Source organism: Terrihabitans aquatilis, assembly GCF_052542005.1.
Genome location: NZ_JBOCUO010000001.1, coordinates 1,106,074 through 1,160,876, shown reverse-complemented (window position 1 = coordinate 1,160,876; position 54,803 = coordinate 1,106,074). Strand labels below are relative to the sequence as shown.

General features: G+C 64.1%; 55 protein-coding genes, 1 tRNA gene, 2 pseudogenes and 1 riboswitch (2 of these 59 only partly in view). Of the genes and pseudogenes, 28 read left to right on the top strand and 30 right to left on the bottom strand.

Annotation, left to right across the window (positions count from 1 at the left end):
• From ACQ6S1_RS05970 to ACQ6S1_RS05960, 3 genes are all read left to right on the top strand, one after another.
• On the top strand, positions 1-587 hold the 3' portion of the coding sequence (locus ACQ6S1_RS05970; protein ID WP_445040213.1) for a creatininase family protein. It extends 247 nt beyond the left edge of the window; only the last 587 of its 834 coding nucleotides appear in the window; its start codon lies off the left edge, out of view; it ends in the stop codon at positions 585-587.
• A gap of 79 nt (positions 588-666) precedes the next feature.
• Entirely contained in the window at positions 667-1,797 is a 1,131-nt protein-coding gene (locus ACQ6S1_RS05965; RefSeq protein WP_445040212.1) for an alpha/beta hydrolase, read from the top strand.
• A gap of 191 nt (positions 1,798-1,988) precedes the next feature.
• On the top strand, positions 1,989-3,047 hold the full coding sequence (locus ACQ6S1_RS05960; RefSeq protein ID WP_445040211.1) for an NAD(P)-dependent alcohol dehydrogenase: 1,059 nt from the start codon (positions 1,989-1,991) through the stop codon (positions 3,045-3,047).
• Between the two features lie 39 nt (positions 3,048-3,086).
• On the opposite strand, the gene ACQ6S1_RS05955 is transcribed toward ACQ6S1_RS05960, so the two are convergent.
• Complete coding sequence (locus tag ACQ6S1_RS05955; RefSeq protein WP_445040210.1) at positions 3,087-4,001, bottom strand: manganese catalase family protein; 915 nt, start codon at positions 3,999-4,001, stop codon at positions 3,087-3,089.
• Positions 4,002-4,133: 132 nt separating this feature from the next.
• On the opposite strand from ACQ6S1_RS05955, the gene ACQ6S1_RS05950 reads away from it, so the two are divergent.
• The 5 genes from ACQ6S1_RS05950 to ACQ6S1_RS05930 all read left to right on the top strand — a co-directional run bounded on the left by ACQ6S1_RS05950 (position 4,134) and on the right by ACQ6S1_RS05930 (position 7,125).
• Positions 4,134-4,379: a hypothetical protein gene (locus tag ACQ6S1_RS05950; protein WP_445040209.1), complete on the top strand. Its 246-nt coding sequence runs from the start codon at positions 4,134-4,136 to the stop codon at positions 4,377-4,379.
• A 42-nt stretch (positions 4,380-4,421) separates the two neighbouring features.
• Positions 4,422-5,105, top strand: a complete 684-nt coding sequence (locus tag ACQ6S1_RS05945) for an SOS response-associated peptidase (RefSeq protein ID WP_445040208.1) — start codon at positions 4,422-4,424, stop codon at positions 5,103-5,105.
• A gap of 15 nt (positions 5,106-5,120) precedes the next feature.
• On the top strand, positions 5,121-5,909 hold the full coding sequence (locus ACQ6S1_RS05940) for a hypothetical protein (protein ID WP_445040207.1): 789 nt from the start codon (positions 5,121-5,123) through the stop codon (positions 5,907-5,909).
• An 84-nt stretch (positions 5,910-5,993) separates the two neighbouring features.
• Positions 5,994-6,482 (top strand): DUF4142 domain-containing protein, encoded by a 489-nt coding sequence (locus tag ACQ6S1_RS05935; RefSeq protein ID WP_445040206.1) that lies wholly within the window; start codon positions 5,994-5,996, stop codon positions 6,480-6,482.
• 175 nt (positions 6,483-6,657) lie between these two features.
• A complete protein-coding gene (locus ACQ6S1_RS05930; RefSeq protein WP_445040205.1) occupies positions 6,658-7,125 on the top strand; it encodes a TY-Chap domain-containing protein in 468 nt (155 codons plus the stop codon).
• Positions 7,126-7,131: 6 nt separating this feature from the next.
• Here the strand turns inward: ACQ6S1_RS05930 and ACQ6S1_RS05925 are convergent, their stop codons facing one another.
• From ACQ6S1_RS05925 to ACQ6S1_RS05915, 3 genes are all read right to left on the bottom strand, one after another.
• Positions 7,132-7,533 carry a (R)-mandelonitrile lyase gene (locus ACQ6S1_RS05925; protein ID WP_445040204.1) on the bottom strand — a complete coding sequence of 134 codons (402 nt, stop codon included), beginning with the start codon at positions 7,531-7,533 and terminating at the stop codon, positions 7,132-7,134.
• A gap of 68 nt (positions 7,534-7,601) precedes the next feature.
• A complete protein-coding gene (gene thiC, locus ACQ6S1_RS05920) occupies positions 7,602-9,458 on the bottom strand; it encodes a phosphomethylpyrimidine synthase ThiC (protein ID WP_445040279.1) in 1,857 nt (618 codons plus the stop codon).
• 76 nt (positions 9,459-9,534) lie between these two features.
• A riboswitch (TPP riboswitch) is annotated at positions 9,535-9,653 on the bottom strand.
• A gap of 235 nt (positions 9,654-9,888) precedes the next feature.
• Complete coding sequence (locus tag ACQ6S1_RS05915) at positions 9,889-10,857, bottom strand: Bug family tripartite tricarboxylate transporter substrate binding protein (RefSeq protein WP_445040203.1); 969 nt, start codon at positions 10,855-10,857, stop codon at positions 9,889-9,891.
• A 285-nt stretch (positions 10,858-11,142) separates the two neighbouring features.
• Between ACQ6S1_RS05915 and ACQ6S1_RS05910 the strand changes: the two genes are divergently transcribed.
• Together ACQ6S1_RS05910 and ACQ6S1_RS05905 are read left to right on the top strand one after the other, a co-directional pair.
• The gene (locus ACQ6S1_RS05910; protein WP_445040202.1) at positions 11,143-12,225 is read left to right on the top strand and encodes a CobW family GTP-binding protein; all 1,083 of its coding nucleotides are present in this window, start codon (positions 11,143-11,145) and stop codon (positions 12,223-12,225) included.
• A 48-nt stretch (positions 12,226-12,273) separates the two neighbouring features.
• Positions 12,274-13,281, top strand: coding sequence for a WD40 repeat domain-containing protein (locus tag ACQ6S1_RS05905; protein ID WP_445040201.1), 1,008 nt, complete (start codon positions 12,274-12,276; stop codon positions 13,279-13,281).
• Here ACQ6S1_RS05905 and ACQ6S1_RS05900 read toward each other — a convergent pair whose 3' ends face one another.
• The 5 genes from ACQ6S1_RS05900 to ACQ6S1_RS05880 form a co-directional block, all read right to left on the bottom strand.
• The gene (locus tag ACQ6S1_RS05900; RefSeq protein WP_445040278.1) at positions 13,282-13,638 is read right to left on the bottom strand and encodes a response regulator; all 357 of its coding nucleotides are present in this window, start codon (positions 13,636-13,638) and stop codon (positions 13,282-13,284) included.
• 150 nt (positions 13,639-13,788) lie between these two features.
• Positions 13,789-15,219: a homospermidine synthase gene (locus ACQ6S1_RS05895; RefSeq protein ID WP_445040200.1), complete on the bottom strand. Its 1,431-nt coding sequence runs from the start codon at positions 15,217-15,219 to the stop codon at positions 13,789-13,791.
• Positions 15,220-15,307: 88 nt separating this feature from the next.
• Entirely contained in the window at positions 15,308-15,856 is a 549-nt protein-coding gene (locus tag ACQ6S1_RS05890; protein ID WP_445040199.1) for a GNAT family N-acetyltransferase, read from the bottom strand.
• Positions 15,857-15,976: 120 nt separating this feature from the next.
• Complete coding sequence (locus ACQ6S1_RS05885; RefSeq protein WP_445040198.1) at positions 15,977-17,110, bottom strand: type III PLP-dependent enzyme; 1,134 nt, start codon at positions 17,108-17,110, stop codon at positions 15,977-15,979.
• A 539-nt stretch (positions 17,111-17,649) separates the two neighbouring features.
• On the bottom strand, positions 17,650-17,883 hold the full coding sequence (locus tag ACQ6S1_RS05880) for a hypothetical protein (RefSeq protein WP_445040197.1): 234 nt from the start codon (positions 17,881-17,883) through the stop codon (positions 17,650-17,652).
• A gap of 93 nt (positions 17,884-17,976) precedes the next feature.
• Here ACQ6S1_RS05880 and ACQ6S1_RS05875 point away from each other — a divergent pair, with 93 nt between their 5' ends.
• The 5 genes from ACQ6S1_RS05875 (at position 17,977) to hemH (ending at position 24,436) form a co-directional block, all read left to right on the top strand.
• The gene (locus tag ACQ6S1_RS05875) at positions 17,977-19,569 is read left to right on the top strand and encodes a gamma-glutamyltransferase family protein (protein ID WP_445040196.1); all 1,593 of its coding nucleotides are present in this window, start codon (positions 17,977-17,979) and stop codon (positions 19,567-19,569) included.
• Positions 19,547-20,779 (top strand): alpha-D-ribose 1-methylphosphonate 5-triphosphate diphosphatase, encoded by a 1,233-nt coding sequence (locus ACQ6S1_RS05870; RefSeq protein WP_445040195.1) that lies wholly within the window; start codon positions 19,547-19,549, stop codon positions 20,777-20,779. The genes ACQ6S1_RS05875 and ACQ6S1_RS05870 overlap by 23 nt, the downstream gene beginning before the upstream one ends.
• The gene (locus ACQ6S1_RS05865) at positions 20,779-21,471 is read left to right on the top strand and encodes a DUF1045 domain-containing protein (RefSeq protein ID WP_445040194.1); all 693 of its coding nucleotides are present in this window, start codon (positions 20,779-20,781) and stop codon (positions 21,469-21,471) included. Before ACQ6S1_RS05870 ends, ACQ6S1_RS05865 begins: the two co-directional genes overlap by 1 nt.
• A 62-nt stretch (positions 21,472-21,533) precedes the next feature.
• Entirely contained in the window at positions 21,534-23,294 is a 1,761-nt protein-coding gene (locus ACQ6S1_RS05860) for a HoxN/HupN/NixA family nickel/cobalt transporter (protein ID WP_445040193.1), read from the top strand.
• 95 nt (positions 23,295-23,389) lie between these two features.
• Entirely contained in the window at positions 23,390-24,436 is a 1,047-nt protein-coding gene (gene hemH, locus ACQ6S1_RS05855; RefSeq protein WP_445040192.1) for a ferrochelatase, read from the top strand.
• Positions 24,437-24,442: 6 nt separating this feature from the next.
• Here hemH and ACQ6S1_RS05850 read toward each other — a convergent pair whose 3' ends face one another.
• Complete coding sequence (locus ACQ6S1_RS05850; RefSeq protein ID WP_445040191.1) at positions 24,443-25,693, bottom strand: multidrug effflux MFS transporter; 1,251 nt, start codon at positions 25,691-25,693, stop codon at positions 24,443-24,445.
• 304 nt (positions 25,694-25,997) lie between these two features.
• Between ACQ6S1_RS05850 and ACQ6S1_RS05845 the strand changes: the two genes are divergently transcribed.
• Positions 25,998-27,539 carry a sensor domain-containing diguanylate cyclase gene (locus tag ACQ6S1_RS05845; protein ID WP_445040190.1) on the top strand — a complete coding sequence of 514 codons (1,542 nt, stop codon included), beginning with the start codon at positions 25,998-26,000 and terminating at the stop codon, positions 27,537-27,539.
• Positions 27,540-27,551: 12 nt separating this feature from the next.
• On the opposite strand, the gene ACQ6S1_RS05840 is transcribed toward ACQ6S1_RS05845, so the two are convergent.
• From ACQ6S1_RS05840 to ACQ6S1_RS05790, 11 genes are all read right to left on the bottom strand, one after another.
• Positions 27,552-28,679 carry an MFS transporter gene (locus ACQ6S1_RS05840; protein ID WP_445040189.1) on the bottom strand — a complete coding sequence of 376 codons (1,128 nt, stop codon included), beginning with the start codon at positions 28,677-28,679 and terminating at the stop codon, positions 27,552-27,554.
• Positions 28,676-28,828, bottom strand: a complete 153-nt coding sequence (ccoS, locus tag ACQ6S1_RS05835) for a cbb3-type cytochrome oxidase assembly protein CcoS (protein ID WP_445040188.1) — start codon at positions 28,826-28,828, stop codon at positions 28,676-28,678. The genes ACQ6S1_RS05840 and ccoS overlap by 4 nt, the downstream gene beginning before the upstream one ends.
• Complete coding sequence (locus ACQ6S1_RS05830) at positions 28,829-31,066, bottom strand: heavy metal translocating P-type ATPase (RefSeq protein ID WP_445040187.1); 2,238 nt, start codon at positions 31,064-31,066, stop codon at positions 28,829-28,831.
• Between the two features lie 3 nt (positions 31,067-31,069).
• The gene (locus ACQ6S1_RS05825) at positions 31,070-31,591 is read right to left on the bottom strand and encodes a FixH family protein (protein ID WP_445040186.1); all 522 of its coding nucleotides are present in this window, start codon (positions 31,589-31,591) and stop codon (positions 31,070-31,072) included.
• Positions 31,592-31,593: 2 nt separating this feature from the next.
• A complete protein-coding gene (gene ccoG / locus ACQ6S1_RS05820; protein ID WP_445040185.1) occupies positions 31,594-33,084 on the bottom strand; it encodes a cytochrome c oxidase accessory protein CcoG in 1,491 nt (496 codons plus the stop codon).
• Positions 33,085-33,193: 109 nt separating this feature from the next.
• Complete coding sequence (locus tag ACQ6S1_RS05815) at positions 33,194-33,439, bottom strand: hypothetical protein (protein ID WP_445040184.1); 246 nt, start codon at positions 33,437-33,439, stop codon at positions 33,194-33,196.
• Positions 33,440-33,468: 29 nt separating this feature from the next.
• The gene (ccoP, locus tag ACQ6S1_RS05810; protein ID WP_445040183.1) at positions 33,469-34,353 is read right to left on the bottom strand and encodes a cytochrome-c oxidase, cbb3-type subunit III; all 885 of its coding nucleotides are present in this window, start codon (positions 34,351-34,353) and stop codon (positions 33,469-33,471) included.
• Between the two features lie 3 nt (positions 34,354-34,356).
• Positions 34,357-34,554: a cbb3-type cytochrome c oxidase subunit 3 gene (locus ACQ6S1_RS05805; RefSeq protein ID WP_445040182.1), complete on the bottom strand. Its 198-nt coding sequence runs from the start codon at positions 34,552-34,554 to the stop codon at positions 34,357-34,359.
• A 3-nt stretch (positions 34,555-34,557) separates the two neighbouring features.
• Positions 34,558-35,292 (bottom strand): cytochrome-c oxidase, cbb3-type subunit II, encoded by a 735-nt coding sequence (gene ccoO, locus ACQ6S1_RS05800; protein ID WP_445040181.1) that lies wholly within the window; start codon positions 35,290-35,292, stop codon positions 34,558-34,560.
• 14 nt (positions 35,293-35,306) lie between these two features.
• Positions 35,307-36,935, bottom strand: a complete 1,629-nt coding sequence (ccoN, locus tag ACQ6S1_RS05795) for a cytochrome-c oxidase, cbb3-type subunit I (protein ID WP_445040180.1) — start codon at positions 36,933-36,935, stop codon at positions 35,307-35,309.
• 149 nt (positions 36,936-37,084) lie between these two features.
• The gene (locus ACQ6S1_RS05790) at positions 37,085-37,780 is read right to left on the bottom strand and encodes a helix-turn-helix domain-containing protein (protein ID WP_445040179.1); all 696 of its coding nucleotides are present in this window, start codon (positions 37,778-37,780) and stop codon (positions 37,085-37,087) included.
• Positions 37,781-37,909: 129 nt separating this feature from the next.
• On the opposite strand from ACQ6S1_RS05790, the gene ACQ6S1_RS05785 reads away from it, so the two are divergent.
• The 3 genes from ACQ6S1_RS05785 to ACQ6S1_RS05775 all read left to right on the top strand — a co-directional run bounded on the left by ACQ6S1_RS05785 (position 37,910) and on the right by ACQ6S1_RS05775 (position 40,476).
• Positions 37,910-39,400 carry a PAS domain S-box protein gene (locus tag ACQ6S1_RS05785; RefSeq protein WP_445040178.1) on the top strand — a complete coding sequence of 497 codons (1,491 nt, stop codon included), beginning with the start codon at positions 37,910-37,912 and terminating at the stop codon, positions 39,398-39,400.
• A complete protein-coding gene (fixJ, locus tag ACQ6S1_RS05780) occupies positions 39,390-40,016 on the top strand; it encodes a response regulator FixJ (protein WP_445040177.1) in 627 nt (208 codons plus the stop codon). Before ACQ6S1_RS05785 ends, fixJ begins: the two co-directional genes overlap by 11 nt.
• A gap of 82 nt (positions 40,017-40,098) precedes the next feature.
• Positions 40,099-40,476: a response regulator transcription factor gene (locus tag ACQ6S1_RS05775; protein ID WP_445040176.1), complete on the top strand. Its 378-nt coding sequence runs from the start codon at positions 40,099-40,101 to the stop codon at positions 40,474-40,476.
• Positions 40,477-40,515: 39 nt separating this feature from the next.
• Here ACQ6S1_RS05775 and ACQ6S1_RS05770 read toward each other — a convergent pair whose 3' ends face one another.
• Positions 40,516-41,646 carry a L,D-transpeptidase family protein gene (locus ACQ6S1_RS05770; RefSeq protein ID WP_445040175.1) on the bottom strand — a complete coding sequence of 377 codons (1,131 nt, stop codon included), beginning with the start codon at positions 41,644-41,646 and terminating at the stop codon, positions 40,516-40,518.
• 186 nt (positions 41,647-41,832) lie between these two features.
• Between ACQ6S1_RS05770 and ACQ6S1_RS05765 the strand changes: the two genes are divergently transcribed.
• The 4 genes and pseudogenes from ACQ6S1_RS05765 (at position 41,833) to ACQ6S1_RS05750 (ending at position 45,802) form a co-directional block, all read left to right on the top strand.
• The gene (locus ACQ6S1_RS05765) at positions 41,833-42,177 is read left to right on the top strand and encodes a cupin domain-containing protein (protein ID WP_445040174.1); all 345 of its coding nucleotides are present in this window, start codon (positions 41,833-41,835) and stop codon (positions 42,175-42,177) included.
• A gap of 70 nt (positions 42,178-42,247) precedes the next feature.
• A pseudogene (locus ACQ6S1_RS05760) lies at positions 42,248-42,889 on the top strand (protein-L-isoaspartate(D-aspartate) O-methyltransferase); the annotation flags it as partial.
• Positions 42,890-43,649: 760 nt separating this feature from the next.
• Positions 43,650-44,579, top strand: a complete 930-nt coding sequence (locus ACQ6S1_RS05755) for a hypothetical protein (protein WP_445040173.1) — start codon at positions 43,650-43,652, stop codon at positions 44,577-44,579.
• Positions 44,580-45,172: 593 nt separating this feature from the next.
• Complete coding sequence (locus ACQ6S1_RS05750; RefSeq protein ID WP_445040172.1) at positions 45,173-45,802, top strand: recombinase family protein; 630 nt, start codon at positions 45,173-45,175, stop codon at positions 45,800-45,802.
• 264 nt (positions 45,803-46,066) lie between these two features.
• Here the strand turns inward: ACQ6S1_RS05750 and ACQ6S1_RS05745 are convergent, their stop codons facing one another.
• The 4 genes and pseudogenes from ACQ6S1_RS05745 to cpdR all read right to left on the bottom strand — a co-directional run bounded on the left by ACQ6S1_RS05745 (position 46,067) and on the right by cpdR (position 48,296).
• A complete protein-coding gene (locus tag ACQ6S1_RS05745) occupies positions 46,067-47,503 on the bottom strand; it encodes a site-specific integrase (protein WP_445040277.1) in 1,437 nt (478 codons plus the stop codon).
• Positions 47,504-47,548: 45 nt separating this feature from the next.
• Positions 47,549-47,686, bottom strand: a pseudogene (locus tag ACQ6S1_RS05740) (DUF6538 domain-containing protein); the annotation flags it as partial.
• An 87-nt stretch (positions 47,687-47,773) separates the two neighbouring features.
• Positions 47,774-47,848 (bottom strand) — tRNA-Val (locus ACQ6S1_RS05735).
• An 85-nt stretch (positions 47,849-47,933) separates the two neighbouring features.
• On the bottom strand, positions 47,934-48,296 hold the full coding sequence (gene cpdR, locus ACQ6S1_RS05730) for a cell cycle two-component system response regulator CpdR (RefSeq protein ID WP_445040171.1): 363 nt from the start codon (positions 48,294-48,296) through the stop codon (positions 47,934-47,936).
• 171 nt (positions 48,297-48,467) lie between these two features.
• Here cpdR and ACQ6S1_RS05725 point away from each other — a divergent pair, with 171 nt between their 5' ends.
• Both ACQ6S1_RS05725 and hisN read left to right on the top strand, forming a co-directional pair.
• Positions 48,468-49,355, top strand: coding sequence for an N-formylglutamate amidohydrolase (locus tag ACQ6S1_RS05725; protein ID WP_445040170.1), 888 nt, complete (start codon positions 48,468-48,470; stop codon positions 49,353-49,355).
• Positions 49,356-49,423: 68 nt separating this feature from the next.
• A complete protein-coding gene (gene hisN / locus ACQ6S1_RS05720; RefSeq protein WP_445040169.1) occupies positions 49,424-50,215 on the top strand; it encodes a histidinol-phosphatase in 792 nt (263 codons plus the stop codon).
• On the opposite strand, the gene ACQ6S1_RS05715 is transcribed toward hisN, so the two are convergent.
• Complete coding sequence (locus ACQ6S1_RS05715) at positions 50,212-51,216, bottom strand: alpha/beta fold hydrolase (protein WP_445040168.1); 1,005 nt, start codon at positions 51,214-51,216, stop codon at positions 50,212-50,214. The genes hisN and ACQ6S1_RS05715 overlap by 4 nt on opposite strands.
• A gap of 107 nt (positions 51,217-51,323) precedes the next feature.
• Here ACQ6S1_RS05715 and ACQ6S1_RS05710 point away from each other — a divergent pair, with 107 nt between their 5' ends.
• A complete protein-coding gene (locus ACQ6S1_RS05710; RefSeq protein ID WP_445040167.1) occupies positions 51,324-51,797 on the top strand; it encodes an Hsp20 family protein in 474 nt (157 codons plus the stop codon).
• A gap of 168 nt (positions 51,798-51,965) precedes the next feature.
• On the top strand, positions 51,966-52,301 hold the full coding sequence (locus ACQ6S1_RS05705; RefSeq protein ID WP_445040166.1) for a hypothetical protein: 336 nt from the start codon (positions 51,966-51,968) through the stop codon (positions 52,299-52,301).
• A gap of 81 nt (positions 52,302-52,382) precedes the next feature.
• Here the strand turns inward: ACQ6S1_RS05705 and ACQ6S1_RS05700 are convergent, their stop codons facing one another.
• The 3 genes from ACQ6S1_RS05700 to ACQ6S1_RS05690 all read right to left on the bottom strand — a co-directional run bounded on the left by ACQ6S1_RS05700 (position 52,383) and on the right by ACQ6S1_RS05690 (position 54,280).
• On the bottom strand, positions 52,383-52,595 hold the full coding sequence (locus tag ACQ6S1_RS05700; protein WP_445040165.1) for a hypothetical protein: 213 nt from the start codon (positions 52,593-52,595) through the stop codon (positions 52,383-52,385).
• 131 nt (positions 52,596-52,726) lie between these two features.
• Positions 52,727-53,290 (bottom strand): ATP-binding protein, encoded by a 564-nt coding sequence (locus ACQ6S1_RS05695; RefSeq protein ID WP_445040164.1) that lies wholly within the window; start codon positions 53,288-53,290, stop codon positions 52,727-52,729.
• A gap of 81 nt (positions 53,291-53,371) precedes the next feature.
• The gene (locus ACQ6S1_RS05690; RefSeq protein WP_445040163.1) at positions 53,372-54,280 is read right to left on the bottom strand and encodes a type VI immunity family protein; all 909 of its coding nucleotides are present in this window, start codon (positions 54,278-54,280) and stop codon (positions 53,372-53,374) included.
• Positions 54,281-54,692: 412 nt separating this feature from the next.
• On the opposite strand from ACQ6S1_RS05690, the gene gltB reads away from it, so the two are divergent.
• Positions 54,693-54,803, top strand: the beginning of a protein-coding gene (gene gltB, locus ACQ6S1_RS05685; RefSeq protein WP_445040162.1) for a glutamate synthase large subunit. Its footprint extends 4,590 nt past the window's final position; the window shows 111 of its 4,701 coding nt (coding positions 1-111); it begins with the start codon at positions 54,693-54,695; its stop codon lies beyond the right edge, outside the window.

Sequence of the window (54,803 nt, the reverse complement as noted above, 5' to 3'; positions counted from 1 at the left end):
TTCCGGGCACGCTGACGCTGAGTGCCGAGGCGGCGCTGAAGGTGTGGACCGGCCTTGGGGAGAGCGTGGCGCGGACGGGCGTGCGCAAGATCGTGTTCGTGAGCTCGCACGGCGGCAACAATGCGCTGCTGGACGTGGTGGCGCGGGAACTGCGCCTGCGGCATGGCATGCTGGCCGTGACGACGGCATGGGCGCGGTTCGGCTATCCGGACGGATTGTTCGCGCCTGAGGAAATCGCGCATGGCGTTCATGGCGGGGCGATCGAGACATCGCTGATGCTGGCGTTCCGGCCCGATCTGGTGCGGCATGATCGTATCGCTGATTTCCCTTCGGCCGCGCGCGACATGGAGCGCGACTACACGCATCTGCGCAGCGGCCGGCCGGCCGGGTTCGGCTGGCTGACGCAGGATCTCAATTCCGAAGGCGTGCTGGGCGATGCGCGCGCCGCCAGCACGGAGAAGGGCGAGGCGGCGGCGGAGCACGGGGCGGGGGCCTTCATCGAGCTTTTGCACGACGTGCATCGTTTTCCGCTGGCGAATTTGAAGCCGGGGCCTCTCGACGACGTGATCCCGCCTTCCGGGAATTGAGGAACCGCACCCGAGACGGCGCGTTCGTTCCGGATTCTGCTGGATCTCCGGCGGCACCTTTCGGAAAGAACCCCATTCCATGCGTCGCACCGCACTGAAGCCGGCTTTGCTTGCCGGGGCTATGATGATCCTGCCCGTCGCGGCGCTCGCCCAGACCCCGCCGCCCGCCGAGCCGACTCTGAAGGACCGTGTCGACCAGACGGTTGCGACCGTGACCGGCAGCCCGATGGCCAATCTCGACATCGACATGAAGCGCGTCGTCGACGAGCTTGCGGAACTCGGTCCCGAGCCCATCGTGGGGGATATGAGCGCGGATGAGGCGCGCAAGCAGCCGAGCGTGGCTGACGCCGCGAAATCGCTGATGCGCAAGAACGGCATGAGCGATGCGCCTGAGACGGGCGTGACCACCGAAGACGTCAATTACGAGGGTGCGGCCGGCCCTGTGCCCGCCCGCATCTACAAGCCGGAAGGCGCCGGCGGCACGCTGCCCGTGGTGCTGTATTTCCATGGCGGCGGCTGGGTGATCGCCGATCTCGATACCTATGATGCCAGCGCGCGGGCGCTTGCCAAGCAGACCGGCGCCATCGTGGTGTCGGCCCATTACCGCCAGGCGCCGGAAAACAAATTCCCCGCGCAGCACGAGGACGCCGTCGCCGCCTACAAATGGGTGCTGGCGAATGCGAAGAATTGGGGCGGCGATCCCGCCAAGGTGGCCTTGGCCGGCGAGAGCGCGGGCGGCAACCTTGCCATCAACGTGGCGCTGGCCGCGCGCGACCAGAAGCTGCAGGCCCCTGTTGCGCAGGCGCTGATCTACCCCGTGGCCGGCATCAATGTGGAGACGGAATCCTACGAGGCGAATGAGGCCTCGCAGCCGCTGAACAAGCCGATGATGGAATGGTTCGTGAAGCAGAGCATCAAGAGCGATGCCGACAAGGCCGATCCGCGCCTCGACCTCGTGGGCAAGGCGGATGTGGCCGGCCTGCCGCCGACCATCATCGTGACGGCCGAGATCGACCCGCTTCGCACCGAGGGCATGGAACTGGCCCGGAAGCTGAAGGAGGCCGGCGTGCCGGTGACTGAGAAGGATTATGCCGGCGTGACGCATGAATTTTTCGGCCTGGGCGCGCTGGTGGCGGATGCCAAGGACGCGCAGGCGGCCGTGGCCGCGGAGCTGAAGAAAGGCTTCGAAGGCGGCAAGCCCGCGCAGTAAAGCCCCGCCGGGTTTCCCCCGGAGCAGGCCTTGAGGCCCCGGCAACCGTCTGGTTGTCGGGGCTTTTGCTTTTCAGAAGACGCGTGCGTGGCGCTGCACAAAGGATGGGCAGGTGGTTTCGCCAGCATTGTTGCAACCTAAGTAAGGCGGGACGGGAGCTCGGCTCCCTTCTCCAGACGCGGAAGATTTGCATGACGACCAAAGCCTATGCCGCCCAGTCGCCCACGGCGCCGCTTGCGCCGTTCACTCTCGATCGCCGCGCGCCCGGCCCGAAGGATGTGGCGATCGACATCCTGTTCTGCGGCGTCTGCCATTCCGACCTCCACACCGTGCGCGGCGAATGGCCGGGCATTCATTTCCCCAGCGTGCCGGGGCACGAGATCGTCGGCCGCGTGACGCAGGTGGGCGGCGAAGTTTCTAAGGTGGCGGTCGGCGATATCGTCGGCGTGGGCTGCATGGTGGACAGCTGCCGCTCGTGCATTTCGTGCGACGATGGCCTTGAGCAATATTGCGAGTGCGGCTTCATCGGCACCTATAACGGCAACGTCTTCGGCGGCTCGGAAAACACGTTCGGCGGCTATTCCGCCGATATCGTGGTGGACCAGGATTTCGTGCTGAAGATCCGTCATCAGACGAGCGATCTCGCGGCGGTGGCGCCCCTGCTGTGCGCGGGCATCACCACCTGGAGCCCGCTGCGGCACTGGAAGGTGGGGCCCGGCCAGAAGGTGGGCGTGGTGGGCCTCGGCGGGCTGGGCCATATGGGCGTGAAGCTCGCGGCCGCGCTCGGGGCCGAGGTGACGATGTTCACCTCCTCGCCGAACAAGAAGGACGACGCCACCAAGCTCGGCGCGCACCACGTGGTGGTTTCGCGCGATGCCGACGCCATGGCGGCGGAGGCCGGCAAATATGATTTCATCCTCAATTCGGTGGCCGCGCCGCACAATCTCGACCCGTTCCTCGCAGCCCTGAAGCGCGACGGCACGATGTGCATGCTGGGCGTGCCCTCCGAGCCGCATCCCTCGCCGAGCGTGTTCAACCTCGTGTTCCGCCGCCGGCAGCTGGCCGGATCCCTGATCGGCGGCATCGCGGAAACGCAGGAGATGCTGGATTTCTGCGCCGAGCACGGCATCACCTCCGAGATCGAGATGATCGCCATGCAGGACATCGAGACGGCCTATGCGCGCATGCTGAAGAGCGACGTCAAATATCGCTTCGTCATCGACATGCAGACGCTGAAGGACGCGGCGTAAGACGAAAATGGCGGAGGGCCGAAGCCCTCCGCCACACGATCAACGCGAGGCTTTATAGAGCTTCGCGGCGATCTCGTAGAATTCTTCCGGGGCGTAATCCGGCGCGAACGCCGAGGGCGTGCCTTCGAGGTCGGGGATCTTGCCGCCATCCGGCATGCCCTCGACCACTTCCAGCTCGCCCGGCGGGTCGCCCGGCAGGGCCATCTCGCCATTGCCCCAGATGCCGGCCATTTCCTTGTAATCGCCAGGGCTGAAATTATAGAGCCGGCGGTGCGAGCCCTCGGCCAGATATTTCTGGCTTTCGGGGATGCGGTCGAGGTTGATGTTCGGCGTCGGCAGCATCTTCTCGATGTCGACGCCGGTCAGCTTCTTCAGCGCCAAAGCATAAGCGTGGGCGTGCACGCCGCCGCGCACCAGAAGATAGCCGCAGACCTCACGGCCCGTCGGCTCCGTCATGGTTTCATACACGCGCAGCTTGTGAAGACGCGCGCCGCATTCCAGATGGAAATTGTGCAGCAGGTCGAAGATGACGTTTCCGGTCGTGGTCACGAAATCCATGTTCCACGAGGCGCCGTTCGAATTCATCGGCATGGCGCCGCCGCCATTCGACATGAACGAGGCCGCGAGGCGGATGTCCTGCATGTCGGCGAAGGGGGCATCGCTGATGTCGACGTTCTCCGTGGGATCGCCGGGGCCGTTGTTGAGCATGGCCACGCCCGAGCTGACGAGCTCGACATGGCCGAGCTCTTCCGCGGTGATAGCGGCGACGAGGCTGTAGAAGGGTTTCAGCTTGGTCTTGCTGCGGAAGTTGAAGCTCTGGAACATGTAGTTCCCGAGCGTGGACATCTCTCCGTATTTGCCGCCGAGCAATTCCTGCAGCGCGGCGGCTGCGTTGGGATTCGGAGCCTTGGGTATGGGCAGCTCCGTCTGCAGCTTGTCTAAGCGCATGAACATGGCGTCACCTCTCTGGGTTGGACCTGGCTCAACCGATGGGCGAGTGCGTTGTTCCGGTTCGGCTCAAACTCGGCATCGACGTCCGGAACCGGACAGGGTGTCCGCGCGTAAAGCGTGAAAGGAGAGAGCGCGATGACCAATCCGACCAAGACGCCGACGAGCCATGGCCAGACGGGCGACAGCCCTGCCAATCCGGTGCCCGAGCACGAGAGCTATGGCGGCCGCGACGAGGTGGGCGGCGGCGCGGCCGGGCGTGGCAACGACACGGGCAGCACGGTGGACACCGGAAAGGAATGGGCCGCGGGCGAGGAGCCGACGCGCGACGAAGACCGCCCTGTGTACAAGAAGGAAGAGACGAAGAACCCGTTTTCTCCGTGAGACAGCGCGGCCCGCGCCTTGTAAACCGGCGCGGGCCCGCCGATGCTTTCCGCCATGTGCGGACGTGTCGTTCAAGCCTTGCCGCCCGAACAGGTGCGGCGGCTTTTCAAAGTGTCGCGCGGCGAGCGCTTCAACGTGCCGCCGCGCTGGAACGGCGCGCCGACCGACCGCCTGATGGTGGTGCGGCGCGACCCCGCGAGCGGCGAGAACAGCCTCGATCTCATCCGCTGGGGGCTGGTGCCGCATTTCGCCCGCGACATGAAGATAGGCGCAAGCCTCATCAACGCCCGCTGCGAGAGCGTGGCCATCAAGGCGGCCTTTCGCGGCGCCTGGGCGAAGAACCGCCGCTGCCTCATCCCCATCGACGGCTTCTACGAATGGCGGCGCGAGGGGAAGACCAAGCAGCCCTATGCCATCGCCCTGAAGGACGGCACGCCGATGGCTCTGGCCGGGCTGTGGGAGAACTGGAAAGACCCCGCGACGGGCGAATGGACGCGCACCTTCACCGTGCTGACCACCGAGCCAAACAGCCTGATCGCGCCCTTCCACGACCGCATGCCGGTGATCGTTCCGATCGAGGATCAGGAGCGCTGGCTGGCGGGCGACGACGCGACGGACCTGCTGTGCCCGCTGCCGGCGGAATTGCTGGAGATTTGGGCGGTTTCGGTGGCGGTGAATAAGGTTGGGGTTGAGGGGGTGGAGTTGTGGGGACGTCTAAATCAATAATGATTGGGAGGCTTGATGAAGGTCGTTCTAGGTATTTTCGAAATGAAAAGCCGTGCAGGCCTTTTTGTTCCGAAGGTGAACGTTCGTACACCGCGGTTGGATGATACAGGAAGTATCGTGATATCGGCAGGAGGAACAAGACTCTACACGTCACACGTTCCCTCTGCTCAGCCAATTGACCTTTTAGATCATAGTGCAAAAAGTCGATGGATCGTCGATCGATTTACAGCGGCATTGTTTATGGCGAAAGGAGGTTTATTTGAAGCTAACCTCAAAGGGTCGGTCCTTATTGAAGCTGCTAGCAGCTCCAATATGATAACTGACCTTGATCTTGAAGATTATGCTCCACAGATAGAACGGATACATGCGAAATTTGAACACGATGAACTGAGAAAGTGGATATCGCTGATTTTATATAATCCAGGGCTTCGCAGAGCAATCGAAGATCTGATGTTCTCTCTACTTCATCCCAGAGAGGCGTTTATATTTATTTATAGAGCTTTTGAATGGTTAGAAGATGGAATGAACATTTCGAAAAAGGAAATGGCAGATGATCTAGAGGTGGACTTGAAGCACTTTAAGTCACTGGGACAACTAGCTAACGTTGGAACAGGTGTGCGACATGCCAACAAACACGGAAAAAAACTTGTAGCTGACCCTATGACCTATGGATCTTGGACTTGCGCCCTTCTTCAAGAAATAGATTTTGCAGTTTCACGCATAACAAAAGATCATAAAAGGCTTAGTCAAGACGAGGTGAGCACACTAGTTTCATCAAGCATGACAGTGACTCCTTACTCTTAAGATAAATTCTGTTACACGCTATTAGCAGGCGGAACACCCCACCACCCTCAACGGTTGTCCTCCCACCAAACGGGAGGAACCCCAATGAACAAGTTCGTTATCGCCGCTAGCTTTGCGGCGCTTACGCTCGGCACCGCCGCGCATGCGCAGGACAAGACCGGGCCGGATCATGTGTTCGTCACAAAGGCGGCGAACTCGAATATGTTCGAGATCGAATCCAGCAAGATCGCGGTGCAGAAGGCGCAGAATGCCGAGGTGAAGAGCTTCGCGCAGCAGATGGTCACCGACCACACCAAGGCCGGGCAGGAGATGATGGCGGTGGCGCCGGATGCTCCCAAGGAGCTGGACGCAACCCACAAGACCATGGTGGAAAAGCTGAGCGACACCGATGCCGCGAAGTTCGACGCGGCTTACGTCGATGCGCAGGTGAAGGCGCACGACGAGGCGGTGGCGCTGTTCACGAAATACAGCGACGAGGCGAAGGACGCGAAGCTCAAGGATTTCGCCGCGAAGACGCTGCCGACGCTGAAAGAGCATCAGGAGCACATCAAGAAGATCGACAAGGCGATGTGAGGCGGCATCTCCGGCCGGCATGTTTGACGCCGGATCGGGAGACAGCGGTAAAAGGCCGGCGCGAAAACGCCGGCCTTTCTTATGCTATCCCCTTGCCGGGATGCGGTGCCGGGGGCGGGCGATGGGCGGCAGATGGTTTGGGTCGGTTGCGCTGGCGGCGATGGCAGGTATTGGCATGGCCGCGGCGAGCCCGCAGAATGATTTCGTCGATGCGCACCGCTGCGACATTGCCGGCCGTCTCGCCTCCATCTTCGAGGTGACGGCGGATCGGGACCGCTTCCTCGTCCTGTCCTTGCTGCCGCCCGAGCATGGCTATGTGCAGTGTCTGTTCCAGGGCCAGCATGTTCTTTGCGAGGCGGAATCCGGCGTGTGGACGGCGAAGCCGGGAGAGGCCCCGTCCTTCCGGGTGAGCGAAGCTGGCCTTGTGGCGCTCCGCCGCCTCGGCTTCGATGGCGATGGGGACGAGGGGAATTACCGGCAACGAATCGAGGCCGACCGGACCCCGGATTTCGAGGCGCTGGCCGATCTGATGCTGAAGGCGCTTCGCGACGGCTACGGGGCCTCGCTGAACTCGGAGGTGGAGATCAACGCCCCCTTCGCCGCCGGGGAATATCGGCCCGCGCGCGAGTGCTTGCTGGGCTGACGGCGATCAGCCGCCGGCGCGGTAATCTTCGACGGCCACCTCTTCCAGCCAGTCGGCGGCGCTGCCGTCTTGCGCTTCCTGGATGGCGATGTGCGTCATGGCGCTGTCGGCACTGGCGCCGTGCCAGTGCTTTTCTCCCGGCGGAAACCACACCACGTCTCCGGGCTGGATTTCCTCGACCGGGCCGCCTTCGCGCTGCGCCCAGCCGGTGCCTTCGGTGACGATGATAGTCTGGCCGAGCGGGTGGGTGTGCCAGAAGGTGCGGGCGCCGGGCTCGAAACGGACGTTGGCGGCGCGCACGCGGGCCGGCTGCGGCGCTTCGACCAAATTTTCGACGCGGACCTTGCCGGTGAAGTAATCGGCCGGGCCGGGATTGGCCGGGCGGGTGCCGTTGCGGGTGATGTCCATGACGATCTCCGATGTGTCGTCGCCATCATGTAGGCGAGGCCGGCGTGTGAACCAGCCTCGCCGAACGTTCAGCCCAGAGCAGTGTTGCTTTCCTTCACCGCGTCTTCCGCCACATAGACCTGGCCGCCGAGGGAGAGGAATTTCTCGCTCATGGCGTCCATGCCTTCCTGTTTTTCGTTCAACGTAGCGGCGTAGTCCCTCACATCCTGCGTGATCTTCATCGAGCAGAATTTCGGGCCGCACATGGAGCAGAAATGCGCGACCTTGTGCGCTTCCTTCGGCAAGGTCTCGTCGTGGAATTCGCGCGCGGTGTCCGGGTCGAGGCCGATGTTGAACTGGTCTTCCCAGCGGAAATCGAACCGGGCCTTCGACAAGGCGTCGTCGCGGAGCTGCGCGGCGGGGTGGCCCTTGGCGAGATCGGCGGCGTGGGCGGCGATCTTGTAGGTGATGACGCCTGTCTTCACGTCGGCCTTGTTGGGCAGGCCGAGATGCTCCTTCGGCGTGACGTAGCAGAGCATGGCGCAGCCGAACCAGCCGATCATGGCCGCGCCGATGCCAGACGTGATGTGATCGTAGCCCGGTGCGATGTCGGTGGTGAGCGGACCGAGCGTGTAGAACGGGGCTTCGCCGCATTCCTTCAGCTGCTTGTCCATGTTGATCTTGATCTTGTGCATCGGCACGTGGCCGGGGCCCTCGATCATGACCTGGCAGCCCTTCTGCCACGCGATCTGCGTGAGCTCGCCGAGCGTCTCCAGCTCCGCGAACTGGGCGCGGTCGTTGGCGTCGTAAATGGAGCCGGGGCGCAGGCCATCGCCCAGCGAGAACGAGACGTCGTATTTGCGCATGAGATCGCAGATCTCGTCGAAGCGCTCATACAGGAAGCTCTCGTGGTGATGGGCGAGGCACCATTTGGCCATGATGGAGCCGCCGCGCGAGACGATGCCCGTCATGCGGCTGGCCGTCAGCGGCACGTAGGGCAGGCGCACGCCGGCGTGGATGGTGAAGTAATCGACGCCCTGTTCGCACTGCTCGATGAGGGTGTCCTTGTAGACCTCCCAATCGAGCTTGACCGGATCGCCGCCGACCTTTTCCAGCGCCTGGTAGATCGGCACCGTGCCGATCGGCACCGGCGAATTGCGGATGATCCAGTCGCGCGTGTTGTGGATGTTGCGGCCGGTGGAGAGATCCATCACCGTGTCCGCGCCCCAGCGGATGGCCCAGACGAGCTTCTCCACTTCCTCGGCCACCGAGGAGGAGACGGCGGAATTGCCGATGTTCGCGTTGATCTTCACCAGGAAATTGCGGCCGATGATCATCGGCTCCAGTTCCGGATGGTTGATGTTGGAGGGGATGATGGCGCGGCCGCGGGCGATCTCGTCGCGCACGAATTCCGGCGTGATGTGGGCGGGCAACGCGGCGCCGAAGCTCTCGCCGTCCGACAAGGCCGCATCGGCGCGCTCGAGAGCCTGCTGGCGACCGAGGTTCTCGCGCTCGGCGACGTAGATCATCTCCCTCGTGATGATGCCGGCGCGGGCGAATTCGAACTGCGTGACCGGCGCGTCGCCTTCGCCGCGCAGGGGCTGGTGCTGGAGCGGGAAGGCGCGGGCGAGGTGGCTCTCGCCGACATTGCCGTTGTCCTCCGGCTTGATGAGACGCCCGTCATAGGCCGCGATGCCGCCGCGCTGGCGCACCCAGTCCGTGCGGGTGCGGGGCAGGCCCTTTTCAAGATCGATCTGCACGGCAGGGTCGGTGTAGGGGCCGGACGTGTCGTAGACGCGGACCGCCGGCTCGGCCGGATCGGTCAGCGTGATCTCGCGCACCGGCACCCGCAGATCGGGCGCACGCGTGCTCTCCATGTAGACCTTGCGCGAGGCGGGCAGCGGGCCGGTGGTGATTTCGGCGGACGAAAAATCCGCGGGAAGGATGGGCTTGTTCACAGAGGATCTCCTCGCCTGTTGGAGATCCGGAATGAGCGAGGAGGAGCAGCGCAGACGCCACGGAATGGTGGCGTTGACCCGTCCCTTCGCCGGCATGACCCGGATCAGGTTCAAAGGGTCACCGCGCTGCCGGAACGGCCGTCGGTATCTCAGCCCCTTGTCGGGACCCCCCTCGGTTTTTTGCGAGGCGGAGGGTGGGACAGTTTAGAGCGTTCGTCAACTGGCGGTGCCCGACATGGGCATCCGCTCCTTTGCGGGGGACGTTGATACGCACGGTGCCATGGGGCGGTGCGGAAGCTTTCCCAGGGGCTGAGCGCGAAGCGCGATGCGCTGGACGCGCAGAAAAAGGTCGCGTTCTCCACCGATGTGGACGGGGGAACGAGCGGGCGGCGGATGCTGGAACCCGCCGCCCAGGTCGTCACTCGATCTTGGCGCCCGATTGCTTGACGATGGGCGCCCATTTGGCGAGCTCGGTCTTGACGTGCTTGGCCAGTTCTTCCGGGGTCGAGGTCACGACCGTGGCACTGAATTCGGCGAGCCGGGCCTTTGTTCTCTCGTCGCTGATGGCCTTGTTGGCGGCGGCATTGAGCCTGGCCACGACCTCCGGCGGCGTGCCGGCCGGGGCGAACAGGGCGTTCCACGTATAGGTCTCGTAGCCGGGCAGGGCCTCGGCCATGGCCGGCATGTCCGGGAAGACCGGTGCGCGATCCTTGGTGGTGACCGCGAGGCCCTTGAGCTTGCCCGTCTTGATGTGCTCGGTGGAGGAGGGGAGATTGTCGAAGATGATCGGGATCTGCCCCGCCAGCACGTCGATCAGCGCCGGGCCCGAGCCCTTGTAGGGCACGTGGACGACATCCACCCCGGCCATTGCCTTGAAGAGCTCGCCCGACAGATGCAGCGGCGTGCCGTTGCCCGAGGAGGCGTAGCTGTATTTGCCGGGGTCCTTCTTCAGAAGCTCGATCAATTCCTGAACGGTGTTGGCCGGCACCGAGGGGCTGACCGCCATCACGTTCGGCACTGTGACGAGCAGCGAGACGGGCGCGAAATCCTTCTCCGGATCGTACGGGATCTTGGTGTAGATCAAGGGGTTGAGGGCATGGGTGGCGACCGTGCCCATGAGGATGGTGTATCCGTCCGGATCGGACTTGGCGACGGCCGCCGAGCCGAGATTGCCGCCCGCGCCGCCGCGATTGTCGACGACGACGCTCTGGCCGAGTTCCTCGCCCATGCGCTGGGCGACGAGACGGCCGACGAGGTCGGTCGAGCCGCCGGCGGCAAAGGGGATGATGAGGGTGATGGGACGGGTGGGAAATTCCTGCGCCGCCGCCGGTGCGACGTACGCGGCCAGGGCGGTGAGACAGGCAAGAGCGGGCGCGAGCAGGCGCATGGGCAGTTTCCTCCGGAATGGCGACGTTGTGTTTGTTATGTCGCTCTGGTTGCATTGTGCCGAAGCCGGAGGGCTAAGCAAGTCAAAGAGTTAGGCAGCTTGCCCCCGGAGCGGCCAAATAATATAACGTTCGAGATGTGGTCGGAGGCAGAGGCTGGCCGATGGCCGACGGGGCTTTCATCGCTCCGGATCGCGCCAATATAAGCAGCGCTGGCGATGCCCCGCCGCGCCGTCCAGATTTACATCCGGCGAGCCCTCGATCGGCCCCGCCATCCGGAGTTTTCGATGTCCGACAAGATCCCCGTCACCGTCCTCACCGGCTATCTGGGCGCGGGCAAGACCACGCTGCTGAATCGCATCCTGACCGAGCAGCACGGCAAGCGCTACGCCGTCATCGTCAACGAATTCGGCGAGATCGGCATCGACAACGAACTCGTTGTGGGCGCGGACGAAGAAGTGTTCGAGATGAACAATGGCTGCATCTGCTGCACGGTGCGGGGCGATCTGATCCGCATCATCGAAGGGCTGATGAAGCGGCGCGGCAAGTTCGACGCGATCATCGTGGAAACCACGGGGCTGGCCGATCCGGCACCCGTGGCGCAGACCTTCTTCATCGACCAGGAGGTGCAGGAACAGGCGCGCCTCGACGCGGTGGTGACGGTGGCCGACGCGAAATGGCTGCTGGACCGGTTGAAGGACGCGCCCGAGGCCAAGAACCAGATCGCCTTTGCCGACGTGATCCTGCTGAACAAGACCGACCTCGTGGACGAAGCGGGGCTTCAGGAGGTGGAAGCCCGCATCCGGGGGCTGAACCCCTATGCGCGCGTGATCCGCACCGTGAAATCCAACGTGCCCCTGAACGAGGTGCTGGACCGAGGCGCGTTCGACCTGCAGCGCGTGCTGGAGATCGAGCCGGCCTTCCTCGAGGACGAGGGGCATCATCACCACCACGACCATCACGAGCACGGCCCCGATTGCGGCTGCGGGCATGACCATGACCACCATGACCACGGACACGACCATGCTCATGACCACGGGCATTCGCATGGCGGGCTGAAGCATTACCACGACGAGCACATGCAATCGGTGGCGTTCAGCATTCCGGGCGATGTCGATCCCGACAAATTCCTGCCCTGGGTGCAGGATCTGGCGCAGCGCGAGGGGCAGAATTTCCTGCGCTGGAAGGGCATCCTTGCCTTCAAGAACGAGCCGCGCCGCTTCGTCTTCCAGGGCGTGCACATGATTCTGGACGGTGACCTGCAGCGCGAATGGAAGCCCGACGAGACGCGGCAGTCCAAGCTGGTGTTCATCGGCCGCGATCTCGACACCGAGCGGCTGCGCGAGGGCTTCGAGGCCTGCGCGGCCTGAGGGGTTCTCCCTCTTCCATCGCGTGCGACGAGGGGCTAAATGGCCCCTATGTCTGCTGCCGATAGCCTTTCCAGCTTCATCGTTCCCGTCGCCGCCGAGGCGCATGTCAGTGCCGTGGGGTTCCTCGGCGACACGGCCGCCTTCGCGCTCGGCGACGGCACGATCGTCCTTGCCCGCGACGGGGTTGAAAACCGGGTGCCGGCGCACCCCGACGGCGCGGTGCTGGTGGCCGCCTTCGACGGGCGGGCGATCTATACCGGCGGGGATGATGGCCGGCTGGTGCGCACCGATGCCGACGGCACGATGGAAGAGATCGCCGATACCGGCGGGCAATGGATCGACGCGCTGGCCCTGGGCCCCGACAACGCGGTCGCATGGTCGGCCGGGCGCAAGGTGCGGGTGCGCGACGGCAAGGGCGCGGTGTTCGGCCTGGAGCTCACATCCACCGCGCGCGGCCTGACCTTTGCCGCCAAGGGTTTCCAGCTCATCATCGCGCGTTATGACGGGGCGAGCCTGTGGTTCCCGCGGTCCAACGCGCCATTGAAGGACCTGACCTGGAAAGGCTCGCACATCGGCATCACGGCGTCGGCCGACGGGCGTTTCGTGGTGTCGACCATGCAGGAGAACGCGCTGCACGGCTGGCGGCTGGCCGACGGCGCGCATATGCGCATGTCCGGCTATCCGGCGAAGACGCGCTCGGTGTCGTGGTCGCCGGATGGCAAATGGCTGGCGACGAGCGGCGCGGATGCGGCGATCGTCTGGCCGTTCGTCACCAAGGACGGGCCGATGGGCAAGCCGCCTCTGGAACTGGCAGTGCGGCAGTCACGCGTGGAGCAGGTGGCGTTCCACCCTCGCGCGCCGGTGCTGGCGGTGGGTTATCTCGACGGTTGCATTTTGCTGGCGAAGATGGACGACGACGCCCAGGAATTGCTGGTGCGCCCCGCGCTGGACGGCGGGCCGGTTACGGCGCTGGGGTGGGACCGGATGGGGACGCGGCTGGCATTCGGCACGCGCGATGGCGCGGCCGGTGTGTTGCCCCTGCCGAAATTAACCTGATCAGGCGAGCGCCCGGGCCAGCGCTTCGCCCAGCGCGTCGGGGCTGAACGGCTTCTGCACCACGGGACGCCCCTCGTGCGGTGCGTCGATGTCCATATCGCCATAGCCCGAGACGAAGATGAACGGGATGCCGCGTTTCGCCAGAAGGTCGGCGACGGGGAAGACGCGCGCGCCGGCCAGATTGACGTCGAGCAACGCTGCATCGAAATTGCCCTGCTCGGCGGCTTCCACCGCTGCGGCGAGCCGCGTCGCGGGGCCGATCACGGTGCAGCCGAAATCTTCCAGAATGTCCGTGACGAGCATGGAGACAAGCATTTCGTCTTCCACGACGAGGATGCGCCGTCCGGAAAGGTCCACCTCGCTCAATGGTGCGTCCTGTACTATCTGGGGTTGTGTCGCCTGCATCGCGTCTTCGGCGCTCCCGGCCGGTCAAGGTTGCCGGAAGCGCCAATCTTACTGATTCCGGTTCTAAGGAAGTGCCACCGAAATCATGTGTTTTTTAAGGTTTCAGTGAACAAGCACGTTTCGGAACTGCCAGGGATCGCTCTCGTCGATGTCCTCCGGGAACAGGCCGGGGCGGCCCTCCAGCGGGGTCCAGTCGGTGTAATAGCCCTTCATTGGCCCGAGATAGGGGCGCTGGATTTCGAGGCAGCGGCGGAAATCCATCTCGTCGGCCTCGACGATGCCCTCGTTCGGGTTTTCCAGCGCCCAGACCATGCCGGCCAGAACCGACGAGGTGACCTGAAGGCCGGTCGCGCTCTGATAGGGCGCGAGCGTGCGTGTTTCCTCGAGCGAGAGCTGCGAGCCGAACCAATAGGCGTTCTTCGAATGGCCGTAGAGCAGGACGCCGAGTTCGTCGATGCCGTCGACAAGCTCGTCCTCGTCAAGGACGTGCAGCTTGTCCTGCTGCTTGCCGGCGCGGCCCCAGACCTCATGCCACGACAGGATGGCGTCGTCGCACGGGTGATAGGCGTAATGGCAGGTGGGCCGGTAGGTGACCTCGCCGTCCTCCTTCACCGTGAAATAATCGGCGATGGAGATCGCTTCATTGTGGGTGACGAGGAAGCCGAGTTGCTCGCCGAGCGTCGGGCACCATGTGCGCACGCGCGTGTCGGCGCCGGCCTGCATAAGATAGATGCCGGGGGCCGAGGGGTCGTCATGGCTGCGGGCGGTGTCGGGCTTCCATTTCTCATGCGTGCCCCAGCCGAGTTCGGAGGGCTGAAGACCTTCCGAGATGAAGCCCTCGACCGACCAGGTGTTGAGGAAGACGTTGAAGGGCTTGGGATCCTTCGTGCGCTGGGTGTCGCGCTCGGCGATGTGAATGCCCTTGACGCCGATCTGGCGCATCAAGGCGGCCCATTCCTCGCGCGTGGTCGGGTCCGGCGCGTTGAGGTTCATGTCGCGGGCGATGTTGAGCGCGGCTTCCTTGACGAAGAAGGAGACCATGCCCGGATTCGCGCCGCAGCAGGACACCGCGGTGGTGCCGCCCGGATTGCGCCGTTTGGCGTCGAGCGTGATGTTGCGGAGCGCATAGTTCGAGCGCTCGCCGGGGCCCTTGGTGTCGTCGAAATAGAAGCCGAGCCAAGGCTCGTTGACGGTGTCGATGTAGAGCACGCCGAGCTCGCGGCACAGCTCCATGATGTCGACCGAGCCGGTATCGACCGAGAGGTTGACGCAGAAGCCCTGGCCCTCGCCCTTGGTGAGGAGAGGCGTCAGAAGCTCGCGGTAGTTTTCACGCGTGACGTATTCCTGGATGAGCGGAATGCCGCGCTCGTCGAGGATGTGCTTGTTGAGGTCGCTCGGGTCGATGACCGACAGGCGATCCTTGTCGAAGGTGAAATGACGCTCGATCAACGGCAGGGTACCGCGCCCGATCGACCCGAAGCCGATCATCACAACAGGTCCAGAAATGTGTCCGTAAACCGGCCAATCCACCATTCTTTCCACTCCATATCTGAGAACGCACGCGATTATACCCGCCCGGCATGACGCCGGGCGGACATGAGGTCAACCCTTTCGAGGAAGGTTAAGCGGCTTCGCGGATGTCGGCGGGCCACAGGGCCGGAGCGACGACGGGAGCCGCAATACCCGTCGGGTTCACGAGGCCGGCCGCGCCGTCGAGGCTTCCGGCGCGCAGCTCGCACGCCAGAAAGCGGTGGCGCTCATAGGGGCCGGGCATCCAAAGACGGTCGGTGAGGGCGGCGCTGAAGCCGAACCGCTCGTAATAGGGCGCATCGCCCACGAGCAGCACCGAACCATGGCCCAGCGCTTCAGCGCGACCAAGCGCCTCACGCATCAGCCGGCCGCCGAGTCCGCAGGATTGCCGGCTTGCCGAGATGGCAAGCGGGCCGAGCAGAAGGGCTGCGCGGCGCGGACCGGCACTGACGTTCCACAGGCGGACCGTGCCGACCATCTCGCCATCCTCTTCCGCGACGAGGGCAAGGCCCTCGGCCGGAAGACGGCCCTCGCGCAGGCGTTCCGACGTCTTGCGGAAGCGGCCTTCGCCGAACGCCGCGTGGAGCAGGGCTTCGCGGGCGGGGATGTCGAAAATGGTCTCGTGGCGAATGATGGTCATGGCCGGGCTCCTCCCACATCATGGGGTTAGCGCAGCCCTCGCACCCGCTGTGCGGGCCGTCCGGAACTGGGGGTTTCAAAGAGAACGATGGCGTCCGCCGGAGGGTTCCGGCGGGGCCGATCAGATGACGATGGTCTCGAGCGGCGGGAAGCCGTTGAAGCCGGCCGCCGAATAGGTCGTCGTGTAGGCGCCGGTGGCCTCGATCATGACGAGGTCGCCGATCTCCAGGCTGACGGGCAGGAGGTAGGGCTCCTTTTCGTACAGCACGTCCGCCGAATCGCAGGTCGGGCCGGCGAGCACGCAGGGCACCATGTCCGCGCCCTCATGGCGGGTGCGGATGGGATAGCGGATCGCCTCGTCCATGGTCTCGGCCAGGCCGCCGAACTTGCCGATGTCGAGATAGACCCAGCGGGTCTCGTCCTCGGCGTCCGACTTCTTCGAGATCAGCACCACTTCGGCCTGGATCATGCCGGCATTGCCGACCATGCCGCGGCCCGGCTCGATGATGGTCTCGGGCAGACGGTTGCCGAAGTGCTTGCGCAGCGCCTCGAAGATGGCCGAGCCGTAGCTCTGCACGCCCGGGATCTCCTTGAGATAACGGGTGGGGAAGCCGCCGCCGAGATTGACCATCGACAGGTGGATGCCGCGCTCGGCGCACTCACGGAAGATCGTGGCCGCAGAGGAGAGGGCGCCGTCCCACATGGCCGGATCGCGCTGCTGCGAGCCGACGTGGAAGGACACGCCATGCGCGGTGAGGCCGAGGCGATGGGCGTGCTCCAGCACGTCGACCGCCATTTCCGGCACGCAGCCGAACTTGCGCGACAGCGGCCATTCCGCGCCCGCGCCATCGCACAGGATACGGCAGAACACACGGGCGCCCGGAGCGGCGCGGGAGATCTTCTCGACCTCTTCGCGGCAATCGACGGCGAACAGCTCGACGCCCAGGCGGAAGGCTTCCGCGACGTCACGCTCTTTCTTGATGGTGTTGCCGAAGGAGATGCGGTCGGCGGTGGCGCCGGCGGACAGCACCTGACGGATCTCGGCAACCGACGCGCAGTCGAAGCACGAGCCGAGATCGGCGAGCAGGCGCAGCACTTCCGGCTGCGGGTTGGCCTTCACCGCATAGAACACGCGGGTGTCCGGCAGGGAGCGGGCGAAGGCGGTGTAGTTTTCGCGCACGACGTCGAGATCGACCACGAGGACGGGACCTTCGTGACGTCGGGAAGCGAGGAAGTTCTTGATGCGATCGGTCATATTGGGATCCACCCGTTCACGCTGTTTGGCTCTGCGATGAAGCGGTCCGATCCGAGGGGCGGTGGAGACGCCTCGGTCGTCAGGCTGCATCGCTGCCGGCTCCGTGGAACCGGCGGCTCGTGTTCGCGCCGTGGCATGAAAGAAACCCAAGCGGGTGCCGCATGGATCCATCAGGCCAACGATTGGATGGGAAATCCCGTCCGCACGCCTCGGCAAAGAAGTAGTTGCCTCTTCAGTGTCACCGGCCTTTGGAGAGCCGGCAGAGACCAAAAAAGCCCTCTACGTCGTTGCTTTAAGCTGCGTCCGCCAGCAGAGCGCTGACTTAGATCCGGTTTTGCTTTCCGGACACCGGTCGCCCAGACGGGGTTTCCGTCCGACCGGCACGCCGCCACAGGCACGTGCGAAATTGGGCAAGCGCGGAGATAAGTGCTTCGCCCGTCATACACAAGTGGTTTTTCGGCAACATTCGGGATTTTGCGAATGCGGTGTTCTGCCGAACCGAAATCGTATGACGGAAGAGTTCGAAAATTCGGCCGCGGTCAGGCCTTCGTGACGAAGGGCTCGCGGATCCTGGCGACGCGGAAGAACGAGAAGGTGAGGTAGAGCGCAAGGGCGCCGCCCAGGGCTTCGAGGACCCAAGCGCCTATCTCACCGAGACCGAACATGCCCGCGAGCGCCCAGCCGCCGGCAATGCCGGCCACCAATAATTCCACCGCGACGAGGATCGTCGCCGACACGACGGTGATGGTGTGGGTCCAGTTCATGCGGGCCATGGATGCTTTCCTTCCGCGCGGGTTCTAGCACAGACCGCCGAAAGATGAAGCCAGTGCTTGCACGGTGGCGGGCGCGTGGTCTTAATCACGGCCATGCAAAATCCCGCCTTTTCCGATCGCGGCGTCGTCGCCGCTCCCCACAGCCTTGCCGTCGAGACGGGCCGATCCATCCTCGCCGAGGGCGGCAACGCCTGGGAGGCGATGCTGGCGATGGCGGCGACCATCGCCGTGACCTATCCGCATATGAACGGCATCGGCGGGGACGGCTTCTGGGTGGTGCGCGAGCCCGATGGGACGATGGTCTATATCGAGGCGTGCGGACCTGCGGGATCGGGCGCGACCATCGCGGCCTATCAGGACAAGGGCTACGGCGCGATGCCGGAGCGCGGGCCGCTCTCGGCCGCGACGGTGCCCGGCGCTGTGGCCGGTTGGGCTCGGGCGCTGGAGGCCGCGCGCCGCACGGGTGGCCGGCTGCCGGTGGACGTGTTGCTGAGCGACGCCATCGGCCACGCCCGCTCGGGCTTTGCCGTGTCGCGCGGGCAGGGGCAGATGGTGCCGCAACGGGCCGACGAGCTCCATGCCGCGCCGGGCTTCGCGGATGTCTTCATGACCGGCGGCAAGACCCATGAAGAGGGCGAGCTGCTGGTGCAATCGGCGCTGGCGGACACGCTCGACCATCTGGTGCGTGCGGGCTTCGATGATTTCTACCGCGGCGATATCGGCCGCGAGATGGCGACCGATCTGGCGCGCATCGGCAGCCCCGTCACGCGCGAGGATCTGGCCCGGCACGAGGCGCGTTTCGGCAAGCCGCTGCAGGCCGATCTGAAATTCGGCACCGTGTGGAACGCGCCGCCGCCGACGCAGGGGCTGGCGGCGCTGATGATTCTGGGCATTGCGGAGCGGCTCGATCTGGGCCGCGCCGAAAGCGCGGATTTCGTGCACGGCCTGGTGGAGGCGACGAAGCGGGCTTTCCTGGTGCGCGACCGGGTGATCACCGATCCGCGCCATATGGACGAGGACCCGAAGAGCTTCCTGACGCCGGAATCGCTGCTGGCCGAAGCCGCCGCCGTGAAACGCGACCGGGCGCTGCCCTGGCCCGCGCCTGTGGCGCCGGGCGATACGGTGTGGCTGGGCGCGATCGACGCGCAGGGCCGCACGGTGAGCTACATCCAGAGCCTGTATTGGGAATGGGGCTCGGGCTGCGTGCTGCCCGCGACGGGCGTGCTGTGGCTGAACCGGGGCGCCGGCTTCAGCCTCGACCCGCGCGCATTGAACCCGCTGGAGCCGGGCCGGCTGCCCTTCCACACATTGAACCCGCCGATTGCGGCGATGAAGGATGGCCGCGTCATCACTTATGGCTCGCAGGGCGGCGACGGCCAGCCGCAGACGCAGGCCGAGATCTTCGTGCGACACGCGGCCTTCGGTGCAAGCGTGGAGGAGGCGGTGAGCGCACCGCGCTGGCGGCTGGGGCGCGGCTGGGGCCAGGCATCGACGACGCTGAAGCTGGAGGACGGCTTCGACGGCGCGGTGGTGGACGAGCTTGCGCGGCGTGGACACGATGTCGAAATGCTGGGCGCCCGCTTCAGCCAGGACACCGGCCATGGCGGCATGATCGTGCGTTATCCGGACGGGCGGATCGAGGGCATGCACGATCCGCGCGCCGATGGCGGCGCGCTGGGCGCGTGAGACGCCGCCGCATCGTCGCAATTCTGGCATCGGGCGCTGCTATGCGAAGCGCCTCGGAGAAAGCCGCTTCCGTATGACCATCCTGACCAATGCCCGCCTCGTGACCGAAGACGGCGTGGTGCCCGGCACCATCGTCTATTCGGAGGAGGGAATCGAAGACGTTCAGCCCGGCCTGAGCGGCCTGCCGGGCGCGATCGACGCCGAGGGCGATATCGTCGCGCCCGGGCTGATCGAATGCCACACCGACAATCTGGAACGCCATTTCGTGCCACGCCCCGGCGTGATCTGGCCGAATCCGCTGGCGGCGCTGCTGGCGCACGATTCGCAGATCGCCGCGTCGGGCATCACCAGCGTGTACGACGCGGTGTGCGTGGGCGGCTATGACGACGGCAAGGATTACCGGCCGAAGATATTGGCGAATGTGATCGGCGCGGTGGCGGGCGCGACGGCGGATGGGCTGCTGCGCGTCGATCATCGCCTGCATCTGCGCTGCGAGACCACCGATCCCGGCATGATGGCGCGTCTGGAGATGGCGGCCGAGCCGTCCATCGTGGCGCTGGCTTCGCTGATGGACCACACGCCCGGCCAGCGGCAATGGCGCGATCTGCGCCTCTATCGCCGGTTCGTGGAGGGCGAGGGGCGTGGTGCGGATGAGGTGGATGCCATCATCGCCAATCAGATCTCCGAGGGCAGCGCGGCGGCGCGGGTGAATTTCGGCCGGGCGGCCGCCTTCTTCCACGAGCGCGGCATCCCCATCGCCAGCCATGACGACACCACGCCGGACCATGTGGCGGAGGCCATCGCGGTGGGATGCACGATCTCTGAATTTCCGACCACGGAGGAGGCGGCGCGCGCTGCGCAGGCGGCCGGAATGATGAATGTGGGCGGCGCGCCGAACGTGACGCGTGGCGGCTCGCATTCCGGCGGCGTGGCGGTGGGGGCGCTGGCGGCGTCCGGGCTGATCGACGTGCTGTCCTCCGATTATGTGCCGGCGAGCCTGTTGCAGGCGGTGCAGAAGCTCGCGTCCGGCCACGACATGCCCCTGCACCGGGCCCTGGGGCTGGTGACGTGGCGGGCGGCCGACATGCTGGGACTGAAGGATCGCGGCCGCCTGAAGCCGGGATTGCGGGCGGACCTTCTGCGCTTCCGGATCGTGGCGGACACGCCCCTGGTGCGCGAAGTGGCGGTGCAGGGGAGGCGGGTGTTCTGATGGCGCGTTACGCGATCTATTTCGCGCCGGAGCGCGACACGAAATTGTGGGCGTTCGGCTGCCGGGTTCTCGGGCGCGATCCCGAGACGGGAGAGGATTTTCCGCTGTCGCCGCCCGAAGGTGTGACAGGCGAGGACTGGCGGGATTTCACCGCATCCGCACGGCGCTACGGCTTCCACGCCACGCTGAAGGCGCCGTTCTCCCTGGCCGAAGGGTGCAGCGAAGCGGATCTCGAGCGCGCGATGAGCCGGTTCGGCCGTGAGCATGCGGCCTTCGAGGTTTCGGCGCTGACGGCGAGGGCGCATGGCGATTACGTCGCGCTTCTGCTGTCGGAGGCCGATGCGCGCGTGCAGGCGCTGGGCGCGGCCTGCGTCTCGGCGTTCGATGATTTTCGAGCGCCGATGCGACCGGACGAGCGGGCCAAGCGGCTTAAAGGCAATCCGAGCCAGAGCGAGCGGCAGAACCTGGACCGCTGGGGCTATCCCTATGTGTTCGGGGCGTTCGTTTTTCACATGACGCTGGCCGGGCCTCTCCCGAAGGAGAAAGCGGGCGCCGTGCTGGACGGGCTTGCGGCGGATTACGGGAGCAGCGTCGGGAACGAGCCGGTGCGCTTCGCCTCGCTCAGCCTGTATCGCGAGCCGGAGGCGGGTTCGCCCTTCCGGCTGGTCTCGCGCCATAGACTGGAAGGCTGACCTGCCTTGCTGATGCCGTGTTCTGCCACCATCGCTCATATCGGTCTTTGCTGGACGTGTTCATGACCGCGCGCATCCTGTCTCTCCTGGTTCTGCTGTGCCTCGGCTTTGCCGCCGAACCGGCGCATGCCCACCCCCATGTGTTCGTGACGGTGCGGGGGACGGTGGATTATGCGGAGGGGCTGCCGCGCGCGATCCGCTATGCATGGCGGTTCGACGAGATGTTCTCGGCCTATGCCACGCAGGGGCTGGACGCGGACGGAGACGGCAAGCTTTCGCGTGAGGAACTGGGCGAACTGGCGCAGATCAACATCGATTCGCTGCGGGAGTTTGATTATTTCACCTTTGGCAAAGCGGGACCGGAGCCTGTGGTCTTCAATCCGCCCAGGGATTACTGGCTGGAGCATGACGGCACGGCGCTGACGCTGCATTTCACGCTGCCGTTGGCCGATCCGCAGGAGGCGACGCGCGAGGCGTTTACCGCCGAAATCTACGATCCAACCTATTTCGTGGCCTTCGCCTTTCCCGAAGGAGAGGCCGTGACCCTGGCGGGCGCGCCACAGGAATGCCGGCTGCGCGCGGATGGACCGAAGGAGCTGCCGCAGGCGTCCGCGGCGACGCCGTTGACCGAAGACGACTTCAACCTGATGGACGGGCCCCTGGAAATCACCGAAGAGGCGGTGAACAGGCTGGCCGTGCGCTGTGGCGATGGGCCGGAGGTGGCGGCCGCGCCACCCGCGTTGGCAGGCGACACCTCGGGCACGTTGACCGCCGAGGACCGTTCTCTTGAGGCCCCGGCCGGGAGCAAGGGCACAGACGTGGCTGCGCGCGTGAATCAGGCGCAGGATCTGGCGCAGGCGCAGCAGAACGAGGCGGAGCAGGCGGCCCGTGCGCAGCCGCAGACGTCCTCCGGTTCGGCCGGCGCTTTGGGCGCGTTCGGCCTGGGGCGGCCGGACGGGGCCGGCGGCGAGGTGCCGCGCACAGGATTCTTCGGCTGGATCGCACAACAGCAATCCGCCTTTTATCAATCCATGTCGCAGGCGCTGCTGCGGGCCAAGACCGATGGTTCGGCCTTTGCCCTGCTGGCCGGGTTGAGCTTCGCCTATGGCGTGTTCCATGCTGCCGGACCGGGCCACGGCAAGGCGGTGATCTCGTCCTACCTCGTCGCCACCGGGGAGACGCTGCGGCGCGGGGTGTTGATCTCGTTCGCCGCCGCGATGGCGCAGGCGCTTGCGGCCGTGCTGATCGTTGGCATATTGGCGGGCATTGTCGGCATCACCAGCCGCGAAATGGGCATTGCCGCCTGGTGGCTGGAACTGGCGAGCTATGTGCTGATCGCAGGGGTGGGCGCGAACCTGATCCTGCGGCGCGGCCGCGCCCTTCTTGCCTGGTGGCGCGGCGAGGCCGTGGCGCATGACCACGTCTGCGGCGACGATTGCGGCCATCAGCATATGCCCGGGCCGGAACAGCTCGGCGGCGGCGAATTCGGCTGGAGGCGTGCCGCCCTGGCGGTGCTGGCCGTTGGCCTGCGGCCCTGCACGGGCGCCTTGCTGATCCTGGTGTTCGCGATGGCGCAGGGCATGGTGTGGGCGGGTGTGGCCGCCACGTTCGCCATGGCGGTGGGCACGGCTTTGACCGTGTCGGCCATCGCGGTTCTTTCGGTCTCGGCCAAGGGGCTGGCGCTGCGGCTCGCGGCCGGCACGTCGGGGGATGCCGGCATCGGTGTGGGACGCGGGCTGGAAATGGCCGCGGGATGCGCCGTTCTGGCCTTCGGGCTCGCCCTGATGACGGGCCAACTGGCCGCCGGGACGCCGATGGGCTGATGCGAACGCGCGGGCGTGCCGCATAACCCCGCATGGCGCAAAGGCAGGAAGCGACCTAAATAGGCCTATTCCTACGCCCGCCTCCTCAGGATGCCATGCCCAAAGACCCGTCTCGCGCCATCCGCCTGCCCGCCGATCATGCGCCGGTGAAGGCCGGAAAGATCGGCGTTCTCATCGTCAATCTCGGCACGCCGGACGGCACCTCCTATTGGCCGATGCGGCGCTATCTGAAGGAATTCCTTTCGGATCGCCGCGTGATCGAGACATCGCGGCTGATCTGGTGGCCGGTGCTGAACCTGATCGTGCTGACGAAGCGGCCGGGCCCGAAGGGGCATGACTACGCGACGATCTGGAACAATGAGCGCGATGAGGGGCCGCTGAAGACCATCACCCGCGCGCAATGCGAGAAGCTGTCCGCGCGCATGGCCGATCTCGGCGAGGACGTGGTGTTCGACTGGGCCATGCGCTACGGCAACCCGTCCATCGCCTCGCGCATCGACGCCCTGCACGCGCAGGGCTGCGAGCGGCTTCTGGTGGTGCCGCTCTATCCGCAATATGCGGCGGCGACGACCGCGACCGTCTGCGACAAGGTGTTCGACAAGCTGAAGACCATGCGCTGGCAGCCCATTCTGCGTGTGGCGCCGCCCTGGCACGACGATCCGGTCTATATCCGGGCGGTGAAGGGCTCGATCGAGGACCATCTGGCGACGCTGAACTGGACGCCCGACGTGATCCTGTCGTCGTTCCACGGCGTGCCGAAATCCTATCTGGAGAAGGGCGACCCCTATCATTGCCATTGCGCCAAGACGTGGCGGCTGCTGCGCGAGGAAATGGGGCTGGATGAGAGCCGGCTGAAAATGAGCTTCCAGTCGCGGTTCGGGCCCGAAGAATGGCTGCAGCCCTACACCGACGAGACGGTGACGGCGCTGGCGAAGAGCGGCGTGAAGAACCTTGCGGTGGTGACGCCGGGCTTCACGGCGGATTGCCTGGAGACGATCGAGGAAATCGGCGTGGAGAACGCCGGCTATTTCCACGACAATGGCGGCGTGAACTTTGCCGCCATCCCCTGCCTCAACGACACCGAGCGCGGCATGGACGTGATCGAGACGGTGACGCGCCGCGAGCTGATGGGCTGGGTGTAAGGCCCGTCAGACCGGCGACACTGGCGGGAGAGGGCGCTCGGTGCTGCGAAACAGCACGCCCTTTTCCGCGATCAGCACCATGACCAGTGCCATCAGCCCGCACAGCGAGAAGCCGAGGGTGAGCGGCAGAATGGTGCCGTCGAAATGCTGGCCGACATAGAAGCCGATCAGCGCGCCGCCCGTGGTGGAGATGAAGCCCTGCACGGAAGAGGCCGTGCCCGCCACATGGCCGAGCGGCTGCATGGCCATGGTGCCGAAGTTCGACACAATGAGGCCGAAGCAGAACATGGTGCCGGCCTGAAGGATGGCGAAGCTCCACAGGGTTTCGATGTCGGTGAACGCGAAGACGGCGTTTGCGACCGAGAAGGCGATGAAGCCGAACAGCGCAAGGTGCGAGACCTTGTGCGTGCCGAAGCGGCCGACGACCTTCGAATTGAGGAACGAGGACAATGCCATGAAGACCGCGATCAGCGCGAAGATCGTGGTGAACAGGTTCGAGGCGTGGAACACGTCTGCGAAGATCTGCTGTGCCGAATTGATGAAGCTGAACAGGCCGCCTAGCATCATGGTCATGGCAAGATTGTAGCCCAGCGCGGTGCGGTTGCTGAACGAGGCCGCGAAGGCGTGCGTGACGCCCTTGAAGGAAATCGGCACCCGGTTTTCCGGATGCAGCGTCTCGGGCAGGCGCAGCGTCATCCACACCAGCACGGCGAGGCCGAACAAAGTGAGGAAGCCGAAGATGCCGCGCCACGGCACGACGAGCATGATGATCTGGCCGAGTGAGGGCGCGAGGATCGGCACCGCCAAGAACACGATGAACGACAGCGACATGACGCGCGCCATCTGGCGACCGGAATAGCAATCGCGCACTACGGCCACGACGAGCACGCGCGTGGCGGCCGAGCCGAGGCCCTGCGCGATTCGGGCCATCATCATCATTTCGAAGCTGGTGGAGAAGGCCGCGACGATCGAGGCGATCACATAGATGGACAGGCCGATCGTCAGCATGCGCTTGCGGCCGAAACGGTCGGCGAGGGTGCCGTAGACGATCTGCGCCGAACCGAAGCCCAGCAGATAGGCGGTGACCACCCATTGCCGCTCGTTCTCGGTGGCGATGCCGAGCGCGTCGCCAATCGCAGGCAAGGCCGGCAGCATGGAATCGATCGCCAGCGCATTCACGGCCATGAGGGCCGCGATGAGCGAGACGAATTGCTTGAAGCCCATGCCGGGATGGGGGCTGGCAGCCGGAACGGTCATTGAATGCACTGGTTCTCGAAGCCCGCACAGGGCGATCGCGCGCAGGCGTGAAGCGCGGGAGCGGAGGGCGGCAAATCTGGATGGCCATCGTCTAGCCCAATCCTTGCGGCCGCACCACCTGCTCTTTGGTCGGGCCCGCCCGGCGGCCGACGAAGGGTCAGACTTTTGGTCGCGCCTCCAGCGCCTTTCAAGCACGAAACCATGCCCTACAAACCGCTCGAATCCGTCCGGATACGAGGACGGATCGTTCATGAGTCTCGCGTTAGCATCGCGTGCCGCTGGCGCTTTGTCGGGAAGATCAGGCTTGGACACCTCCACCGGGAATTTGGGACAGGCCGTCAAGAATTCACTTGTCCGGCGCGTGATCATGTTCGTCGTCGCGGTCTGCCTTATCATCGGCGGCCTCGAGATCTGGTGGGCGTGGTCGCAACGCCAGGAAACCATTCATCAGGCACAGACCTCGACGGCCAATCTCGCGCGGTCGTTGACGCGGCATGCCGAAGACACGTTCGAAATGGCGAGCCTGCTGGTGTCCAGCGTGATCGACACGATGAGCGACGAGGAGATGACGCCGGAATTCGTGATCTTTCTTCAGCGGATGATGCGTAATCAGGTTGCGGTGTCGCCGCGCATCCGGGGCGTCTTTGTGTTCGACGCCAGCGGGAACCGGATCACCACGTCGCTGCGGAACCCTTCCGCGATGACGAACAGCAGCGACCGGGATTATTTCGAGTACCACCGCACCAATCCCGATCCCGGCATTCTGATCGGGCCCCCGGTGCGCAGCCGCGCCGAAGGGCAATGGATTCTGACGGTGACGCGGCGCTTCAACAAACCCGATGGTGCGTTCGGCGGTGTCGTGCTCGCCAGCATCAATGTCAGCTATTTCTCCGATTTCTACCGCGAATTCGACGTCGGGCAGGAGGGTAGCATCGCGCTGCTCGACACGAGCGGAACGCTGCTCTCGCGCTATCCGCTGGTCGAATCCGAGGTGGGTACGAGCCGGGCGGGGACCGATCTGTTCCGCAAATATCTGGTCCAATCTCCGGCTGGTTCCTACGATTACACCTCGATGGTGGACGGGATCAAAAGGCTGAGCGGCTATCGGAAAGGCGAGCGCTATCCGCTGGTCGTGGTGGCGGCCGTGGGCCAGAACGAGATCCTTGCGCCGTGGCTGAGATCGTTTGCCGTGCGGACGGGCACGGTGATGCTGTTCATCGTGCTGCTGGCCCTTCTGGGCGTGCGGCTGGCCGGCCAAATCCGGCTTCGCGAGAAGGCCGAGGCGAATTTCGAGCACCTGGCGGCGACGGATGGCCTGACCGGCCTTTCGAACCGTCGGACCTTCGACGAGCGCCTCACCGCCGAATGGGCGAGAGCCGCGCGGGATGGAAGCGTGCTGTCGCTGCTCCTGCTGGACGTCGATCATTTCAAGGCGTTCAACGACCGCTACGGTCACCAGCAGGGCGACGATGCGCTAAGGGCCGTTGCCGGAGCCTGCGCACGAACCGTGCTCCGCCCGGGCGACCTTGCGGCGCGTTACGGGGGCGAGGAGATCGCGATCATTCTTCCCGGTACCGATGGAAAGGGTGCGGCCATCGTGGCCGAGCGCATGCGGGCCGCCGTTCAGGGGCTGGGCCTGAAGCATGAGGGCAATCCGCGCGAGGGCGTGGTGACGGTGAGCGTGGGATGTGCGAGCCTTCAGCCGCCGCGCGGCAACCCGACGATGACGGCGAGTGCCATCGTCAGCATGGCCGACCGGGCGCTCTACGAGGCCAAGCTGCAGGGGCGCAATCGGTCGGTGTCATCGACGCAGATCCTCGCCATGACGGGGCCGAAGATCGCCTGAGACGGCGCAGGGCTAGGAAAACAGCGCGCCCATCGCCAGAACGGCGGCGAGAGCGGCGAGAAGGCAGAGCGCGTCGTGGCCGGCGAGCATCCACGCGGAAGGTCGGCCGGAGGCGTGCAGGGCCATGGTGGCTCCGGCGACCGCGAACGACCAGCCGGCGCCCACCAGGGCCAAAGCGAGCGCGAAGCCGAACACCTGCTGCGAGAGGTTTATGCCGATAGCGCCCAGAACGGCCATCACAAGGCCGGTGGCGGCCAGCGGCATCGCTCCGGCGAAGCGTGCGAGCGCGGGGATGGCGAGTGACGGTGCGTACATGGCCAGAAGATGCCAGGCGACGAGCCCGGCGACGCCGCCCGCCGCGATGCCGCAATCGATCATCGCAAGCGGTGCGTGCGCCATGCTGGCGTACATGATGGCCCAGGCCGGCGCGGAGATCGCGATGGCTTTCCACAGCGCGCCTGACAGCGCGCGCGGGCGTTCCTCGGTCTGGAGGCTGACGGGCGGCGCGGGGATGGAAACGGCGAGCGACAGGGCCGCGATCTGCACCGCGGCCGCCGCAAAGGCCGTGCCGACGAGGAAATAGGGGGCGGCCAGGGCTTCCGCGAAGGTGGCGATCCACGGACCGACGAAGGCTGCGAGCAGGCCGGCGCCGAAGATGATGGCGGTGGACGCGGGTGCGCCGCCGGGGCCGAGCGCCGCGGCATGGCGATAGAACAGGCCGAAGCCCTGCGCGATGCCCAGCCAGAACGCGCCGAGGCACAGCAGGACGAAGCGCTGCTCGACCAGCGCGAACGACAGCATAAGCGCGCCGGCGAGGCCCAAGGATGCGCCGAGCGCGAACGCGGCGCGACGGCCGAAATGATCCAGCAGGAGCGAGGCCGGGAGGGTGGCCGCGACCGCGCCGACGAGCATTGCGGCGAAGGGCAGGCCGACCAGGCCGGGGGATGGCGCGAGCTGAGCGCCGGCCAATGGCAGGATGCCGAAGACGAGCGCCTGCGCGAGGACCGCGAGCCCGAAGCCGAGGGCGAGCGAAAGGAGGCCGGGCTGGCGCCAGGGGCGCTCGCCGGGCGTGACATCCTCGCCGCAGAAACAGGCCAGATGGCCGGCGCGCGCGAGTGCATTGCCCTCGAAGGCGCTCATTTCTTTTCGAGATCGTCGTCCGACAGCACGCGCACGGCCGCGCCGTCGAGGTCGTCATACTGGCCGCTGTTCAGCGACCACAGGAACGCGGCGAGCCCGAGCAGGCCGAGGCCGAGCGCGGCGGGAACGAGGTAGATCAGGACGTCCATTTAGGCACCTGCCGTTGCTGGGCGCAGGGGCGCGGCTGGCGTCTGCGGCGCAGCCTCGCGTGGCGGAAGGGAGGAGCCGGTGCGGGCGCGCAGCGCATTGACCGTGACGAGGATGGACGAGCCGGACATCGCCAGAGCCGCGATGAGGGGCGTGACGTAGCCGCAGACCGCCAGCGGAATGGCGATGAGATTGTAGATGACCGCGAGCCAGAGATTGCTCTTCATGAGTGCGCGGGCTTTCGAGGAAATGCGCACGGCCTGCACGAGCGGCGTGAGACGATCGCCCAGGAAGACTGCGTCGGCATGGGCCTGGGCGATATCGGCTGCGCTGATCGGCGAGACCGAGACATGGGCGGCGGCCAGAGCGGGCGCATCGTTGATGCCGTCACCGACCATCAGAACCTTGCGGCCTTCGGCCTTCAGTGCGTCGAGGCGGGCGATCTTGGCGGCCGGGTTCGCAGCGCCCGTCCAGGCGTCGATGCCGAGTTCGGCGGCGATGGGCGCGACCGCCGAAGGCCGGTCTCCGGACAGGATTTCAAGCCGCAGGCCACGCTGGCGAAGCGCGGCGACGGTGAGAGCGGCGTCCGGGCGCAGGGCCTGGCGGATTTCGAGGAGCGCGCGGCTGTCGCCATAACTGACCGCCACGATGGAGGAGGTGCTTGCGTATCCGGTGCCCGCCGTCATGCCGCAAAAAGCGGGGCTGCCGAGGCGCGCTTCGATGCCGCCGATGAGGGTGCTGACGCCGGCGCCGCTTTCTTCCGTCACATCGTCATAGGGCGTGCGCTCGCGGCCCTCGGCGGCAATTGCCGCAGCCAGGGGATGATGGCTCGACAAAGCGAGGCGGGCGGCGACCGCCAGCAACACCGGATGCACGTCGGGGGCGTTGGCGACGCGCGGCTCCGGCAGGGTCAGCGTGCCGGTTTTGTCGAACACCACCATGTCGATCTCGGCGAGCCGTTCGATGGCATCGCCGGCATTCAGGAAAACGCCGCTGCGGAACAGCGCGCCCGACGCCACCATCTGCACGGCCGGCACCGCGAGCGCGAGCGCGCAGGGGCAGGTGATGATGAGCACCGAAATGGCGGTGATGATGGAATAGTGCAGGCCCGCGCCGCTGAGATACCAGCCGATAAGGGTCAGGAAGGCCGTGGTGTGGACGACCGGCGCGTACATGCGGGCGGCGCGATCGGCCAGCCGCACATAGCCCGAGCGGGCGCTGGAGGCGCGCTCCAGGAGCGTCTCGATCTCGGTCAGGAGCGTCGCGGTGCCGGCGGCGACGACGGAGACCCGCAGCATTCCGGCATGGTTGATGGTGCCGGCATAGACCATGGCATCGGGGCCGATCTGGCGCAGCGCCGTTTCGCCGGTGATGAGGCTTTCGTCGATCTGGGACGAGCCGGTAAGGACGCGGCCGTCGACTGGAATGCGCTCGCCGGGGCGCACGGCGACTTCGTCTCCCGCGGCCAGCGCCGCGACGGGAACGAGGACGAGATCGCCCGCCGGGCCAAAGCGATGGGCGACATCGGCCTTGAGTGCTGCGAGATTGCCCGCGACGGCGCGCGTGCGCCGGCGCATGGCATGATCGAGATAGCGGCCGCACAACAGGAAGAACAGCAGCATCACGGCCGAGTCGAAATAAGCGTGCCGGGCGTGGTGCAGCGTCTCGAACACCGACATGCCGAGCGCCAGAAGGACGCCGAGCGAAATCGGCACGTCCATGTTGAGGCGGCCCTTGCCCAGGGCCGCGATGGCACTGCGGAAAAAGGGCTGGCCGGCATAGCCCGCCGCGGGCAGGGCAATGAGCGCCGACAGCCAATGGAAGAAATCGCGCGTCTCGGGGGTGATGTCGGTGACGTTGCCCGACCAGACCGAGACCGACAGCAGCATGATGTTCATCATGGCAAAGCCGGCCACGCCCAGGCAGCGCAGCAGCCATTGGGCATGGCGCTGCTCGTCGTCCTCGGCGCTGCGGGTCTCGAACGGGTGAGCGCGGTAGCCACGCTCGCGCAGCCGGGCGACGATCTCCGCAGGATCGAGCTCGTCGCCGATCCATTCCACGACGATGCGATGGTTGGTGAAATTCAGGCGGGCACGGCGAAGGCCCGGCAGATCGGCCAGCGCTCCCTCGATCTCGCCGATGCTGGCGCGTGAGGCCACGCCTTCGACCGCGAATTCGACACGCGCCAGCCCCTCGCTATCGCGCGTGACGAAGACGGAAAGATCGAGCGCTTCGGCCATGAGCTATTTCAGGATGATGCGCGAGGTGGAGCGGAACATGCGCTCGCCGTCCCGGCTGAAATCGAGCCGCAGATTCCATTGCCCGGCATTGGCCTGCGTGGCGCCGACGAAGATGCCGGGCGCCGTTTCGGCAAGAGCAAGGGAATGGTCGTTGCGGGCATCGGTCGGATGCAGCAACCGTACATCCGGCGCGAGGCCCGCGATGGGTTGACCATCCCTGTCGTGAAGCTCGACGCGGATTTCGGCCGTGCCCTGAGCCGGATAGCGCACGTCGGCATCGACCTTCCAGCCCCGCGCAGCCTGGGCGCGGGCGGCCTCTTCCTCGGCCTTGAAGGTGAGCCCGGCCTTGTAGGAACTCTCGGTCTCGACCCCGCCGAATGTGGAGACGGCGAAGCGGGCCATGATGATGTTGACGCCGATGACGGTTCCGAAAAAGGCAATCAGCGTGAACAGCACGAAGCGGCCGGTGATGCGGAACCCGGCGGGTTCCGCATCAGAGAGACGGGCAGGGATCCGGGTCGGCATGTTCAGGGCCCCTTGAAGAAGTCTTTGGCGACGGCTTCCTGTCCCCGGGCGCCTTCCACCGGGGTGACGTTGATCGTGATCGGCAACGATGCCTGGGCCGGCAGATCGCCGCGATGCGCGGTCACGAGGACGCGCACCTCACGGGTCTGGTCGGAGCCGACATCGATCACCGGACGGCCTTCATCGAACGCGACATCGCCGATGATTTCAACCCGTGCATTGGGCACACCCTGGACCGTGAGGGCGAAGCGGCTGGCCAGCAATTCCTTGTTCAGCACGCGCACCGTGTAGGCGTTGCGGATGGAGCCGTCGGCGAGCTGCACGTAGATCGGGTTGCGATCGTGCAGGACGTTGACGCCCGTGGTGCTGCGGGTGCCGAGCGCGGCAAGCATGATGCCGGCGACGAGAGCGATCAGCGCCGCATAAAGGATGGTGCGCGGCCGGATGATCTTGCGGATCTCGGGCTTGCCTTCCTCGCGGCGGCGCACGTTGAGATCGTTGTCGTAGGCGATGAGGCCGAGCGGACGTCCGATCTTGGCCATCACATTGTCGCAGGCGTCGATGCACAGGCCGCAATTGATGCAGGCGAGCTGCGGGCCGAGGCGGATGTCCACACCGGTGGGGCAGGTGTTGACGCACTGCATGCAGTCGATGCAATCGCCGGCCGGCAGGCCCTGGCCGCGCAGGGCGAGCGACTTCTTGAGGGATTCGCGCGGCTCGCCACGATCATAACGATAGGTGACGTTGAGCGCGTGTTCGTCGGTCAGCGAGGCCTGGATGCGTGGCCACGGGCACATATAGGTGCAGACCTGTTCGCGCATGTGGCCGGCGAGGAGATAGGTCGTCGAGGTGAGGATGCCGATCCACATCCACACCATCATGGAGGCCTGGAACGTGGCCAGCTGATAGACCAGCGTGGGCGCGTCGGCGAAATAGAGCACCCAGGCGCCGCCGGTCCACCACGCGATGGCGAGCCAGATGGTGTGCTTCAACGTGCGGCGGGCGATCTTGCCCGCGGTCCAGGGGGCGGCCTCGAGCGCCATGCGCTGGCGGCGGTCGCCCTCGACCAGCCGCTCGACCCACATGAACAGGTCCGTCCACACCGTCTGCGGGCACAGATAGCCGCACCAGATGCGGCCGGCGACGGCGTTCATGAGGAACAGGACGAGCGAGGCGATGATGAGCAGGCCGGTGATGTAATACACCTCCTGCGGCCAGATCTCGATGAAGAAGAAGTAGAAGCGGCCGTTCGTCAGATCGACCAGCACCGCCTGATCGGGCGCGGTCGGGCCACGATCCCAGCGGATGAACGGCAGGATGTAATAGATGCCGAGCGTGATCGCGAGCAGCGCCCATTTGATGGTGCGGAACTTGCCGCGGACGCTCTGCGGGAAAATCTTGGTGCGGGGCGCGTAGAGCACCTCACCGCTCTCGGAGACGGCAGCGGTCTTGTCGGTCTTGTTGCGATGGTCGATTACGATCGTCGTCGACATCTGGCAAGGAACTCCGGAGCCGGAGTTCCCACGCATCCAAAAGCGGATGGAATGGGGCCGGCATTGAAGGGTTCTAGCTTCAACGCCGGCCTGCGTATGTTCCGGAGAACTACGGAAGGGGCTCGTCCGGCTTCTTTTCACCCGTGACGGGCGAGCGCCGGTGCATGACGACGTATTTCTTCGCGATGTAGTGCGAGATCGGCCAGGTCACGAGGAACGAGACGAAGGCCCAGGGATACATCACCTCAAAGCCGAAGCGCTCGGTCAGCTCAGGGTAGGTCAGGATCATGATGGTGCCGAAGCCGAACAATACGGCCCAGGCCATCATGTGCACGAGAACGCTGATCTTCCACATAATTCACCCGTTCGCGTTTCGCGTCTTGATCACTGGCCGCCACCGAGGCTGTGAACATAGACGGTGAGAGCCTTGATGGTCTGGTTGTCGAGGCGGTCGCCCCAATGGGGCATCACGCCGCCGCGGCCGGTGAACACCGATTGATAGACCTGGGCGCGGTCGCTGCCGTAGAGCCAGATCGCGTCCGTCAGGTTCGGCGCGCCGAGCTCGGCATTGCCCTTGCCCTCATCGCCGTGGCAGGCAACGCATTGCTCGCCGAAGATTTCGCGGCCCCGATCGAGGTTTGCGCCTTCCGGCACGTCGAGCTTGGCCAGCGAGCGGACGAAATCGGTGACCGCTTCCAGATCCTCGCGCGGCAGGATCGCGTCGCGGCCGAAAGCCGGCATGTTGTTCACACGCGCTTCCTCGGCGCCCGAACGGATGCCGTGGCGCAGCGTGTATTCGATGTCTGTGAGCGTGCCGCCCCAGATCCAGTCGTCGTCGTTGAGGTTGGGATAGCCCGGGCTGCCCGAGGCGCCGGTGCCGTGGCAGGGGGCGCAGTTCGTGGCGAAGGCGGCCTTGCCCTGTGCCTGAGCGAAGCCCAGCAGATCGGGCGAGGCGACGACATCGTTGAGCTCGGCCGAAGCCAGCTGGGCGCCGAGCTCGCCGCGCGTGACGTTCAGCTCGTTCAGCTGCTCGACGACGTCGGTGCGGGAGCTCCAGCCGCTGATGCCGCGCGTCGCATCGGTGAGCAGCGGCCACGCCGGATAGAGGATCCAGTAGCCGATGGCCCAGACGATGGTGGCGTAGAACGTCCACAGCCACCAGCGGGGGAGCGGATTGTTGAGCTCGCGGATGCCGTCCCATTCATGGCCGGTATCGGCGACGCCCGTGGCGGGATCGACCTGCGCTTGGTGCTTGTCGTGATCGGCCATGACCTATTTGTCCTTGTTCGCCGGCCGCCGGGCCGCGTCAGTGTAATCGTCCTCGTCGAGCGGAATGCGGGCGGCCCGATCGAACATGCCCTTGCGCGAGGGGGACAGCGCGTAGATCACGACGCCTGCGAAGCCCACGCAGAAGAGGACGAGGCCCCAGGTCTGCGCAAAATGGGCGAGAGCGTTGTAGGTGTCAGCCATGGATCACCTGATGTTCGCCTGGTCGTCGTAGAGCTCGAAGTCGACCAGGGTGCCCATCATCTGCAGATAGGCGATCAGGGCGTCGGCTTCGGTCACGGCGCTGGAATTGGCGTCGAAATCGCGGATCTGAGCCTTGGGATAGCGGGCCAGCAGAGCCTCGGCATCCTCGGCATCGTTGGTGGCCTGGGTGCGGATATCCGCGGCCGCATTGTCGATCATTTCCTGCGTGTAGGGCACGCCCATCAAGGCCTGGGTGCGCAGGTCGGCCGCGATCTTGGTGGCATCCAGCGGCGTTCTGGCGAGGAAGCCGTAGGCCGGCATGATGCTGCCCGGAACGATCTGGCGCGGATCGTCCAGATGCTCCTTGTGCCATTGGTCGGAATATTTGCCGCCGACACGGGCGAGATCAGGCCCCGTGCGCTTCGAACCCCATTGGAACGGGCGATCGTAGAGGCTTTCCGCCGCCAGCGAATAATGGCCGTAGCGTTCGACCTCGTCGCGCAGCGGGCGGATCTGCTGCGAGTGGCAATTGTAGCAGCCCTCGCGGACGTAGATGTTGCGGCCGGCGAGTTCGAGCGGCGAATAGGGCCGGATCCCGTCGACCTTCTCGATCGTGTTCTTCAGGTAGAAGAGCGGAGCGATCTCGACGAGACCGCCGATGGAGATCACCAGAAGGATGCCGATGAGAAGAAAGCTGGAGTTCTTCTCAAGGACGGCGTGCTTGTTCCAGACGGACATGATGGCTTCTCTTCTTACTCGGCCGGAACGAGGGCGGGTTCGGTGACGTCTTCTTCAGCCGTCTCGACCATGCGGATCGTCATGAAGACGTTGTAGGCCATGATGAGACCGCCGATCAGGAACAGCACCCCGCCGAGAGCGCGGATGATGTAGAAGGGGTGCATCGCCTCGACGCTCTCGATGAACGAGTATTCGAGGAAGCCCAGCGCCGTGTAGGAGCGCCACATCAGGCCCTGCAGGATGCCCGACACCCACATCGCGGTGATGTAGAGGACGATGCCGAGCGTCGAGACCCAGAAGTGCCAGCTGACGAGCTTGAGCGAGTAGAGCTCACGCTTGTTCCACAGCCAGGGAACCAGACAGTAGATGGCGCCGAAGGAGATGTACGCGACCCAGCCGAGCGCACCGGAATGCACGTGACCGATGGTCCAGTCGGTGTAATGGCTGAGCGAATTGACCGCCTTCACCGACATCATCGGGCCTTCGAACGTGGCCATGCCGTAGAAGGCGACCGAGACCACGAGGAGACGCAGGACCGGATCGGTGCGCAGCTTGTCCCACGCGCCGGACAGCGTCATCAGGCCGTTGATCATGCCGCCCCACGAGGGCATCCACAGGATGATCGAGAAGGTGGCGCCGAGCGTCTGCGCCCAATCGGGCAGCGACGTGAAGTGCAGGTGATGCGGGCCGGCCCAGATGTAGATGAAGATCAGCGCCCAGAAATGGATGATCGAGAGCCGGTACGAATAGACCGGGCGATCGACGCGCTTGGGGATGAAGTAATACATCAGGCCGAGGAAGCCGGCGGTGAGGAAGAAGCCGACCGCGTTATGGCCGTACCACCACTGGACCATGGCGTCCTGAACACCCGACCACAGGATGTAGGATTTGGGCGAGAACAGCGAGACCGGGATGGCCGCGTTGTTGACGAGGTGCAGCACCGCAATGGTGACGATGAAGGCGAGGTAGAACCAGTTCGCCACGTAGATGTGCGGCTCGGTGCGCTTTGCGAGCGTGCCGACGAACACCAGGAAATAGGTGACCCACACCGCCGTCAGGAAGAGGTCGGTGTACCATTCGGGCTCGGCGTATTCCTTGCCCTGGCCGATGCCCATCAGATAGCCGGTGGCGGCGATGACGATGAAGAACTGATAGCCGAGCGCGACGAACCAGGGCGACAGATCGCCGGCGAGGCGGGCGCGCGAGGTGCGCTGCACGACGTAGAAGCTCGTGGCGATCAGCACGTTGCCGCCGAAGGCGAAGATGACGGCGGAGGTGTGCAGCGGCCGCAGGCGTCCGAACGAGGTCCAGGGCAGGCCGAGATTGAGATCGGGGAAGGCGAGCTGGAAGGCGATGATGACGCCCACCAGGAAGCCGGCGATGCCCCAGAACAGCGCCGCGATGGTGCAGAATTTCACCGGGCCGAAATTGTAATTGGGGCGACCGTCGATGAATTGCGCGGGCGGATCGCCCGCACGGCTTTGGTAGCGATTGATGATGGCGAAGGTCGCCGCGACCGATGCCGCGGCGAACAGATAAGCGTGGAAGGCGTATTCCGCCGTCCACGCCTTGGCCGCGACCACGATGGCGAAGACCGCGAACAGGCCGAAGAAACCGGCTAGCCCGAATTCTCCGCCAGTCATTCGCTTCTGTTGAGCGATCACGTGCGCCATATTTCCACAGCCTTCTCGTACAGCATGCCTCGAATGTGCGTGTGCCCCATGCACATCCGAGGGGCCTTGATTTAAATCAATTCTAAAGCCGGTTTCGACACTTTTCCGGCTTCGTAATTCTACTGACCCATCTTCTCAATCATCGGCCGGTTGCTCAACTCCACGCAGCGGGAATTCCGCAGGGCGATGATGCCGTTGCGCTCGAGCTGGGTCAGGGTGCGCGAAACGGTTTCCACAGTCAGGCCGAGGTAATCGGCGATGTCCGAGCGCGGCATCGGCAATTCCACCAGATTCTCATCCTGGCCTTCGCTGCGCCGGGCCATTTCCAGAAGGAAGGCTGCGATGCGCTCGCTGGCGGTCTTGCGGCCGAGCAGGAGCATCTGGGCGCGGGCGCGCTCCAGCTCCACGCAGGCGGCGAGCAGCAATTCCCGCACGGTTTGATCGTCCGCCATCTGCGGGTTTTCGACGTGGGAGCGCTCGATGGCCGCGACGGTGCAATCGGCCAGGGCTTCCGCGCGATGGCTGTAGACGGATGCGGTCTGAAGGCCGAACACGTCTCCGGGCAGATGGAAGCCGCTGACGAGACGGCGGCCGTCGCTCAGCGTCTTCACGCTCCGCACGGCGCCGGATACGACCCGGAAGATGAACCGGGCGGGATCGTTCTCGCCATGGATCTCTTCGTTGCGAAGAAAATGGACGACGGCTGGGCGGGACATTTTTTCGACACTTGGCGCTCGCGCGCGCTCCGTCCACACGCAGCCCTTCCAGCCATGTGCCTTGCGGTGCGTGATGTTTGCCGGGACGTGCGTGAGCACTCGACCTCTCCTGATGACAACACATCTGCTCTAGGGGTAGCAGGGCTGCCGTGACATTCGGGTGATGTGCGTACGTTGATTCACGTAGAAGACTTGGCCTCGTCCGGGTTCGCAGTTTAGAGACGTTCTGTGACCCCTGAATCCACCTCTCCGTCCGAACTTCGCCGCCGCAAATGGCTGAGCTATGCCTTCGCGGCGCTCATCATCGGCTGGGCCTTGCCTGTGCGCATCATGCTGGAGCCGGTGCTGGCCGACCGCGCGGAATTCCTGTTCTTCATCCCCGCCGTTCTGGTGGCGGCGATCGTGGGCGGGTTCGGGCCCGGGCTTTTCGCAACGGTGCTCGGCCTGCTGGCCGGCCTGACTCTCGGCGTGGGGGACGGCTTCAGCTGGGGCGATGCGCTGGACGCGATCGGGTTTGCGACGCTCGGCGCCGGCATCGCGCTGCTGGGCCAGCATTTCCGCACAGCCCGGCTGCAGGCGAAAGCGGCGGTGCAGGGCCTGCGCGAGCGCGAGGCGCATCTGCAATCCATCCTCGATACCGTGCCCGACGCGATGATCGTGATCGACGTGCGCGGCACGATGCAATCCTTCAGCAGCGCGGCGGAGCGCCTGTTCGGCTGGACCGCCGAGGAGGCCATCGGCCGCAATGTCAGCATCCTGATGCCGTCGCCCTATCAGGAAACGCACGACGCCTCGCTCGCCCGATACATGCAAACCGGCGAACGGCGCATCATCGGCATCGGCCGCGTGGTGGTGGGAAAGCGCAAGGACGGCTCGACCTTTCCCATGGAATTGTCGGTCGGTGAGATGGTGTCCGGCCATCGCCGCTATTTCACCGGGTTCGTGCGCGATCTGAGCGAACGGCAGCAGGCCGAGGCGCGGCTCCAGGAATTGCAGGCGGAGCTGGTGCACATTTCGCGGCTGACCGCGATGGGCGAGATGGCCTCGGCCCTGGCCCATGAGCTGAACCAGCCTCTGTCGGCCATCGGCAATTATCTGAAGGGGTCGCGCCGCCTGATCGATTCGGAACGCGATGCCGACCGGGACAAATTGCGCGGCGCGCTCGACAAGGCGGCCGACCAGGCGCTGCGTGCCGGCCAGATCATCCGCCGGCTGCGCGATTTCGTCGCGCGAGGAGAGACCGAGCGGCGCATCGAGAACCTGACCCGCCTGCTGGAAGAGGCGAATGCGCTGGCCTTGGTGGGCGCCAAGGAATATGGCGTGCGCGTCATCCTGGCTCTCGACCCCGTGGCCGATAATGTGCTGGTCGATAAGGTGCAGATCCAGCAGGTGCTGCTGAACCTCATCCGCAACGGGATGGAGGCGATGCAGGAATCGGAACGGCGCGAACTCACGCTGGCCAGCGTGCCCGTGGAGGACGATATGGTGGAGGTATCGGTGGCCGATACCGGCTCGGGCATCTCGCCGGAGATTGCGGCGGATCTTTTCCAGCCCTTCGTGACGACGAAACGGCAGGGAATGGGTGTGGGCCTCTCGATTTCGCGTACCATTGTCGAGGCTCATGGCGGGAAGATCTGGGTCGAGCAAAATCCCGGAGGGGGAACCGTGTTTCGCTTCACTTTGAGACGGGCCGTGCTGGAGAATTCGAATGCCGGATGATGCGATCGTTCATGTCATCGACGACGACGATGCCGTCCGGGAATCGCTGAGCTTCCTGCTCGACGCCTCCGGCTTCACGGCCAACGTCTATGAATCGGCCCCACTGTTTCTCGATGCGCTGGACGAGCATACGCGCGGCGTCATCCTGACCGATGTCCGCATGCCGGACATGACGGGGCTCGATCTGCTGCGCGAGCTGCGCGGGCGGGGCATCGATCTGCCCGTCATCATCATGACGGGACATGGCGACGTGCCGCTGGCCGTCGAGGCGATGAAGAGCGGAGCCGCCGATTTCCTCGAAAAGCCGTTCGACGACGAGCGCCTCGTCGCGTCGCTGACATCGGCGCTGGCCACGGATGCCGAGCATGAGGAACGGGCGCGCGAGCAGGCCGAGATACGCCGGCGCTATGAATCGCTGTCGGCGCGCGAATGCGAGGTTCTTGAGGGACTGGTGGTCGGCCATCCCAATAAAATCATCGCCTTCGAGCTAGGTATTTCTCCGCGCACGGTGGAGGTCTACCGGGCCAATGTGATGCAGAAAATGCAGGCCGGCAGTCTCTCGGAACTGGTGCGCATGGTGCTGCTGAACGGTCTGGTGCAGCCAAAACAGACTTGATGCAGGTCAAGGACAGAGCGCATCCTCGCCGGCATCGTGCTTGCCCATGTGGAACGATGCGATGACCGATGCAGCCAGTCCGATGATCGTCATCGTGGAAGACGATCCCGATTTGCGCAGTGCGCTGGCCTTTTCGACCGAGATCGACGGCTATCAGGTGCGCGCGTACGAAAGCGCCGAGGACCTCTTGCGCGCGAACGGCGCGGACGGGTCGGCGTGCCTCATCCTCGACCAGATCCTCCCCGGCATGAGCGGCCTTGCCTTGGCGCAGCATCTGCATGCGGCGGGCGTCGAGGTGCCGGTTATTTTGATGACGACCGCGCCCGGCCTCACCCTCCAGAGCGAGGCGGCGTTGGCCGGTCTCGTGATCGTGGAGAAGCCGCTGCTCGGCAACGCGCTGATCGAGGCCGTGCAATCGGCGTTGGCGACGCACCCGCACATCACCGACCGGGCGAGCTGAGGTTCGCCGGAAGGGGCAGGAACGCCGCCGGCGCCGTCCTCAATCGAGTGCTGTCAGGTCGACCTTGCCGTCGATGAAATCCACAATGACGCCCGCGGCCACGAGTTTCACCAGTTCCAGCGCATCGAAATTGGCGAGCCGCACGCAGCCATGGCTGTTGGTCTTGTCGATCTTCGATGGCTCGGGGCTGCCGTGGATGCCGTAGGTGGGCTTGTCGAGCCCGATCCAGACCATGCCGACCGGGTTGTTGGGCCCTGGCGGCAGCCGCAGCGCCTTCGTGTTGTTGCCCTGCTGGAAATTGACCTGCGGACGGTACCAGTAATCCGGGTTGACGGCGATGGCGCCGACCACATGGGTGCCGGTGGGCGAGGGCAGGTCCGAGCTGCCGATCGTGGCCGGATAGGAAACGACGAGCCGGTTATCCTTGTCATAGCCGAACAATTGGCGCCGCTCCTTGTCGGCGACGATGCGCGCAACCTTGGTTTTGGCATTCGGGCCGACATTCGCGACGATGATGGTGGAGCCCGCGACATTCAGGTCCACATCCGGATTGAGGGCGCGCAGGAAGCCCTCGTCCATGTGGAATCGCTCGGCGAGCAATTCGGCCGCGTCGCGATAGGACAGGCCCGGCAGCGCGGCCATCTCGGCGTAATCGTGCGGCATTTCGGGCACGAAGGGGCCGGCCACGTCTTCCTCGGTGATTTCGTAAGTGACGAAGGCGTCCTCCGTGCCCTGCGGTGCCAGCCGGCTCCACAATTCGCGGTCGAGAATGCCGTCCTCGCGCAGGCCGAACATGCGCTCCGCGGCGAAGATGGCCTTGCCGACATTGCCGCCGTTCAAACCGTCGATGACGCCGGGCGAGGCATGGGCGCGGTCCAAGAGGACCTGAAGCTTGGCCATCCGGGGATCGCGCTTGCCACGGCGGAAGGGCTCCTCGCTGAACACGGCCGTGTTGGCGGACAGCACGAACTCGCCGGGATCGGCGACGGGCTCGGATCGGGGCTGAGCCCTCACCGGCGCGGCCGGCACGGGCGCCGCGACCGGTGTCTCGGACTGCAATTGCAGTGCGATGGGGTCGTCGGCGAAATCGGACGTCTCGGCATGGGCTGTGGCAAGGCCGACGATCAGGACGCCGGCCGATACGGGGACGAAGCGAAGGAATTTCGGCACGCTGGAGGTCTCCGCGGCGCACGTGCAGCCGCGCCCTCCATGACGCGCGAAGATGATAAACACGGGCTTAACAAGTGCCTCAGATCGGCACGGAATCGACCGCGGGAACGGGACATGCCGGAGTTGAGCCTAGGCGCAGGCCGTGGCACGGCTTCGACGGCAATTCAGCGAAAGGAGCCGACCGACATGGCCTTGCAGCATGCAAATCCCGGAGACATCGTCTCGCTGCGTCCGCTGGGCAGCGAACTGACCGCCGCGAAGACAGCGGCGCTCGTCAAGACGGAGCATTTCGAGGCGGTGCGCCTCGTCGTGCGCGCGGGAACCGAGATCCCCACCCATCAGGTGCCGGGCAACATCACGCTGCACTGCCTCGAGGGGCGCATCGCGTTCGGCCTCGCGGACAAGATTCTCGAGATGAGCGTCGGCGACTGGGTCTATCTCGAGGGTGGTGCGCCGCATTCGCTGCGCGGGATCGAGGATGCCACCCTGCTGCTGACGATCCTTCTGCCGGCTGCGACGCAGGGGGAATAGACGGCACGCCCAGCCTTGAAACAGGTTTCCGGCAAATGCGTTGTCCGATCTCAACCGGACGGAGCGAGAGATGGTCGATCCCGTTCGTGCCCGCGAGCGGATGGTGGAGACGCAGATTGCCGGCCGCGGGATCTGCGATCGGAATGTGCTCGACGCGATGCGCGTGGTGCCGCGTGAGATGTTCGTCGATCCCGAATATGCGCAATTCGCCTATGACGATTGTCCGCTGGCGATCGGCGCGGGGCAGACGATCTCCCAGCCTTACGTGGTGGCGCTGATGATCGCCTCGGCGGAGGTCAAGGCGGGCGAGCGCGTGCTCGATGTGGGGACGGGCTCGGGCTATTCGGCGGCGGTGATGAGCCGGATTGCCGGGCGCGTCCATGCCATCGAACGGCATGCCTCCTTGGCGGAGGCAGCGCGGGTGCGGCTCGACACGCTGGGCTATCGCAACATCGATCTTCGCGTGGGCGACGGTTCGCTCGGATGGCCCGAGGCGGCGCCGTTCGACGCCATTCTCGTGGCGGCGGCAAGCCCGGACGTGCCTGTGGCTCTCAAGCGTCAATTGTCGATCGGCGGGCGGCTCGTCATTCCCGTCGGGCCGGACGAGCGCCAGCAGAATCTCCGGAAGGTGATGCGGACGGGCGAAGACCGTTTCGAGGAGACGGATATTGGTGGCGTCAAGTTCGTGCCGCTGATCGGGGCGCAGGGATGGCGCGGTTAGACATACGATCCCGCGGAAGAGTGCCCAAAAGTCGGTATGTTGCTCAGACCTCACGGGAGGAGGTAGGTAACTTGCTGATTTATAAGGAGGAAAATGGTGGGCGATACTGGGACATCCACCACTCTCCCTCTGCCAATGACCCTGCAACGGACGCGCGAGCAAGTCTGCCTCAAGATGTCTCACCCGCATGCCACAACGCAAGGTTTTGTTTCGCTTTTGCGTATTAGGAAGTTCTGCTACAGCGCACCGAAATGGTGGATGATCGATTTGACCTCTAGTGACGCTTCAATCTTCGCGGAAGCTCCTCTGCCCGAAGGGTGTCCCCCCAATGAGGCCTGTTGCCTCACGACGGAGGTGATCCGGCTCGTGGCTGCAAATCCCCCGACCGCAGAGGACTTCAAATCACACGCAGCGTTAGGCATTCCGATGAGAGGCGATAGTTCATCGTGCTCATGGGCTTCTTGTTCAGTTTTCGTCTCAGAACAAAAACTAAGCAAGCTACCTAGGATCCGGTCAAAGGGATACCTTGCCTACTTCACGATTACTGAAGAGTCCGGAATGTGCCTTCAGAAGAAGGCGCACATAGATCTTTGGATGTATGCCTCTTTTGAGCCCTTGAAAGCGATCACGCGCGTCGTCGAAAGGTCCAACAATGGCTAGACGATGGTCAAAGCACGCGAAGCTGGTCCAGACTTTGGTGTTCTTTGATGGGCCACAGTTAGCGCTATTCGAGACAGGCGCTGGCCTTAAGATGCTTGCGTTGGCGGTTGGTGAACCGGGGCAGGAGAACCGCTTTTTCGGATGCGAGATCACTGCAAAGGCTTTTCGCGCCTATAAGAATGGTCGGATCGACCTGAACTTTGTGTTCAAACATTCTACTGGGCGACGTCACTATGTGATGAATTGGTCCGAGATGGACGACAATCATCAGCTATCGATTAAGAAGGCCAGCGAGAAAGAGGTTTTAGATCTCGCAAACTATCCTGACCGAGGCTTTTTTGAAGAGGATCATACCGAAGAGTGGCTTACGGCTACAGCGCCATCGGCTACGAAGCGGTTCAACATCGACGGGCGCTGGGAAGCGAATGACTTCTCTAGGTTCTACAACAAGATCGGAGATATTTACTCCTTCCTGTCCATCGTCGAGGATCTCGAGAGCCCAGATATAGGAGTTGATGAGAGGCGCGCCATCATGGCGGCGCTTACATCTCCAACTTGGAGGGGCGGAGGGAGCTATACTGGCTTCTATGCTGAGATTGCGAATAGAGCGCAGGAAATACGGCCTCTACGAGTCTCCGGCATTGCGTATCACTCTCCGGGACACATCGATGTGCAGGGACGGGCTACCGTCTTTGATGAAATCAACCAAGTGTCTCGCGCCTTCACTCTTGAGTACGACAAGATCAAAAAGTTGTATTCAGGTCTAGCTTCGATTCTAACCCGTGATGGTATGCGTTCGTCGGACAAAGACCGCAAGTTTTCTTCAGAAGCCATAAAGAATCAGGCTTTGAAAGTCGCTTTCGATTTAGCTCTAGCTATGAAGGTCAACCATACCGCGGAGCTTCTAGCAGCGTGTGGGGGGAATGCTGCCATCTTTGCCAAGGTAATCCTGTCCTACTATCGCAGGTTGCGCGATCTGCACGATTTTCAACAACAGGGGCGTCTGACTATAGTCGAGTAAGCTAACCTTGTCTGAAGATTATTGCGCTTGTTTGAGCGCAAGTCAGCGCGATCAGTTCACAGCGACGAAATTTTTCGCGGAGGCTTCTAGTGCTTGGCATGGCGATATGTCCCCCATGCCCCCGCCGCAATCTTGCAAGCTATTCAAGCGCTGGATGCATGTCGCTTACCGCTAGGCCGGCTCGGGAGATCTGACGAAGGGGGGAGGGGCAGTCCGCTTCGTAGATGGAACAAACGTTCTGGGCAGGCTCTACAATCACCGCTCAATGCATCGACGGGTAACATAACCTCAGAGATCGTTGGCTAATCCTCAGATCCTCCACTGTTAAATCATCGTTTCAGATGGTGCCTCAGTGGGGGGTAAGGGGGGCAGGATACATACCAACTCATACATCTCGGGGTAATATATATACTCATTAGTTCAGTTCATGGCTTGAGCTACGCAATGATGCTGCTCTAGCGCATCGGCTTAGGTACATAAGAGTATACCCCTGCGTACATAGAGGATGAAGCCGATTTAGCGTACGTTAGAGTTGACATTGATCATACGTACAGGCATCTCTGTGGTCATCACCCTATCGGACACCAATCGGCATGGCTACAATCCTCTACGCAAGGGTCTCCACTCTAGAGCAGACCATTGAGCATCAAGCTGCACATGCAAGGGCTGCAGGATTCGTTATCGACAAGATCCTACAGGATGAAGGCGTATCCGGCGTCACGTTGAAGCTGGCAGATCGCCCGCAGGGCAAGCGACTCTATGATCTCCTACGGGGCGGAGACACGCTCGTAGTCCGCTGGATCGATCGGCTAGGGCGCAACTACTCGGACGTGTGCGAAGCCATCCGGCATTTCATGGATCGCGGCGTTATCATTCGGACTGTGATCAACAACATGACTTTCGATGGCTCTACCAAAGAACCAATGCAAATGGCTGTGCGTGACGCACTGATCGCGTTCATGGCTGCAACCGCTCAGGCTCAGGCGGAAGCTACTAAGGAAGCTCAGGCGGCGGGCATCGCGTTCGCGAAATCTGCTGAGAAGTACAAGGGGCGTAAGCCAAGCTATAGCCGCACTGAATACGCGCTGGTGCAGGATCTGTTGGCGACGGGCAGTGGCGCCAGTGCTATAGCCGCTGAAACGGGACTGACCCGCCAGACCGTGCTGCGGATCCGAGATCGCCCCGAACAAGCTGCAGCGGCTCTGGCTGCTTGGGGGATGTGACGCTCGGCGGCTGTCAAACGCGCTGAGAGCGCCACTGGCGGGCAATAGCGTACCTACAGGAGGATTGGATGTTCTGCCGCTCTCCTGCCCCTGTGACGCTACCGGTCCGGTTGTAGCTACCCGACGCCAAGGCAGGCAACAGGAGTTCTGGCAGGAAGCTGCGATTGGATTGGCTAGGAAGCTGCTGGGCGGCTTTTCACGCACCGGCCCTTGGCTTTCCTAGGTTGGAACCCTCCGGCCGCTAGAGGGTCCTTTCCGCCGGTTTTAGCAGTTCGCCCGAGTAGCTCCAGCATCGCTTCTAGGGATCTGATACGGAAGTTTGTGCAGAGCGTCCTGCAACTGTTGAACTGTGTATCCTTCGCCAAAGTAATGCTGCTGTGTAACTCCTCCACGAGTGTGGCCCACTATTGCTTGCACTATCGGCTGATCTATCTTGCTTTGAAGGAGTCGAGTGATGACAGTGTGTCTGAATGTGTGAAAAGAGACGCCCTTTTTCTTCAAGCCTAGCTCGTCTAAGAACTCGTCGTTCACCCATCGGCCCAATGAGCGACCCCAACCATTCTTAGGGTCATACGTCAGTCCGGGAAAAAGCTTCAGTTCCCCTGACGCGCGCCTCTCTTGCAGGAACTCGGAAAAGCCAAGCTCAATCAGCGAAGCGTGGACTGGCACAAGTCTTTTAGATGCAGCGTTCTTGAGCCTTTGATCCTCGCCTTCATCGGTTAGATCGAAACACAAGATCCTATCCTGTTCGCGAATGTCTTTTAGGCTGAGCTGCGCAATCTCGTTTAGTCGAGCTCCGGTGAACGCTGCGATCAGAGTTCCCCATTTGCGGTAAGGCTTCCCGGTCGGCTTGCTGATCAGCGTTGAGATGATCAAATCCATCTGATCGTTGGTGAAGGGTGGCTTGTTGCCTTCTGCCTTCCGATTCGCTCGAACAGCCATTCCGCTGAAGGGGTTCTCCGGCACGTATCTATTTTGCCGTGCCCACTCGAACATGCTGGAGAACGTCTGCAGATATTTGTTCAGCGTTTTAACGTCGATCTTATCTACGCCGGGAAGCTCTAGTGCCTCCTCAAGTGTGAGGCTCCGCGTGACGGGGTTCTTCATTCGATTAACCGGGTACTTCTTCAGCGTGTCCTTCACTCTTTGAACGCTGTCTGGAGTGAGCGCAGCAGCCTGAGCTTCTTGGCCGACAATCTCGTAGAGCAGCGCAAAATGCTTCTGCTTCTCGTCTAGAGTACGAGGTCCCCACTGTTTTCCGAGGCGATTTTCATCAACGAACCGCTGCACAAGTTCACTGATCGTTGGGCCTTCCGCATCCGGCACCGCTTGCGCCTCAGAAGCTGTTGTCTGAGCGTTGAAGCTGTAGGCGCTGAGAGAGCTGTTATAATCCAGCACAGCTTGGCAGTAGCTGCGGTAGCTGACAGCGAGCTCCCTGCTGAACAGCCCGTAGGCGCGTGAGCCAGGTTGCAGATCCAAGTCATACCGCTCTGCAAACGCTTTAATGATGGGCTCATCCGATTGCGCCAGAGATATTGATTCGCCCGTAGCTACCGCCTGCTCAGCAGTTTGTAAGCCATTCTGAACTGCTGTCAGATCGCTGCCCGAAAGAGGGCCACTCTCATCGATTCTCGATTTTTCCTCTTGCAGCAGGCGAGCGAAGTGCTCCTTCAAGACCTGACGTATGGCGTCGTACCGCATGCCGCTCGTTAGACCGCTCGAAGTTAGAATGTCTGCGGCGTAGCTCAGCCGTCTAGCTAAGCGCAATGCCGTCTTCGGCTCGCGTGTGCCCAATGAGATTTTCAGGAACGTGGTTTTAGCTTCAGGGTGGAGCGTCTGAGGCAGCCGCCACCTGAAATAGAAAACTCCATGCCGTGACAGCATGAGGAATGTAGGATTGAACAAGACATGTCCCCCAGAGATGTCCCACTCGACCGTCTCTGAGGCTAAGCCCTTGGTTCTTCAGGAAAATGGTGGGCGATACTGGGATTGAACCAGTGACCCCTTCGATGTCAACGAAGTGCTCTCCCGCTGAGCTAATCGCCCATTTTCCATTTTCAGGCTTCGGCAGCGCGGGTCCGTGCCGGAAGTTCGGCGGATATACCGAAGTGCGATCCGCTCCGCAAGCCGATTAAGCGGCCGCCAGCATCTTCTGCACCTCGTTGACGAGGTCGCGCAGGTGGAAGGGCTTCGACAGCACCTTGGCATCCTTGGGCGTATCGGAATCCGGGTTGAGCGCGACCGCGGCGAAACCCGTGATGAACATGATCTTGATGTCGGGGTCAAGCTCGGTGGCGCGGCGCGCCAGCTCGATGCCGTCCATCTCGGGCATCACGATGTCGGTCAGGAGCAGCTCGAACGGCTCTTCGCGAAGACGGTGATAGGCCGACAGGCCGTTGTCGAACGAGGCCACCGAATAGCCCGCATTCTCCAGCGCCTTTGCCAGGAAGCGGCGCATGTCATTGTCGTCTTCCGCCAGGATGATCTTGTTCATTTGCCGGTGCGCATGAGTTTGCGGGAAATGCGGGCCGCTTCATCCCATGATCGGGCCTTCGGGTAAACACCCCTCATGCGCGATGTGGACAAGCCTGTGATCCATCGGCACCATCGCGCGCATCGCCGTGTTCTGCTAAGCCTTGGCGATTGATCCGGACCCGATTGCTCCATGCACGATTTGGCCGCCGAGCCGTTTCCGCCTTTCGAAATCGTCGAACCGCCAACGCTCGCGGCCCCCGTCGTGCTGAACTCGCCGCATTCCGGCGCGCATTACCCGCCGGCCTTCCTGGCCTCGACCCGTCTGGATCCGCTCAGCCTGCGGCGCTCCGAAGATGCCTTCGTGGATGATCTGTTCCGCCCCTCGGTGCGGTTGGGCGTGCCCCTGATGCGTGCGCTGTTCCCGCGCGCTTTCCTCGATCTCAACCGCGAGGCCTACGAACTCGATCCGCGCATGTTCGACGGGCGGCTGCCTTCCTATGCCAACACCCGCTCGCTGCGGGTGGCCGGAGGGCTCGGCACGATCGCGCGCATCGTGGGAGACGCGCAGGAGATCTATCCCGGCCGCCTGCCGGTGGAGGAGGCGCTGCGCCGCATAGACCTCTATTACATGCCCTACCACACCGCGTTGAAACGCCTCCTGGGCGGCGTGCGCCAGCAATGGGGCCATGCGGTGCTGCTCGATTGCCATTCCATGCCCTCGTCCGGCACCGGCCGCGATGAGCGCCAGCGCACCGACATCGTGCTGGGCGATCGCTACGGCACGAGCTGTTCGGCGGCGCTGACCGACCTCGCCGAAGTGGGGCTGAGGGGGCTCGGCCTCACGGTGTCGCGCAACCGGCCCTATGCGGGCGGCTATATCACCGAGCATTACGGCCGGCCGCTCGGCGGCGTGCACGCGCTCCAGATCGAGATCAACCGCGCGCTCTACATGGACGAGAAGCGGCATGAGCGGACCTCGGGTTTCGCGCCGCTCGCCAGCGTTCTGACGGCGTTCGTCGAACAGATCGTGGCGTTCAGCCAATCGGGGCTGGAAGCGCCACGCGCCGCGGCCGAATAAGGTTTCGAAGCGGCTTTCGCGCGTTGCCCACTTCGCTTAATCCTGCCCGGGGTGAAGATGAGGCGGCGATGACGGCGGTTGATTTCGAGGCGTTCGTGGAGCGCCTGGCGCAGGTGGCCGGGGAAGCGGTGATGCCGTTCTTCCGCACCATGATCGGTGTCGAGGACAAAGGCGGGCTCGGCCGGTTCGACCCCGTGACGGCCGCCGACCGCGCCGGCGAAAGCGCGATGCGGCAGCTCATCAAATCCACCTTTCCCGGACACGGCATCGTCGGCGAGGAATTCGGCAACGAGAACGAAGACGCCGAATATGTCTGGGTTCTCGATCCGATCGATGGCACGCGCGGCTTCATCTCCGGCCTGCCGACCTGGGGCACGCTGATCGGCCTTCTGCGGCACGGCGCGCCCGTCTACGGCATGATGAGCCAGCCCTTCACGAAGGAGCGTTTCCTGGGCGGCAGCGGCACGGCACGCACGCGCGGCCCGCTGGGCGAGCGGCGGCTGCGGACACGAAGCTGTGCAGGACTGGCCGAGGCCACCCTGTCCTCGACCTCGCCCCGCCTGTTCGCGGGCGACGACCTCAAGGCCTTCGAGGCGGTGGAGGCTGTCGCACGGCACACCCGCTATGGCGGCGATTGCTATGCCTATTGCATGCTGGCGGCCGGGCAGATCGATCTCGTCATCGAAGTGGGGCTCAAGCCTTACGACATCGTGGCGCTGATCCCCGTCATCGAGGGCGCGGGCGGCATCATCACCGGCTGGGACGGCGGTGCGGCGGCCGGCGGTGGCCGGGTGGTCGCGGCCGGCGACAAGCGCGTGCACGCCGCGGTGATGGAGGTGCTGAACGCACCCGCCGGCTAGTCCGGAAAGGTGGGGCTGCCGGGCACGAAGGCTTCCAGGGCGGCCAGGAAGGCCTGGCGCACCGGCTCGCGTTCCATCATCAGCTCGTGGCGCGCGGCGGGCAGAGTGACGACGCTGGCCGTGCGCATCTGCGCGGCGAGCGCGGCCATGGCGCGGTTCGACACGATGCTATCCTCGCCGGCGGCGATGAACAGGGTGGGCGTGCGCATCTGCGCGATCTTTTCGGGATCTCGGAACATGTCCGTGGCCCCATGCGCGGCGCGCAGCCAGCCGAGCGATGGGGCGCCCAGCGGGAGATGCGGGGCGGCCTTTTCCAGCGCGGCGATGCGGTGAAAGCGGGCCTCGTCTCCCGTCAGCGGGTTGCCCGCGAAGGGGCGGGAATAGGACGAATTGTTGGTGCCGCCCGGCACGCACAGGCTGCCGCAGCCCAGTGCGCTCGCAAGAGCGGCGAGGCGGCGGACGATTCCCAAATCCGGCAGACCGCACAGCGCGATCATGGGTGCGGCCAGCACGATGCGGTCCCACCAGGTGGTGCGGCGGCGCGCGGCCTCCAGCACGATGGCGCCCGCCATGGAATGGGCCAGCGCGAAATGCGGCGGGCGGCAATCCGGACGCACGAAATCTTCCATGAAGACGTCGAGATCGCGCTGGAAATCGGCGAAGCGGCGGATGTGGCCGCGCCTCCTGTTGCGGCCGGAGCGTTGCGAGCCGCCCTGTCCGCGCCAATCGAGCGCGGCGACGTCGAAGCCGCGCCGGTTCAGCTCGCGGATGAGCTCGTAATATTTTTCGATGTATTCGGCGCGGCCCTGAAACAGACAGATCGTTCCCTTGAACGGCACGCCGGACGTGGCCGGGAAGCGCGCGGCGCGCAGCTCCACGCCGTCGGCGGCCTTGAGAGGCACCACGAGCGCGCCCTCCGGCGCGGGATTATCGGCGGTCGAAAAAAGCGGAACGGGCGTCATCTGGATTTCGCGGGGAGGGGTCTTGCGGGCCGTTTTCATGCTTACCACATGGGTGATGCACAGGCCCGAACGGGGTGTGCAAGACCAAAATAAAGGTCCGGCCATGATGGCGGACCGACATTGCATCGCTTTACGGAGGATGTGACATGCGTGCTTTCGACCCCACCCCCCTTTACCGCTCCACCGTCGGCTTCGACCGACTGTTTTCGCTGCTCGATCAGTTCGGCACCGCCGAGGCGCAGGCCGCGCCGGGCTATCCGCCGTACAACATCGAGCGTCTCGGCGACAACGAATACCGCATTTCCATCGCGGTTGCCGGTTTCGGTGAGTCCGACCTCAACATCGAGGTCAAGGAGAACGCCCTGACGGTGTCCGGCGACCGGAAGTCCGAGCAGAACCGTGGCGAGATCCTGCATCAGGGCATCGCCGCCCGCGCGTTCGAACGGCGCTTCCAGCTGGCCGATTACGTGCAGGTGAAGGGCGCAAGCCTCGAAAACGGCCTGCTCCACATCGAGCTCGTGCGTGAGGTGCCGGAGGCCAAGAAGCCCCGCACCATCCAGATCGGCACCGGCTCGGCGGAGGCTTCCCGGCCGCAGGTGATCGAGAACAAGGCTGCCTGATCGACCAGGTTTGCGTGTGAATGGGGCGCCCCGGGAAACCGGGGCGCTTTTTGTTGCGGCGCGAGCGTCTTGACCGGGCCATTGGGGCCGCTTACCTCCTCGCGCGGGATCATCCCGGACGCTCGCGGCCGGCCCGGCTAAATTTTGAAGGCATTTCGGAAGGAAACGATGATGAACGCTGCCCAGCACAAGCCCGTGACCGAGTTCCTGGAAAAGGCCACCGCCCTCATCGGCGAAGGGCGCTATCGCGAAGCGTCGGAAGCGTTCGTGACCTTCGAGAAGGAGAATCCCACCTCGGATTATCAGGTGCTGGAAGCCGTTCCCTTCCGTGTCCAGAACCATATCGAGAAGAGCAACAGCGCCACGGCCTTCACCAAGTTCACGCTGCGCAATCCGACCTGGAGCACCGAAATCGTGGCCGCGTTCCGCGAGCCGGCGAAGTTCGACGATTACGTGAAGGGCGTCGAGGCCAAGGTGAAGGAACTGACCGCCAAGGCGGCCTGAGCGCGGCTCACCTTTCCGGTTTCAGAAGCATTCGGCCCCCGGCATGTCCGGGGGCTTTTTCGTGCGTAATGGCCGGGCCGCTCAGCCGAGCCGCGGATAATCGACGCGCTCGAAGGTCTGGAAGCCCATTCCGTGCTTGTGGACGCAGCTGAACTCGCACGCCAGCGTGTTGATGCGGCGCGCCCGCTCCGCCGGCGTACCGGGAATATTCGCGTCGAGCCATTCATCCGTCACGGTGAGGGTCATGCCCGATTTGAGAAGGGTCAGAATGCGGGTCAGTTCCTGAGTGTCCATTCAAAGCCTCGCCATGATGCAAGACGGCTATAGCATTTGGCGTCGGGAAGTCATCCCTTGCTCCCCGGATGGCATGACGTCAGAGCGCGCCTGAAGAAAACCAACACTTGCCGGACGTTGTCGCGGCCCGATCAATTGGTTTTCGCGGGGTGGGAGAGGTGTTCCCGCACATAGCGGGTCAGTTCATCGGTTGGGCAATCGCCCTGAAGACGCAGTACCTGGGCGGACTGTTGCTTCAACCAAGCCTCGTGGCGTGCAAGGCTGCGGCCGTTGAACGAGCCGTCCTCATAGCGCGAAGCCCAGTCCCGGAAGGCCAGATGCGCCTCATGCATATCTCCGCCCGGCAAGATGCGTGCGCCGTGCCGGACGGCCTCACGCTGGTCGAGGCGTTGAAGCCGGATGTTTGCAGGCGTCTGAAGAAACACGATCAAATCGACGTCACGGATCAGGGCGTCGCCCCAGCCGATGAACGATCCGCTCAATATCCAACCCTGGGTTTCGTTTTGCCGGTTCTGGATCAGGCGGACACGGTCTTCCGGCGGACGTTTCTTGGTGTAGGGCGGATCGGTCGGCATCCAGTAGAAATCGTCGACGTCGAGCTGCGGAACTTGGAAGTATTCGGCCAGCGCAGCGCCAAGAGTCGAAACGCCCGCGCACGACGCGCCGATCACGTATATTCGCCGCTGATCAGCCATGCGAAACCCGGGAAGTGTTGATAATGATCCGGCGACCACTCTGCGTCGGTGATGCCGAAGGTGGCGTCGCGCCTGCCGCGATCAATCCTTAGGAAAGAAGCGCCAGTAATAGCGTTTCGACCCAGCCTCATCACCCTGAAACGGCAGGCTTCCTATAAAGTAGTCCGGATAGCGCAGCTGGTGCAGGATGCGGCCAGCCTGATGATAGGCCGAGATATCCTCGTCCGCATCGCCCCAAACGGGGTTCTGGCCAAGGCGAATCATGAGGCCTGAGGGCATCTCGATCACCTCCGCCTGAGGCGGTAGTTCCTCACGTATCTGGCCCGGCGCGGGCAGGCGCTCAGCGAGCCTGGATCCAAGAAGCGTTAGCCAGCCGATGTCGAGCAGACCGGGTTTGTCGTCTTCGGTGAGGTAACCGGCGCGGCGGCCGTTCCCCATGCCTGCCTCTGTCATCGCCACATGAAAGAGCTCGATGTTGATGGCGAGGGCTGCCTGAAAGCGGCGTGTGGAGGGCTCGATCGCCCTGTAGAGCGCGATGTTCAGGCCCGGGTCCGGGCAGAATCCATAACCCGCGAAGCCCGCGATCAAGGGAGCATCGGAAAGAATGAAACGGAGCTGCTCGATACAGGCAAGGAGATTATCAGGCGCTTCCGGCAGGGCGATGTCGATCGCGTAGGATTGGGACTGCTGCCAAAGCCCGAAATAGGGGAGTCCGAACCTGTCATGGTCTCCTGGTTTTGGACCTTCGAAACGAAATCCAAAGGCTGCGGCAGGCGCCTTGGCCAGCCCCTTATCCAGAACGTCGAAATGCGCCGGCTTCACCGCGATTTCTCGCCTCTGAGGCGCAAGGAAGGTGGATGAGAACTTTCCGAACCCGTCTCCGCACAGCCCGTGCGCCCAGGCCAAAAGCGAGCGTGCCGTGTTCGGGTTGGACTTGACCTTTCCTTCCAGGCAAAGGCCGATGCGAAAGCCGGCTGCCGCAACTAGCACGCCTGCCTCATTTCTGATGTCCGACGGCAATTTCTCGCTCCTCTCCCGAAGACCGGATGGTTTGATCGGCCCTGCGAATGACGCCTCGGCAATATCCTGTTTTATGCGAGGCTTCGCCATGGGGAGTTCCCGTGGGGCGGCCTCAAAAAACGGACTAGAACCCCTCCAAAACACGCTTGTGTTCCAAATCTGTTTCGCGTAGTTTCCCGCCCGCTGAATAGGACAGGTGTGCTGTCCGTTTTGCGTCCAGGTGGAACCGTTCTATCCTGTCGGCCCGTATCGCGGGACCGGGCGGAGAGGTGTCGCCTGGATGTGCCTGTCGGAAGCGGCCGAAGAGCCGCCGCAGGGCACCGGATTTGGGACGCGGTCGGGGCGGGGGCGCTTCGGACCTGCTTGTGAAGGGTTGAAGGCCATGACCAGGATTTATCCTGACGAAAGCACGCTGCCGTGGGGCTCGCTGAGCACTGCCGCGCGCGATCCGAACATGCCCGCGAAGCATGGCCTGTACGACCCGAAGAACGAG

Bases quoted from the DNA above. Each gene is read 5' to 3' on its own strand.
- ACQ6S1_RS05825 (WP_445040186.1), bottom strand. From the start codon at position 31,591: ATGCCGACCCGGATCCCTGCCCGTCTCTCTGATGCGGAACCCGCCGGG.
- ACQ6S1_RS05905 (WP_445040201.1), top strand. From the start codon at position 12,274: ATGTCTGCTGCCGATAGCCTTTCCAGCTTCATCGTTCCCGTCGCCGCC.
- fixJ (WP_445040177.1), top strand. From the start codon at position 39,390: ATGCCGGATGATGCGATCGTTCATGTCATCGACGACGACGATGCCGTC.
- ccoS (WP_445040188.1), bottom strand. From the start codon at position 28,828: ATGGACGTCCTGATCTACCTCGTTCCCGCCGCGCTCGGCCTCGGCCTG.
- ccoP (WP_445040183.1), bottom strand. From the start codon at position 34,353: ATGGCCGATCACGACAAGCACCAAGCGCAGGTCGATCCCGCCACGGGC.
- ACQ6S1_RS05915 (WP_445040203.1), bottom strand. From the start codon at position 10,857: ATGCGCCTGCTCGCGCCCGCTCTTGCCTGTCTCACCGCCCTGGCCGCG.
- ACQ6S1_RS05725 (WP_445040170.1), top strand. From the start codon at position 48,468: ATGCACGATTTGGCCGCCGAGCCGTTTCCGCCTTTCGAAATCGTCGAA.
- ACQ6S1_RS05880 (WP_445040197.1), bottom strand. From the start codon at position 17,883: ATGGCCCGCATGAACTGGACCCACACCATCACCGTCGTGTCGGCGACG.
- ACQ6S1_RS05805 (WP_445040182.1), bottom strand. From the start codon at position 34,554: ATGGCTGACACCTACAACGCTCTCGCCCATTTTGCGCAGACCTGGGGC.
- ACQ6S1_RS05850 (WP_445040191.1), bottom strand. From the start codon at position 25,693: ATGACCGTTCCGGCTGCCAGCCCCCATCCCGGCATGGGCTTCAAGCAA.
- ACQ6S1_RS05815 (WP_445040184.1), bottom strand. From the start codon at position 33,439: ATGTGGAAGATCAGCGTTCTCGTGCACATGATGGCCTGGGCCGTATTG.
- ACQ6S1_RS05955 (WP_445040210.1), bottom strand. From the start codon at position 4,001: ATGTTCATGCGCTTAGACAAGCTGCAGACGGAGCTGCCCATACCCAAG.
- ACQ6S1_RS05745 (WP_445040277.1), bottom strand. From the start codon at position 47,503: ATGCGGTACGACGCCATACGTCAGGTCTTGAAGGAGCACTTCGCTCGC.
- ACQ6S1_RS05860 (WP_445040193.1), top strand. From the start codon at position 21,534: ATGACCGCGCGCATCCTGTCTCTCCTGGTTCTGCTGTGCCTCGGCTTT.
- ACQ6S1_RS05965 (WP_445040212.1), top strand. From the start codon at position 667: ATGCGTCGCACCGCACTGAAGCCGGCTTTGCTTGCCGGGGCTATGATG.
- ACQ6S1_RS05960 (WP_445040211.1), top strand. From the start codon at position 1,989: ATGACGACCAAAGCCTATGCCGCCCAGTCGCCCACGGCGCCGCTTGCG.
- ACQ6S1_RS05930 (WP_445040205.1), top strand. From the start codon at position 6,658: ATGGCCGCGGCGAGCCCGCAGAATGATTTCGTCGATGCGCACCGCTGC.
- ACQ6S1_RS05890 (WP_445040199.1), bottom strand. From the start codon at position 15,856: ATGACCATCATTCGCCACGAGACCATTTTCGACATCCCCGCCCGCGAA.
- ccoG (WP_445040185.1), bottom strand. From the start codon at position 33,084: ATGTCGACGACGATCGTAATCGACCATCGCAACAAGACCGACAAGACC.
- ACQ6S1_RS05870 (WP_445040195.1), top strand. From the start codon at position 19,547: ATGGCGGCGCGCTGGGCGCGTGAGACGCCGCCGCATCGTCGCAATTCT.
- ACQ6S1_RS05775 (WP_445040176.1), top strand. From the start codon at position 40,099: ATGATCGTCATCGTGGAAGACGATCCCGATTTGCGCAGTGCGCTGGCC.
- ACQ6S1_RS05940 (WP_445040207.1), top strand. From the start codon at position 5,121: ATGAAGGTCGTTCTAGGTATTTTCGAAATGAAAAGCCGTGCAGGCCTT.
- ACQ6S1_RS05830 (WP_445040187.1), bottom strand. From the start codon at position 31,066: ATGGCCGAAGCGCTCGATCTTTCCGTCTTCGTCACGCGCGATAGCGAG.
- ACQ6S1_RS05895 (WP_445040200.1), bottom strand. From the start codon at position 15,219: ATGGTGGATTGGCCGGTTTACGGACACATTTCTGGACCTGTTGTGATG.
- ACQ6S1_RS05710 (WP_445040167.1), top strand. From the start codon at position 51,324: ATGCGTGCTTTCGACCCCACCCCCCTTTACCGCTCCACCGTCGGCTTC.
- ACQ6S1_RS05950 (WP_445040209.1), top strand. From the start codon at position 4,134: ATGACCAATCCGACCAAGACGCCGACGAGCCATGGCCAGACGGGCGAC.
- ACQ6S1_RS05875 (WP_445040196.1), top strand. From the start codon at position 17,977: ATGCAAAATCCCGCCTTTTCCGATCGCGGCGTCGTCGCCGCTCCCCAC.
- ACQ6S1_RS05705 (WP_445040166.1), top strand. From the start codon at position 51,966: ATGATGAACGCTGCCCAGCACAAGCCCGTGACCGAGTTCCTGGAAAAG.
- ACQ6S1_RS05935 (WP_445040206.1), top strand. From the start codon at position 5,994: ATGAACAAGTTCGTTATCGCCGCTAGCTTTGCGGCGCTTACGCTCGGC.
- ACQ6S1_RS05885 (WP_445040198.1), bottom strand. From the start codon at position 17,110: ATGACCGATCGCATCAAGAACTTCCTCGCTTCCCGACGTCACGAAGGT.
- ACQ6S1_RS05910 (WP_445040202.1), top strand. From the start codon at position 11,143: ATGTCCGACAAGATCCCCGTCACCGTCCTCACCGGCTATCTGGGCGCG.
- ACQ6S1_RS05925 (WP_445040204.1), bottom strand. From the start codon at position 7,533: ATGGACATCACCCGCAACGGCACCCGCCCGGCCAATCCCGGCCCGGCC.
- ACQ6S1_RS05700 (WP_445040165.1), bottom strand. From the start codon at position 52,595: ATGGACACTCAGGAACTGACCCGCATTCTGACCCTTCTCAAATCGGGC.
- ACQ6S1_RS05755 (WP_445040173.1), top strand. From the start codon at position 43,650: ATGCTTGCGTTGGCGGTTGGTGAACCGGGGCAGGAGAACCGCTTTTTC.
- ACQ6S1_RS05695 (WP_445040164.1), bottom strand. From the start codon at position 53,290: ATGGCTGATCAGCGGCGAATATACGTGATCGGCGCGTCGTGCGCGGGC.
- ACQ6S1_RS05765 (WP_445040174.1), top strand. From the start codon at position 41,833: ATGGCCTTGCAGCATGCAAATCCCGGAGACATCGTCTCGCTGCGTCCG.
- hemH (WP_445040192.1), top strand. From the start codon at position 23,390: ATGCCCAAAGACCCGTCTCGCGCCATCCGCCTGCCCGCCGATCATGCG.
- ACQ6S1_RS05840 (WP_445040189.1), bottom strand. From the start codon at position 28,679: ATGAGCGCCTTCGAGGGCAATGCACTCGCGCGCGCCGGCCATCTGGCC.
- ccoO (WP_445040181.1), bottom strand. From the start codon at position 35,292: ATGTCCGTCTGGAACAAGCACGCCGTCCTTGAGAAGAACTCCAGCTTT.
- ccoN (WP_445040180.1), bottom strand. From the start codon at position 36,935: ATGACTGGCGGAGAATTCGGGCTAGCCGGTTTCTTCGGCCTGTTCGCG.
- ACQ6S1_RS05750 (WP_445040172.1), top strand. From the start codon at position 45,173: ATGGCTACAATCCTCTACGCAAGGGTCTCCACTCTAGAGCAGACCATT.
- ACQ6S1_RS05865 (WP_445040194.1), top strand. From the start codon at position 20,779: ATGGCGCGTTACGCGATCTATTTCGCGCCGGAGCGCGACACGAAATTG.
- ACQ6S1_RS05945 (WP_445040208.1), top strand. From the start codon at position 4,422: ATGCTTTCCGCCATGTGCGGACGTGTCGTTCAAGCCTTGCCGCCCGAA.
- ACQ6S1_RS05715 (WP_445040168.1), bottom strand. From the start codon at position 51,216: ATGAAAACGGCCCGCAAGACCCCTCCCCGCGAAATCCAGATGACGCCC.
- hisN (WP_445040169.1), top strand. From the start codon at position 49,424: ATGACGGCGGTTGATTTCGAGGCGTTCGTGGAGCGCCTGGCGCAGGTG.
- cpdR (WP_445040171.1), bottom strand. From the start codon at position 48,296: ATGAACAAGATCATCCTGGCGGAAGACGACAATGACATGCGCCGCTTC.